Origin of the sequence: Niveibacterium sp. 24ML (assembly GCF_026586805.1) — a bacterium.
Lineage (GTDB): Bacteria > Pseudomonadota > Gammaproteobacteria > Burkholderiales > Rhodocyclaceae > Niveibacterium.
This window is the reverse complement of record NZ_JAPFHA010000004.1, coordinates 1-55,612: the sequence shown is the minus strand read 5'-3', so window position 1 is coordinate 55,612 and position 55,612 is coordinate 1. Positions and strand designations below refer to the sequence as shown.

The 55,612-nt window shown below is 64.5% G+C and carries 57 protein-coding genes (1 of these 57 cut by a window edge); 19 read left to right on the top strand and 38 right to left on the bottom strand.

Annotated features, from left to right (window positions below):
- Window positions 1–663, top strand: the 3' portion of a protein-coding gene (locus OPU71_RS04650) for a PQQ-dependent sugar dehydrogenase (RefSeq protein ID WP_267725483.1). Its footprint begins 582 nt before the window's first position; only the last 663 of its 1,245 coding nucleotides appear in the window; the start codon falls outside the window, past its left edge; its stop codon occupies window positions 661–663.
- Between the two features lie 860 nt (window positions 664–1,523).
- Window positions 1,524–1,997 (top strand): hypothetical protein, encoded by a 474-nt coding sequence (locus tag OPU71_RS04645; protein ID WP_267725481.1) that lies wholly within the window; start codon window positions 1,524–1,526, stop codon window positions 1,995–1,997.
- 24 nt (window positions 1,998–2,021) lie between these two features.
- On the opposite strand, the gene OPU71_RS04640 is transcribed toward OPU71_RS04645, so the two are convergent.
- From OPU71_RS04640 to OPU71_RS04625, 4 genes are all read right to left on the bottom strand, one after another.
- Window positions 2,022–2,726, bottom strand: a complete 705-nt coding sequence (locus OPU71_RS04640; RefSeq protein ID WP_267725479.1) for a J domain-containing protein — start codon at window positions 2,724–2,726, stop codon at window positions 2,022–2,024.
- Window positions 2,727–3,237: 511 nt separating this feature from the next.
- Window positions 3,238–4,668, bottom strand: a complete 1,431-nt coding sequence (locus tag OPU71_RS04635) for an ATP-binding protein (RefSeq protein WP_267725476.1) — start codon at window positions 4,666–4,668, stop codon at window positions 3,238–3,240.
- The gene (ompR, locus tag OPU71_RS04630; RefSeq protein WP_267725473.1) at window positions 4,665–5,390 is read right to left on the bottom strand and encodes a two-component system response regulator OmpR; all 726 of its coding nucleotides are present in this window, start codon (window positions 5,388–5,390) and stop codon (window positions 4,665–4,667) included. Before ompR ends, OPU71_RS04635 begins: the two co-directional genes overlap by 4 nt.
- 68 nt (window positions 5,391–5,458) lie before the next feature.
- Complete coding sequence (locus OPU71_RS04625; RefSeq protein ID WP_267725469.1) at window positions 5,459–5,848, bottom strand: RNA-binding S4 domain-containing protein; 390 nt, start codon at window positions 5,846–5,848, stop codon at window positions 5,459–5,461.
- 84 nt (window positions 5,849–5,932) lie between these two features.
- Between OPU71_RS04625 and OPU71_RS04620 the strand changes: the two genes are divergently transcribed.
- From OPU71_RS04620 to OPU71_RS04610, 3 genes are all read left to right on the top strand, one after another.
- A complete protein-coding gene (locus OPU71_RS04620; protein WP_267725467.1) occupies window positions 5,933–6,388 on the top strand; it encodes a copper chaperone PCu(A)C in 456 nt (151 codons plus the stop codon).
- Window positions 6,388–6,903 carry a GNAT family N-acetyltransferase gene (locus OPU71_RS04615; protein WP_267725465.1) on the top strand — a complete coding sequence of 172 codons (516 nt, stop codon included), beginning with the start codon at window positions 6,388–6,390 and terminating at the stop codon, window positions 6,901–6,903. Before OPU71_RS04620 ends, OPU71_RS04615 begins: the two co-directional genes overlap by 1 nt.
- A gap of 105 nt (window positions 6,904–7,008) precedes the next feature.
- Window positions 7,009–7,749, top strand: a complete 741-nt coding sequence (locus OPU71_RS04610) for a substrate-binding periplasmic protein (protein ID WP_267725463.1) — start codon at window positions 7,009–7,011, stop codon at window positions 7,747–7,749.
- Between the two features lie 16 nt (window positions 7,750–7,765).
- On the opposite strand, the gene OPU71_RS04605 is transcribed toward OPU71_RS04610, so the two are convergent.
- Both OPU71_RS04605 and OPU71_RS04600 read right to left on the bottom strand, forming a co-directional pair.
- On the bottom strand, window positions 7,766–8,113 hold the full coding sequence (locus OPU71_RS04605; protein WP_267725462.1) for a RidA family protein: 348 nt from the start codon (window positions 8,111–8,113) through the stop codon (window positions 7,766–7,768).
- A gap of 20 nt (window positions 8,114–8,133) precedes the next feature.
- Complete coding sequence (locus OPU71_RS04600; protein WP_267725460.1) at window positions 8,134–9,024, bottom strand: PhzF family phenazine biosynthesis protein; 891 nt, start codon at window positions 9,022–9,024, stop codon at window positions 8,134–8,136.
- 172 nt (window positions 9,025–9,196) lie between these two features.
- Here OPU71_RS04600 and OPU71_RS04595 point away from each other — a divergent pair, with 172 nt between their 5' ends.
- The 3 genes from OPU71_RS04595 (at window position 9,197) to OPU71_RS04585 (ending at window position 11,672) form a co-directional block, all read left to right on the top strand.
- Entirely contained in the window at window positions 9,197–10,075 is an 879-nt protein-coding gene (locus OPU71_RS04595) for an AEC family transporter (RefSeq protein WP_267725458.1), read from the top strand.
- Between the two features lies 1 nt (window position 10,076).
- Window positions 10,077–10,814: a hypothetical protein gene (locus OPU71_RS04590; RefSeq protein WP_267725455.1), complete on the top strand. Its 738-nt coding sequence runs from the start codon at window positions 10,077–10,079 to the stop codon at window positions 10,812–10,814.
- Window positions 10,815–10,925: 111 nt separating this feature from the next.
- Window positions 10,926–11,672 carry a hypothetical protein gene (locus tag OPU71_RS04585; RefSeq protein ID WP_267725453.1) on the top strand — a complete coding sequence of 249 codons (747 nt, stop codon included), beginning with the start codon at window positions 10,926–10,928 and terminating at the stop codon, window positions 11,670–11,672.
- Between the two features lie 218 nt (window positions 11,673–11,890).
- Here OPU71_RS04585 and OPU71_RS04580 read toward each other — a convergent pair whose 3' ends face one another.
- The 7 genes from OPU71_RS04580 to OPU71_RS04550 form a co-directional block, all read right to left on the bottom strand.
- The gene (locus OPU71_RS04580; protein ID WP_267725450.1) at window positions 11,891–12,469 is read right to left on the bottom strand and encodes a hypothetical protein; all 579 of its coding nucleotides are present in this window, start codon (window positions 12,467–12,469) and stop codon (window positions 11,891–11,893) included.
- A gap of 77 nt (window positions 12,470–12,546) precedes the next feature.
- Window positions 12,547–13,464, bottom strand: a complete 918-nt coding sequence (xerC, locus tag OPU71_RS04575; protein ID WP_267725447.1) for a tyrosine recombinase XerC — start codon at window positions 13,462–13,464, stop codon at window positions 12,547–12,549.
- A 1-nt stretch (window position 13,465) separates the two neighbouring features.
- Window positions 13,466–13,969, bottom strand: coding sequence for a GNAT family N-acetyltransferase (locus OPU71_RS04570; protein WP_267725444.1), 504 nt, complete (start codon window positions 13,967–13,969; stop codon window positions 13,466–13,468).
- An 18-nt stretch (window positions 13,970–13,987) separates the two neighbouring features.
- Entirely contained in the window at window positions 13,988–14,638 is a 651-nt protein-coding gene (locus tag OPU71_RS04565; protein ID WP_267725440.1) for a DUF484 family protein, read from the bottom strand.
- Window positions 14,639–14,679: 41 nt separating this feature from the next.
- Window positions 14,680–15,510 carry a diaminopimelate epimerase gene (gene dapF, locus OPU71_RS04560; RefSeq protein WP_267725438.1) on the bottom strand — a complete coding sequence of 277 codons (831 nt, stop codon included), beginning with the start codon at window positions 15,508–15,510 and terminating at the stop codon, window positions 14,680–14,682.
- Window positions 15,511–15,544: 34 nt separating this feature from the next.
- Window positions 15,545–15,958 (bottom strand): CoA-binding protein, encoded by a 414-nt coding sequence (locus tag OPU71_RS04555; RefSeq protein ID WP_267725434.1) that lies wholly within the window; start codon window positions 15,956–15,958, stop codon window positions 15,545–15,547.
- Between the two features lie 15 nt (window positions 15,959–15,973).
- Complete coding sequence (locus tag OPU71_RS04550; RefSeq protein ID WP_267725432.1) at window positions 15,974–16,843, bottom strand: helix-turn-helix domain-containing protein; 870 nt, start codon at window positions 16,841–16,843, stop codon at window positions 15,974–15,976.
- Between the two features lie 14 nt (window positions 16,844–16,857).
- Between OPU71_RS04550 and OPU71_RS04545 the strand changes: the two genes are divergently transcribed.
- Window positions 16,858–17,940 carry a hypothetical protein gene (locus OPU71_RS04545; protein ID WP_267725430.1) on the top strand — a complete coding sequence of 361 codons (1,083 nt, stop codon included), beginning with the start codon at window positions 16,858–16,860 and terminating at the stop codon, window positions 17,938–17,940.
- Here OPU71_RS04545 and OPU71_RS04540 read toward each other — a convergent pair.
- The 5 genes from OPU71_RS04540 to OPU71_RS04520 all read right to left on the bottom strand — a co-directional run bounded on the left by OPU71_RS04540 (window position 17,925) and on the right by OPU71_RS04520 (window position 23,495).
- Window positions 17,925–19,328 carry an exonuclease domain-containing protein gene (locus OPU71_RS04540; protein WP_267725428.1) on the bottom strand — a complete coding sequence of 468 codons (1,404 nt, stop codon included), beginning with the start codon at window positions 19,326–19,328 and terminating at the stop codon, window positions 17,925–17,927. The two genes, OPU71_RS04545 and OPU71_RS04540, sit on opposite strands and share 16 nt — an antisense overlap.
- A 97-nt stretch (window positions 19,329–19,425) precedes the next feature.
- Entirely contained in the window at window positions 19,426–19,614 is a 189-nt protein-coding gene (locus OPU71_RS04535) for a DUF3460 family protein (RefSeq protein ID WP_267725424.1), read from the bottom strand.
- A gap of 44 nt (window positions 19,615–19,658) precedes the next feature.
- Window positions 19,659–21,848 (bottom strand): RelA/SpoT family protein, encoded by a 2,190-nt coding sequence (locus OPU71_RS04530; RefSeq protein WP_267726005.1) that lies wholly within the window; start codon window positions 21,846–21,848, stop codon window positions 19,659–19,661.
- A 157-nt stretch (window positions 21,849–22,005) separates the two neighbouring features.
- Complete coding sequence (gmk, locus tag OPU71_RS04525; protein ID WP_267725422.1) at window positions 22,006–22,623, bottom strand: guanylate kinase; 618 nt, start codon at window positions 22,621–22,623, stop codon at window positions 22,006–22,008.
- Between the two features lie 5 nt (window positions 22,624–22,628).
- Entirely contained in the window at window positions 22,629–23,495 is an 867-nt protein-coding gene (locus tag OPU71_RS04520; RefSeq protein ID WP_267725418.1) for a YicC/YloC family endoribonuclease, read from the bottom strand.
- 114 nt (window positions 23,496–23,609) lie between these two features.
- Here OPU71_RS04520 and OPU71_RS04515 point away from each other — a divergent pair, with 114 nt between their 5' ends.
- The 6 genes from OPU71_RS04515 to OPU71_RS04490 all read left to right on the top strand — a co-directional run bounded on the left by OPU71_RS04515 (window position 23,610) and on the right by OPU71_RS04490 (window position 28,653).
- Window positions 23,610–24,569, top strand: coding sequence for a serine/threonine protein kinase (locus OPU71_RS04515; RefSeq protein WP_267725416.1), 960 nt, complete (start codon window positions 23,610–23,612; stop codon window positions 24,567–24,569).
- Window positions 24,566–25,483, top strand: coding sequence for a PP2C family protein-serine/threonine phosphatase (locus OPU71_RS04510; RefSeq protein ID WP_267725414.1), 918 nt, complete (start codon window positions 24,566–24,568; stop codon window positions 25,481–25,483). The genes OPU71_RS04515 and OPU71_RS04510 overlap by 4 nt, the downstream gene beginning before the upstream one ends.
- Window positions 25,480–26,211 carry a ribonuclease PH gene (gene rph, locus OPU71_RS04505; RefSeq protein WP_267725411.1) on the top strand — a complete coding sequence of 244 codons (732 nt, stop codon included), beginning with the start codon at window positions 25,480–25,482 and terminating at the stop codon, window positions 26,209–26,211. Before OPU71_RS04510 ends, rph begins: the two co-directional genes overlap by 4 nt.
- 136 nt (window positions 26,212–26,347) lie before the next feature.
- Window positions 26,348–26,941, top strand: coding sequence for an RdgB/HAM1 family non-canonical purine NTP pyrophosphatase (gene rdgB / locus OPU71_RS04500; RefSeq protein ID WP_267725407.1), 594 nt, complete (start codon window positions 26,348–26,350; stop codon window positions 26,939–26,941).
- A gap of 8 nt (window positions 26,942–26,949) precedes the next feature.
- Window positions 26,950–28,161 (top strand): radical SAM family heme chaperone HemW, encoded by a 1,212-nt coding sequence (gene hemW, locus OPU71_RS04495; RefSeq protein WP_267725405.1) that lies wholly within the window; start codon window positions 26,950–26,952, stop codon window positions 28,159–28,161.
- Window positions 28,162–28,254: 93 nt separating this feature from the next.
- Window positions 28,255–28,653 carry a DUF4124 domain-containing protein gene (locus OPU71_RS04490; RefSeq protein WP_267725403.1) on the top strand — a complete coding sequence of 133 codons (399 nt, stop codon included), beginning with the start codon at window positions 28,255–28,257 and terminating at the stop codon, window positions 28,651–28,653.
- Window positions 28,654–28,659: 6 nt separating this feature from the next.
- Here OPU71_RS04490 and OPU71_RS04485 read toward each other — a convergent pair whose 3' ends face one another.
- The 5 genes from OPU71_RS04485 to OPU71_RS04465 all read right to left on the bottom strand — a co-directional run bounded on the left by OPU71_RS04485 (window position 28,660) and on the right by OPU71_RS04465 (window position 34,326).
- Window positions 28,660–30,477 (bottom strand): DUF885 domain-containing protein, encoded by a 1,818-nt coding sequence (locus OPU71_RS04485; RefSeq protein WP_267725401.1) that lies wholly within the window; start codon window positions 30,475–30,477, stop codon window positions 28,660–28,662.
- Window positions 30,478–30,481: 4 nt separating this feature from the next.
- Window positions 30,482–30,988: a TlpA family protein disulfide reductase gene (locus OPU71_RS04480; protein WP_267725399.1), complete on the bottom strand. Its 507-nt coding sequence runs from the start codon at window positions 30,986–30,988 to the stop codon at window positions 30,482–30,484.
- Between the two features lie 124 nt (window positions 30,989–31,112).
- Window positions 31,113–32,444, bottom strand: a complete 1,332-nt coding sequence (gene hslU / locus OPU71_RS04475) for an ATP-dependent protease ATPase subunit HslU (protein WP_267725396.1) — start codon at window positions 32,442–32,444, stop codon at window positions 31,113–31,115.
- A gap of 69 nt (window positions 32,445–32,513) precedes the next feature.
- Window positions 32,514–33,053 carry an ATP-dependent protease subunit HslV gene (gene hslV / locus OPU71_RS04470; RefSeq protein WP_267725395.1) on the bottom strand — a complete coding sequence of 180 codons (540 nt, stop codon included), beginning with the start codon at window positions 33,051–33,053 and terminating at the stop codon, window positions 32,514–32,516.
- 79 nt (window positions 33,054–33,132) lie between these two features.
- The gene (locus tag OPU71_RS04465; protein WP_267725393.1) at window positions 33,133–34,326 is read right to left on the bottom strand and encodes an STAS domain-containing protein; all 1,194 of its coding nucleotides are present in this window, start codon (window positions 34,324–34,326) and stop codon (window positions 33,133–33,135) included.
- A 322-nt stretch (window positions 34,327–34,648) separates the two neighbouring features.
- Between OPU71_RS04465 and OPU71_RS04460 the strand changes: the two genes are divergently transcribed.
- The 4 genes from OPU71_RS04460 to OPU71_RS04445 all read left to right on the top strand — a co-directional run bounded on the left by OPU71_RS04460 (window position 34,649) and on the right by OPU71_RS04445 (window position 39,973).
- Window positions 34,649–35,494: a DUF6502 family protein gene (locus OPU71_RS04460; RefSeq protein ID WP_267725391.1), complete on the top strand. Its 846-nt coding sequence runs from the start codon at window positions 34,649–34,651 to the stop codon at window positions 35,492–35,494.
- Window positions 35,491–37,353: a DUF5666 domain-containing protein gene (locus OPU71_RS04455; RefSeq protein WP_267725389.1), complete on the top strand. Its 1,863-nt coding sequence runs from the start codon at window positions 35,491–35,493 to the stop codon at window positions 37,351–37,353. The genes OPU71_RS04460 and OPU71_RS04455 overlap by 4 nt, the downstream gene beginning before the upstream one ends.
- Window positions 37,354–37,492: 139 nt before the next feature.
- Window positions 37,493–39,472 (top strand): UvrD-helicase domain-containing protein, encoded by a 1,980-nt coding sequence (locus OPU71_RS04450; protein WP_267725386.1) that lies wholly within the window; start codon window positions 37,493–37,495, stop codon window positions 39,470–39,472.
- A gap of 75 nt (window positions 39,473–39,547) precedes the next feature.
- Window positions 39,548–39,973, top strand: coding sequence for an STY0301 family protein (locus tag OPU71_RS04445; protein WP_267725384.1), 426 nt, complete (start codon window positions 39,548–39,550; stop codon window positions 39,971–39,973).
- Window positions 39,974–40,001: 28 nt separating this feature from the next.
- Here the strand turns inward: OPU71_RS04445 and OPU71_RS04440 are convergent, their stop codons facing one another.
- From OPU71_RS04440 to OPU71_RS04370, 15 genes are all read right to left on the bottom strand, one after another.
- Window positions 40,002–40,277, bottom strand: a complete 276-nt coding sequence (locus OPU71_RS04440) for a MoaD/ThiS family protein (protein ID WP_267725382.1) — start codon at window positions 40,275–40,277, stop codon at window positions 40,002–40,004.
- Window positions 40,274–41,398, bottom strand: a complete 1,125-nt coding sequence (locus OPU71_RS04435; RefSeq protein WP_267725379.1) for a WD40/YVTN/BNR-like repeat-containing protein — start codon at window positions 41,396–41,398, stop codon at window positions 40,274–40,276. The genes OPU71_RS04440 and OPU71_RS04435 overlap by 4 nt, the downstream gene beginning before the upstream one ends.
- Window positions 41,399–41,409: 11 nt before the next feature.
- On the bottom strand, window positions 41,410–42,708 hold the full coding sequence (locus OPU71_RS04430; RefSeq protein ID WP_267725377.1) for a hemolysin family protein: 1,299 nt from the start codon (window positions 42,706–42,708) through the stop codon (window positions 41,410–41,412).
- A 131-nt stretch (window positions 42,709–42,839) separates the two neighbouring features.
- A complete protein-coding gene (locus OPU71_RS04425; protein ID WP_267725375.1) occupies window positions 42,840–44,324 on the bottom strand; it encodes a peptide MFS transporter in 1,485 nt (494 codons plus the stop codon).
- Between the two features lie 118 nt (window positions 44,325–44,442).
- A complete protein-coding gene (locus tag OPU71_RS04420; RefSeq protein ID WP_267725373.1) occupies window positions 44,443–44,979 on the bottom strand; it encodes a hemerythrin domain-containing protein in 537 nt (178 codons plus the stop codon).
- A 140-nt stretch (window positions 44,980–45,119) separates the two neighbouring features.
- The gene (locus OPU71_RS04415) at window positions 45,120–46,280 is read right to left on the bottom strand and encodes a sugar ABC transporter permease (RefSeq protein WP_267725372.1); all 1,161 of its coding nucleotides are present in this window, start codon (window positions 46,278–46,280) and stop codon (window positions 45,120–45,122) included.
- Window positions 46,281–46,317: 37 nt separating this feature from the next.
- A complete protein-coding gene (locus OPU71_RS04410; RefSeq protein WP_267725371.1) occupies window positions 46,318–47,859 on the bottom strand; it encodes a xylose ABC transporter ATP-binding protein in 1,542 nt (513 codons plus the stop codon).
- A 106-nt stretch (window positions 47,860–47,965) separates the two neighbouring features.
- Window positions 47,966–48,982, bottom strand: coding sequence for a D-xylose ABC transporter substrate-binding protein (gene xylF, locus OPU71_RS04405; protein WP_267725370.1), 1,017 nt, complete (start codon window positions 48,980–48,982; stop codon window positions 47,966–47,968).
- Between the two features lie 370 nt (window positions 48,983–49,352).
- A complete protein-coding gene (locus tag OPU71_RS04400; protein ID WP_267725369.1) occupies window positions 49,353–49,784 on the bottom strand; it encodes an SRPBCC domain-containing protein in 432 nt (143 codons plus the stop codon).
- A gap of 137 nt (window positions 49,785–49,921) precedes the next feature.
- A complete protein-coding gene (locus OPU71_RS04395; protein WP_324256032.1) occupies window positions 49,922–50,173 on the bottom strand; it encodes a DUF1289 domain-containing protein in 252 nt (83 codons plus the stop codon).
- 21 nt (window positions 50,174–50,194) lie between these two features.
- On the bottom strand, window positions 50,195–51,124 hold the full coding sequence (locus OPU71_RS04390; RefSeq protein ID WP_267725368.1) for a hydroxymethylglutaryl-CoA lyase: 930 nt from the start codon (window positions 51,122–51,124) through the stop codon (window positions 50,195–50,197).
- 30 nt (window positions 51,125–51,154) lie between these two features.
- Window positions 51,155–51,697, bottom strand: coding sequence for an NUDIX domain-containing protein (locus tag OPU71_RS04385; RefSeq protein ID WP_267725367.1), 543 nt, complete (start codon window positions 51,695–51,697; stop codon window positions 51,155–51,157).
- 48 nt (window positions 51,698–51,745) lie between these two features.
- Complete coding sequence (locus tag OPU71_RS04380; protein ID WP_267726003.1) at window positions 51,746–52,666, bottom strand: 2-hydroxyacid dehydrogenase; 921 nt, start codon at window positions 52,664–52,666, stop codon at window positions 51,746–51,748.
- Window positions 52,666–52,965, bottom strand: a complete 300-nt coding sequence (locus OPU71_RS04375) for a Dabb family protein (RefSeq protein ID WP_267725366.1) — start codon at window positions 52,963–52,965, stop codon at window positions 52,666–52,668. Before OPU71_RS04375 ends, OPU71_RS04380 begins: the two co-directional genes overlap by 1 nt.
- A complete protein-coding gene (locus OPU71_RS04370; RefSeq protein WP_267725365.1) occupies window positions 52,962–54,944 on the bottom strand; it encodes an acetyl/propionyl/methylcrotonyl-CoA carboxylase subunit alpha in 1,983 nt (660 codons plus the stop codon). Before OPU71_RS04370 ends, OPU71_RS04375 begins: the two co-directional genes overlap by 4 nt.
- Window positions 54,945–55,612: the final 668 nt, after the last annotated feature.

Genomic DNA, 55,612 nt, shown 5'->3' with positions numbered 1-55,612 from the left:
CTCGCCTTCCGCGCCGACAAAACCCTCTTCGTCAGCCTGGGCGAACGCCAGAAGGAAAGCCCCGCGCAAGACCTGAAGACCAGCCTCGGCAAGATCATCCGCATCAACCGCGATGGCAGCATCCCGGCCGGCAACCCGGCCTTCGCCACCGCCGGCGCCTTGCCCGAAATCTGGAGCTACGGCCACCGCAATCCGCAGGGCATCGCGATTCACCCGGGCACCGGCGAGCTATGGCAGAACGAACACGGCCCGCAGGGCGGCGACAAAATCAACATCGCGCGCGCCGGCAACAACTACGGCTGGCCGATCCGCAGCTACGGCTGCAAGTACGGCGACCCGGTCGGCAACGAATGCCGCATCGGCGGCGGCACCCACGCGCCCGACTACACCGAGCCGGTGAGCTACTGGGTCCCCACCTCCATCGCCCCCGCCGGCCTCACCTTCTACACCGGCAGCAAATTCCCGGAATGGCAAAGCAGCGTGTTCTTCGGCGCCCTCGCCGGCACCGCGCTGTGGCGGGTCGAACTGAACGGCAACGTCGAAGCCAAGCGCGAAAAGCTCTTCGAATCGCTCGGCCAACGCATCCGCTGCGTCAAACAAGGGCCGGATGGTTGGCTCTACCTGCTCACCGATGGTGGGCAGTTGATACGGATCGAGCGATAAGTTCGGTCACTGCGGGTTGCGCAGCCGGCCGACCTCGCCCGGAGCCCCGGCGAGTGCGTGTGCCTTACGGCGAACGTTGTCTGTTCGGAGCGGCCGTGCCACTCAAGCCGGGTCCCGCCCCGGCGGGCGTCTTACTTTCTGGCAACAGCACCAGAAAGTAAGCAAAGAGTGCCGCCCGGCCTTCGCGGTCAGGCGCTGCGCACCTGACTCCCCTGCGCTGCTCGCGAAGTCGGGCGGCTGCGGAACTCGCGCCGGGCTACGCCCGCCGCTCAGACAGTCCTCGCCGTCGGCGCTGCGCGCCGATCCCCCGACCCCGCTGTGCTGCTCGGCGCTCTCGACGGGACCCAAGGTCAAAACCATCGGTGTTTTCGCGCACTGCGCAATTCGAAATAACGGTCAACCGCCGACGCCGTTGATTACCCCTCTCAAACGCAGATCAGCTCAGAAGCGTCGGATTGCGTCGCGCGCAGTGCGACGGTGACGATGATCGTCTGCCGCCCGCTGGGCATAGTTCAGTCCTGAACCCACGCTCGGGCCACACGGCGACTCTCTCGAAGGTCAAAAGCGGGGAAGATGTTGCGAGGCTAAATTCTCGGCGTTATGGTTTCGGGTTTGAACAGCCAAGATCCAGAATTTATTTCAAGTTGGCAGCAATTCCATTTTCGACATTCGGACAGACTGCCAATCAATCCAGCATTCGTTTTATCTGTCGCCTCTGGACTTGTCATTTCTAGTCTAAACAGACCTTCGACTTAGTTCGGATAGCGCGCACAAAATCCCCTATCGATTCTCATGGCAATCAGACCGACACTCCAACAACCACGCCACGTGGCGCGGCGTTTCTTATCCCTGGAGTAAAAATGGACCCGATAAACCTTAGCACTGCCCTGGCGGCTCTATTCAGCACCATCAAAGCCCTGACCGAGCCCATCTGGAATCACTATAATCGAAAAAGGCAATTTGGCGAGACCGCAAGGATAGTCAGGGGCACTATAGAACAAAGCGGAATGACCGCAAGACTCATCGAGGAATATTTCAATCGCAAAGCACCACGCTCACCACAACATCAGTTGGAGATCTCAGTCAAGATATCCCATTTGTTCGAGGAGCTAACTTTGAAAAAGGCAGCCCTCTCGGCCAATCATGATTTGTATAACCTAGCGTCCGAGGCGCTCCTGGCGATCGATCAGCTCAAAAGAGTCTTTGAGAAATACTCATCCAAGGAGAACGACAGTTTTCATTCGCTCGGCGTGAGCGATACAGCAGCATCAATCGCGATAAAGCTAGATCGGATTCAAAGTGAGTGGACCGACGCTACGAAGAACGGCAGATGAATTGAAGGGGCGGGACCTCTAGTGCTAGATAAGACCTCCCGCCTTTAGTGCCGAGATTGCGGTTTCTGAGAGACTACCAGGTGAAGATCTCGTCCGAAAGAAGTAGTCAGGAAAGTCTTCCCGAACCACCCTCAACACACGTTCAGCGTCGCATTCCGCACCCAGCACCGATACGGCGCGATTCAAAGCCATTGCAACGTCTCGACGACCCGAGAAGATCGCGTCAAACGCCAAACTAACAATTTCAGCATTTCGTCCGAAATAGGTCTCGGCAAATTCCCGCTCAAAACTATTCGCAATCTCAGAGAACTGCTGAAACCGTTTGGACTCAAGCAGGTACGTACGAAATGACGCACTCAGAGAGCACGATAGATCGCGAAGTCTTGAATCAACAACTCCAAGTTCCGGATAGAATTTAAGTGCCGTTTCCCAATCACGCTTCGCTGACTCGTCCAATCCTAGTTCGCGATCATCGGCACTGTAAAATCTACTGCCGCCCTGGGCGGCAAACTCATTGTCGTATGCGGACCTAAGCGCTGGATCACTCAACACACGGTAGGCTTCATTGATAGCCAGCATGCGAATGTGAGCCTTGGCGGACTCGTCGCTTGTTACATATCGATCAGGATGGTATCGCTGGGCCAGAGCTTTGTACGCGGCCCGAATCACGACAAAGTCAGCGCTTGGCAGTACGGCCAAGACGGAATAGTGGTCAACTAAACTGGTCATTGCGGTTGTCGGTTTCAGAGTAGGGCTAAACATGCTACCGCGATGTATAGCAGTTTGTAGCTGGATACAGCGAAGCGGAATCCACGGCTGCCGAGTCTAAGGGCGCAACTTCACATCCCGGATTCCAGCCTGCGGCCTGCATCCGGGCAACTGGAGAACCACCGCGGTTGAGCGTCGACGCTCTTCCCTCCCCCTCTGAAACGCCGAGCAGCGCAGAAGCTTCGGGTTCCGACGCGTAGCGGCGGTGGCGAGGACTGTTTGAGGCCCGCAGGGCCGAGTTCCGCAGCCACCCGATGCTTCGAGCAGCGCACGGGACCGCGTGCGAAGCGCGCGGCGTTGAAGCGGGGCGACTTTCTTTGGGTACTTTCTTTGTTCGCACAAAGAAAGTACCCCGCCCGCCGGGGCGGGACCCGGCTTGAACGGGAAGGCCGCCGCAAGGCAGCAGCACAGACCGCGAGCCACAAACCGAAAGCTGGGCTTTGCAGAAATCAGAACGCCGCACGCAAGCGAATCAGTCCGCCAGATTCAGCACCAGGCGTGCAAGCAGCCCGCCCCCCGCAGCATTCTCCAGCACCAGCCGCCCCCCCATTTCGCCGATCAGGCGTTCGACAATCGCGAGCCCAAGGCCGCTGTGGCCGGCGCCGCCCCGCGCGGCATCGAGGCGGGTGAAGGGCCGCAGCGCTTCGGCGATGCGCTCGGGGGCGATGCCGGGGCCGTGATCGCGGATTTCGATCATCGCGCAACCGGCCTCGCTGCGTAGTTGCAGCGTCACCGGTGCGGCGCCGTAGGCGAAGGCGTTGTCGAGCAGGTTGGCGAGCGCACGGCGCAGCGCGGCGGGTTTGACGGCCGCGCGCAGGCCGCTCTGCAGCGCGAGTTCAAGGCCCTGGGCGCGCCAGGGCTCGGCCATTTCTTCGAGCAGCAGCGCGAGCTCGCGGGTTTCGAGTGGCTCGCTTGCGGCGCCGCCGGCAAAAAGCCGGAAGTGGTCGATGATTTCGCCGAGCTGGTCGAGTTCGCGCAGCATGGCGGCCTTGCGTTTGTCGTCGATGCCGTGCGCGCCGGCGGCCAGTTCGATCTGCAACTGGAGCCGGGTCAGCGGGGTGCGCAGATCGTGCGCGATGCCGGCGAGCATGGTGCTGCGGTCGGATTCCATCTGTGCGAGGCGCCCAAGCATGTCATTGAAGCGGCCGGCGAGCACGCGGATCTCGCTTGCACCGTTGAGCGGCAGTGGTTGTGGCGCGGCGGATGAGCCGACGGCCCCCAAGGCATCGCCAAGCTTGCGCAGCGGCCGGTTCACCTGCACCACGAGGAACAAGGCCGCCGCAAATGCGAGCACGAAGCCAAGCACCGGAATGACGATGGCCGGGTCGAAACGCCGCAGCGGTGGCGGCGGCGGCAAGGCGGAAGACGGGATCCACAGCCAGCGTGGCGGCTCACCCGCGAGCCGCACCCAGAGCCCGGGCCCTTCGCCCCGCAGCGCGCCGGGGCGCATCACGGCGGGGCGGCCAAGCGCCTCGGCCAGGGCCTGGTCGAACTGCGCGAGGTGCATCGTGCGCTGGTGCCAGCGGGGCATGTCCATCGCGCCGTCAGCCGGTGGGCCGCCGCGAGGGCCTAAGCCGCCGCCGTCGGGCGGGGGCGTTTCACCGCCCGGCACCGCTCCGCGCCGGCCACGACCACTGCCGCGTTCGAACCGAGGCGGCGCCTCGGCCTCGATGATGCGCAGGCCCTGGAGGGTATCGAGCGCGATGTCGGGCTGGCGCGCGAGCAGGGCCTCGGCCTCTTTGACGCGACTGGCGATGATGCTGGCCCCCTGGGTGGCGCGCACATCGGCAACGCGGGTCTGCAGCAGCCAGACCATGAGGGCGTAGCTACCGCCGAGCACCAGGAAGAGGATCAGCGCCAGCCGCAGGTTGAGCGACTGCGACCAGCGGCGCAGCGTGTTCATGCCGAGGCGTCAGCCGGGTCGGGGACGAAGACGTAGCCGACGCCCCACACCGTCTGGATATGGCGCGGCCGCGACGGATCGGGCTCGACGAGGCGGCGCACGCGCGAGATCTGCACGTCCATGCTGCGCTCGAAAGTTTCAGACTCCGGCCCGCGTGCGATCTCGATCAGGCGCTCACGTGTGAGGGGTTGATGCGGGTGGCGGGCGAGCGCGGCAAGCAAGGCGAATTCGCCGGTGGTCATCTCGATCCGCTCACCCTTGCGCCACAGGCTGCGGGTGGCCAGATCGAGGCGGCATTCGCCGAAGCTGACCGATTCCTCCTCGGGCAGGGGGGCGCCGGCGCGCGGCGCCTGGCGCCGCTTGAGCACGGCGCGGATGCGGGCGGAGAGCTCACGCGGCAGGAAGGGCTTGCCGAGGTAGTCGTCGGCGCCCATCTCGATCCCGACAACGCGGTCGATCGGGTCGTTGCGCGCGGTCAGCATGATGATCGGGACATCGTCGCCGGTACTGCGGATGCGCCGGCACACGGCGAGCCCGTCTTCGCCGGGCATCATCAGATCGAGTACCAGCAGGTCGGGCCGCTCGCGCGGCAGGCGCCGCAGCGGATCGGCGGCATCGGGGAAGACGCGCGTGTCGAAGCCCTCGCGGTCGAGGTACTCGGCGAGCAGTGCGCGCAGGTCGGGATCGTCGTCGATCACCCAGATCAGTGCTTGGCGTTCCATGCCTGTCACTCTAGCGCGCGCACGCGGCGCTGCGGGCTCACGATTCTTACAGAATGCGACCGCGCGCTTTACTCACGCCAGCGCTCGTAGTCGCGCCGGTCGCGCTTGGTCGGGCGGCCGTGGCGTTCGGCGGCGGGCTCCACCTTCAGGCGGCGGGCGTCGGCAGCCTGTTCGCGGGCGGCAATGCTCTCGGCGGTTTCCTCGTAGAGCTGCTGCGCCACCGGCGCCGAGCCGCGCTTGTCGGCAATGCCGCGCACGATCACCTCGCGGCTGACCGGCCCGTTGCTGAAGGCCACACGATCACCGTTGCGCACGTCTTTCGACGGCTTGATCGGCAGGCCGTTGATGCGCACCTTGCCGCCTTCCACCGCGTCGGTGGCAAGGCTGCGGGTCTTGTAGAAGCGGGCGGCCCACAGCCATTTGTCGATGCGCGTTTTCGCGCCGGGGTCCTGATCCATTGCTCAATTCCTGTGCCGGTTTCGGTGAAAGCATAGCGCGCCGCTAGAATCGTTTCCTTTTTGCAGCTGCATTCAGGAGCCGATATGCGTTCGATCATCCTTGCCGCCTTGCTTGCCCTGGGTAGCACCGTCGTCAGCGCCGCCGATGTGAAGGTTGAAGGCGCCTGGGTGCGCGGCACCACGCCTTCGCAGAAGGCCACCGGCGCGTTCATGAAACTCACCGCTGCAAGCAGGGCGAGCCTGGTCGGCGCCGCCTCGCCGGTGGCCGGCAAGGTGGAGGTGCATGAGATGAAGCTGCTTGCCGACAACATGAAGATGAGCCCGGTGCAGAAACTCGCGCTGCCCGCCGGCAAGACGGTTGAACTCAAGCCGGGCGGCTATCACGTGATGCTGATGGATCTGAGGCAGCAGGTGAAAGCGGGCGATATCGTGCCGCTGACGCTGGAGATCGAGCAGGACGGCAAGCGCGAGAAGATCGAAGTGGAAGCCGCTGTGCGCCCACTTGGCGATGCCAGCGGCCACGAGCACATGCAGCACTGATGCCCGGCATTCCCACATTGCGCATCGCCACCGCCGACGACGCGGCGGCGATAGCCCTGCTGCATGCGCAGAGCTGGCGCAACGCCTATCGCGGCGTGCTGCAAGAGGCCTACCTCGACCATGCGGTACAGGCCGAACGCGAGGCTCTGTGGCAGGCGCGGCTGGCCGACGGCGCCGATGCGCCGCTTGAAGTGCTGCTGCTCGAATCGCCGGCCGGCTTGCTCGGCTTTGCCTGCATTCGGCCGGATGCGGACCCGGAATGGGGCCCTTTGATCGACAACCTGCATGTGCAAGCCGCGCTGCGCGGCAGCGGCCTCGGCCGCATGCTGATGACGGCCGTGCAAGCGCGTATCGGCAGCGGGCAGCGACATCACCTGTGGGTGCTCGCGGCGAACGAAGCGGCGCGAGGCTTCTACGCACGCCTGGGCGGCCGCGAGGCCAGCACGGAAATCCACCCGATGCCGGACGGGCGCGATTACCCCTGCCTGCGCGTGGTCTGGAACCCGCAGCCCTAGCCCGTCGATGAACACCCGCGATCGCCGACAAAACACTGGCGAGCGCACTTGTCTCAGACGTACACTGGTCGGATGCGACGATCCGTTCCCGCGTGGGGTGGCTGCATGATCACCTTGCGAATTCAGCTATTCGCCTTGGGCTGGCTTGCGATTGGCCTGCCGGCGGGCGCGGCACCCGACACCCTGACCATTCACTACAACACGCGGGTGCCTTACGCCTATGTTGAAAACGGGGTGATGAAGGGGATCATGGCCGAACCGGTTGCTCGGGCGCTGCGCAAGGCAAAGATTCCCTACACCTGGGCGCAAACCCCCTTCTCGCGCGCGATGGCGATGGTCAAGGCCAATAACGGCAAGGACTGCATGATCAGCATGTTCAAGAAGCCGGGGCGGGAGCACTTCGGGCGCTTCTCGGCGCCGGTCTACCGCGACAGCGCGCAGATCCTGCTCGTGCGGCACGCCGACGAGGCGCAGTTCAAGCACTTTGCGAGCCTTGCCTCCGCAATGACCGAAGGCGGGTTCCGCCTGCTGGTCAAGCAGACCTACTCCTACGGCCCGGGCTACGACACCCTGCTCGATGCGCGTGAGGGGCCCACCGACCGCGTCCATGAGGAGAACGAGCAAATGCTGCGCATGCTGGCCGAATCCATGACCGACGCGATGATCATTGCGCCGGAGGAGGCCAGCGCATTGATCCGGCATCGCGGCCTCAAGCCCGAGCAGTTCGCCTACATCCGTTACCCCGATACGCCGGAAGGCGAGCTGCGGCACATCTGGTGCAGTCTGAACGTGCCGCAGTCAATGATCGACCAGTTCAACCGCGCGCTGCCGCCGGGCGCCCTCTAGCCGCCCGCGGCGCGGCTCAGACCGCCGCGCTGACCACCACTTCAACCCGCCAACCGGGCCGCGCCAGCCCCGCCACCCTGACACACGCGCGCGATGGCGCGCAGCCGGGTGGCAACCAGGCATCCCACACGGCATTGAAGCCATCGTAGTCCGCCATGTCGGTCAGGTAGATCGTGGCAGTGAGCAGGCGCGCCTTGCTGCTGCCGGCGTTTTCAAGCGTCGCGGCAAGCGTTTCGAGCAGGCCGGTCGTCTGGGTGCGGATGTCGCCTTCTTCGGCTGGCGGCACTTCCACTGCGTGGACCACGCCACCGTGAATCACGGCGTCGGCATAGCGCGGCGTGACGCCGATGCGCTGGATATCCATGTCTGAGCTTTCCTTTGAATTCAAACAGCAAGCAGGCCTTCGCCCATGAAAACAGCCTGGCCGCCCACGCGCACCGACACCACCTGCTTGTCGCGCACCTCGGCGCTGACGCGGATGCGGCTGGGGCGGCCCATGTCTTCGCCCTGCGAGATCTCCCACGACAGTGCGACGTCACGGTGCAAGTCGAACTGGGCCAGCAGCGCACCCAGCGCCGCCGCCGCCGAGCCAGTGGCCGGGTCCTCCAGCACGCCGAGCCCAGGGGCAAACATGCGTGCATGCAGCAGTGCCGGATCGTCACGATCAACGGTGTAGGCATAGATTGCGTGCGCAAGGCCGGCAAGACCGGTTTTCATGGCCGCGGTGTTCGGCGTGGCCCGCGCCAGCGCCTCGCGGCTGTGCAGCGGCACGCACAGGTAAGGCACACCGCACGACGCCACGCTCAGGTGCGGCAACACATCGTCCACCAGGCCCAGCATGGCGGCCACCGAATCAACGTCGGGCGCCGGCGCGTAGCTGGGCGCCTGGGCCGTGGCGAACTCGGCACACACCGGCTGCCCGCCTTCTACCGTGACGGTCACCGGCACCGGGCCGACGCCTTCTTCCAGCACGATCAGATGCTCACCGTCAGCCAGCGGCGTGGGCGAGAAGCGCGCGAGCATGAGCGCGGTGCCGATCGTCGGATGGCCCGCGAAGGGCAATTCGGTTGCCGGCGTAAAGATGCGCACCCGCGCGGTGTGCGCCGGGTCAGCCGGCGGCAGAACGAACACGGTTTCCGAAAGATTGAGCTCGGCCGCGATCCGCGGCATCAGGGCCGGGGCCAGCCCGGCCGCATCCGGGAATACCGCCAGCGGGTTGCCGGTAAAGGGCTGGTGGGTGAAAACGTCGGCAAGCCAGTAGCGCATGTTCGCCATGGTCGTCAGATCCAGACAAGGGGATGGCCGCAATTATGCCTGCCGCCGCATGCGCGGCGTTCGGCAAGGCGCCCGCGGCACGCGTTCGTCATGACTGTTGCATGCATCTGACGCCGCGTCGGCATCGGCGCAACAACAGATAGAATCCCGGCTCCTGTTGGCCGGCACGCCCATGTTTCTGCGCATCGTCTCGATTCTCTTCCCCCTGTTCGCCATCGTCGCCCTCGGCTGGCTGGTCGGGCGGCGCATGAAGCCGGACATGACGGTGGCCAACAAGCTGAACCTGGATGTGTTCGTGCCGGCACTCGTGTTTGCCGCGCTGGTTTCAAAGGACTTTCACCTGGCCGAGTTCCTGCCGCTGGCCGGCGTATCGGTCTTCATGGTGGTGGCATTCGGGCTTGCCGGGTGGCTTGCGGCGCGCTTGAGTGGCGTGGCGGTCAAAACCTTGCTGCCCCCGACCATGTTCAACAACTGCGGCAACCTGGGCCTGCCGCTCGCCGTGCTGGCATTCGGCGAACAGGCGCTGGCCCCTGCGGTGGTGATGTTCATGGTGTCGAACTTCCTGCATTTTTCCTACGGCGCCTGGCTGCTCGATCACAAGACGCGGCTTGCGACGATCTGGAAGGTGCCCTCGGTGATCGCCACGCTGGCAGGCATTGCGGTGGGCCTGGCCGGCATTGCGATCTGGCCGCCGCTGCTACTGGCGATCCGCATGGTGGGCGATATCGCAATCCCGCTGATGCTGTTTTCGCTTGGCGTGCGCCTCACCGACGCCAACTTCGGCGCCTGGCGGATCGGGCTGGGTGGTGCGCTGCTGCGCCCGCTGGCCGGTCTGGCGGTGGCGGGGCTGGTGGTGATGCTGGTCGATCTGCCGCCCCTGCAACGCGCGCTGGTGATTGTCTTTGGCGCGCTGCCGCCGGCGGTGCTCAACTTCATCTTTGCCGAACGCTTCGGGCAGGAACCGGAAAAGGTGGCCTCGATCGTGGTGATCGGCAACCTGCTGGCGCTGGTGTTCCTGCCGATCGCGCTGGCGCTGACGCTGCAGCACTGACATGCGGCACATCCGGTTGCGCCTGCTCGCGCTTTTGTTTGCGCCACTCGCCAGCCTTGGGGACGACACCCCGCCAACCGACTCCGCCGCCCAGACGGTGGTGGTGAAAGGCGTGCGCGACCCGGCGATGATGCCCTACCGCGATGCCTACGAATTCGCCAACCGGATCGAACGCGTGCCGCACGACAAAGTGCGCGTCAAGCTGCAACTGCGGCCCCGTGACAAGGCAACGCGGCAAGCGGACCTGCGGCTGCGGCTGGCGGGTGAAAACGTCGAGATCGCCGTGCCGCTGAGCGAAGACGGCGAGTTCGCGGTGCCGCGCTCACCCGAAGCGCTTGCAGACCAGGCCGAATTCGTCACCAACCAGAAGCGCGGTAACGTGAGCCTTGCGATCACGCTGCAACCCACGCTGCCGATCGCCCCCCAGATCGCCTATGCCGATGCACTTGAAGCGGCCACCCAGGCGCGGGCGCTGATCAAGGAAATCGTGCCCTGGTACTACCGCCTGCTGGTGGCGGATCCGAACGCCCTGCGGATCTGTTTCGAGCGCGCCGACGCGCAGGCCACCCTGGTCAGCCGCTATGGGGACGAGGCGCTACCGATTCGGGGCAAGCGCCAATGCGCCATCCTGGCACTGAATCACGATCGGCTCGACGACTGGCTCGCGCTCCGGCTCACGCCGCCCTACTCGATCGAGTTCAGTCACCGCAGCTGGTTCAAGGACGGGCTCGACGACTGAGCAAGGCGCCGCCCTGCGATAACCGGCACTGACATCTCGCTACGCTTCGGACACATTTGCCGGGCCCGCACCGCGCGATGATGCCGGCATTTCCCGCACAGGACTCCGCCCATGAAAGCGCTCTGCCTCGCCGCACTGATCGCCCCGCTCTGCGCCTACGCCGAGTCCCCACCGGCCCCGGCCGCGGACCAGAGCGCCCCGGTCGCCGACAGCGTGATCGTCAAGGGCGTGCGCGACCCGGCGATCATGCCCTACGCCGACGCCTACGCGTTCCAGACCCAGGTGCAGCGTGTGCAGCACGACAAGGTGCGGATGCGCTTGCAGGTCAAGTCAAACGACAAGGCCGTCAGCCCCGCCGACATCCGCATCCGCCTCACCGGCGAGAACACCGATATCCCGGTTCCGCTCGGGCCGGAAGGGGATGTGGAGATTCCGCTATCGGCCGAGGCACTGGCGGACAAGGCCGAATTCGTGACAAACCAGAAGCGGAGTTCGCTGGCGGTGCACCTGACGCTTTCGCCGAGGCTCGCCGATGACGGCAAGATCGCGTATGCCGATGCGCTGGAAGCCACCGAGCAAAGCAAGCGCCTGATGAAGGAGATCATCCCCTGGTACTTCCGCCTGCTGATCCCGAACCCCAACGCCCTGCGCTTCTGCTTTGAGCGTGAAGGCGCCCAGGCGGCACTGCAGACCCGCAGCGGGCAACAGGCACTGGAAATCAAGGGCAAGCGGCAATGCGCCGTGGTGCCGCTGGATGCCGACGCGCGTGAAGACACCCAGGCGATCCTGCTCAGCGCCCCCTACAAGGCCGAGTTCACCCGCACCGGCTGGTTCAGCGACGGCCACGAAGCGCCTTGATCGAACAGCGGGTGCAAGTCCCTGAGCGGCACGCCACTGCGCAACACGTGGATCCATCCGCCGGCGCCAAAGGGGTGACAGCAGCGTGGCCAGCACGAGGGTGACGTAACCGGCAGGCAACTGCTGGGCCTGTACCATGCTTGTGCAATCGCGACAGGGAGATGCCGCAAAAAATGCCCCGCTCGGGGCGGGGCATTCGGTGCTGCGGGACAGGCAGATTACTTGGCGTGGGTGATTTCCATCGCCATCGCTTCGATCAGCGTCACTTCCACCTGATCGCCGGCGGTCAGGTCGTTCAGCTGCGCCTTGTTGTGTACCTTCATCGTACGGATACCGCGCGGGCCGCGCAGCGTGATCGTGCCCTTCTCGGCATCCACCGCGGTCACATCGGCAATGATCACGACCTTCTTGCCGATCGCACCACCAGGCGCCTCGTCAGCCGTGGCCCGCACTGCATCCACCGATTCGATGCGCTGGCGGAACTTGCCACCGCCTTGCTTGACGTTGAGCGCAACCGCCTCGACGAAGGTCGTCGTCAGCGTGTCGCCCACCTTCAGTTCGGCAAAGCGCTTGACCTCCGGGCCTGCGACCACGTCGACCGTTTCACCATTCTCGCCCTTGAGGGTCACCGTGCGGGTTGCCGCGTCAATCGCGACGATGGTCGCGGTGACCGAGGCCTTGCCGGCGATGACAGCCTTGCCCTGCTCGGTGGCAACCACCACACCATCGGCCGCAAGCGCCGCAGCGAAGGGGGTGCTGGCAAGCGTGGCGGCAACGATCAGTGAACGAAGTTTCATTTGGAATTTCCTCATGACAGGGTTTTGAAAGTGGCGCCATGGTAGTCCTTCCGCATGGCCCGCGCCAGATTGCTGGATCAGGGTTTGCGCTTGGCGCGCGGGTGCGCCGCGTCATACACCTTCGCCAGGTGCTGGAAGTCGAGGTGGGTGTAGATCTGCGTCGTGGCGATGCTCTCGTGGCCCAGCAATTCCTGAACCGCGCGCAGATCGCCGGATGATTGCAGCAGGTGGCTGGCAAAACTGTGGCGCAGCATGTGCGGGTGCACATGTACCCCCAGGCCGCTGCGCTGCGCCCACAAGGCCAGCCTCTGCTGGATGCTGCGCGGCGCAATCCGCGCGCCACGGGTATTGACGAAAAGCGCAGGCTCGTCGGCCCGTGCATGGCGAGCCCGCTCCTGCAGCCACGCCGCAAGGGCTTCGCGCGCCTGCGTGCCGACCGGCACGGTGCGCGCCTTGCTGCGTTTGCCGGTCACCGTGACCTCGGCGTCACGCAGGTTCAGCGCGGGGCCGATATCCAGGCTGGCGAGCTCTGTCAGGCGCAGGCCGGAGGAATAGAACAGTTCGAACATCGCGCGATCGCGCAGCGCGAACGGATCATTCGCCGCCCCCTGCGGCGCATCGAGCAAGGCCACCGCCTGGTCGGGCGAAAGCGCCTGCGGCAAACCCTTGGCTGACTTGGGTGGGCGGATGCCCACCACCGGGTTGGCACCCACCGCGCCGGTGCGCGCCCACCATGCGAAGAAGCCACGCCAGCACGACAGTTGGCGGGCAATCGTGCGCCCCGAAAGCCCTTGCCCGTGCAGGCGCGCGACATAACGGCGGATGTCGTGCGGCGACACGGCCTCAAGCGGGCGGCCACGCGAGAGTTCCGCCAGTTGCAGCAAATCGCGGCGGTAGGCCGACACCGTCAGCGGCGCCGCACGCTGCTCGTGGGTCAGCACCGCAAGCCAGGCCTGCATCGGGGCGGGAAGCTCGCTCGCGCCGCTTGCCGTCATCTCAGGCCAGCGCGGGCGAGAGGTAGGCCATCATCAGGACATCGCCAAAGCCGTCCGGCACCCTGATCGCCATCCGCTTGACCCCTTCCTCGACGAAGCCCCGCTTGCGGTATAGCGCAATGGCGGCGTGGTTGTCGGTCCGCACCGACAACTCGATCCGCAAGAAACCGGCCGCGGTGGCGCGCGCCAGCGCAGCGTCGAGCAAAGCCGCCCCCACGCCGCGCCGGCGCCAGGGCTCAAGCACGCCGATGCCGAGCAGGCCGACATGGCGCTTGAGTGGCCGGCCCTCGGGGGTGATGTCGCACCAGCCCACCAGCGCACCATCGACCAACGCCACCACATGCGGATAGCCAAATTCAAGGTTGGTGCTGACAAATCGCGCGACCGCGTCGAGCGAGGGCGCCTCGTTGCTGGCAAGAAAGCGCCCCTCACGCGCGACCCGATCCACCGCGATCCGGAAGGGCACTACATCTTCGGCCTGGATGTCCTGGATCGAAACCGTCATGCGCGGAACACGGGGCAGCTAACCCAGGTGGTTGATCAGCGACGCGCTCACCAGATCCGCGATGCGTGCCACGTAGAGCGTGCCCATCTCGGGGTAGAAGCGCTCGATGTCTTCGCTGCCCAGTGCAAGCAGGCCAAACACCACGCCGTCGCGCCGCAGGGGCAGCAAGGCCACCGAACGCACTTGCGCGCCCGGCTCGCCGAACCAGCCCACCACTTCCGGCTGGGCCGCCGGCCCGCAGTACGGGTGGCGCAGATCGGCCGCGAAGAAACGCAACTCTTCAGACACCGCCGAGAACTCCACCGTATCGCGCTGGATGATGCTGTTCCAGACGCGCAGGGCGACATGCGGCACCGCAAAGTCTTCAACCAGGTGCGAATCGATCACGCCAACCACCGCCTCGACGCTGTTCGATTCAAGCAGGCCCAGGGTGAGGCGGTGCACCTTCTCGCCGATGACGTCGTTCTCTTCGCCGAAGCGCACCAGCTCTTCCATCTTGTCCTGCAGCATCTGCAGCTTTTCGCGCATCGCCAGCAGTTGCCGTTCTGTGAGCGAGATCGCCTGGCCGGTGTCCGGGTGCGGCACCGACAGTTGCGCCAGCAGGGCCGGTTGTTCGTTGAAGAATTCCGGATGCGCCTGCAGGTAGGCGATCACTTCCTGATCAGTCATGGGTGCAACCTCAAGTGCGCCGCAGCCGCTGGCCACGGACTTCAGTCAATCTCGATTTCGCCTTCGAACACGGTGACTGCCGGGCCGGACATCAGCACCGGCTGGCCGGGGCCACCCCAGGCAATGCTCAACTCGCCACCGCGCGCATGCACCCGCACCGGGCTATCGAGCAGACCGCGCCGGATGCCCGACACCACCGCCGCGCAGGCGCCGGTGCCGCAGGCCAGGGTTTCACCCGCCGCGCGCTCAAACACCCGCAGGCGGATCGTGTGGCGGTCGACGACCTGCATGAAGCCGGCATTCACACGTGCCGGAAAGCGCGGATGGTGTTCGATCAGCGGCCCCTGCGTCGTCACCGGCGCGGTATCGACGTCCGTGACCACCTGCACCGCATGCGGGTTGCCCATGCTGACGGCGCCGATCAGGATCGTTTCGCCCGCCACCTCCAGCGGCTGCGCCGGCGCATCGGAGTCGGAGATGAACGGGATGCGCGCCGGATCAAGCACCGGTGCGCCCATGTCCACCGTCACCAGCCCGTCGGCACCGAGCCGCGGCGTGATCACGCCGGCAAGGGTTTCAACGCGGATTTCGTCCTTGTCGGTGAGGCCCTTGTCGCGCACGTAGCGCGCAAAGCAGCGCGAACCATTGCCGCACTGCTCCACCTCGCCATCGAGGTTGAAGATGCGGTAGCGGAAATCGACGCCGGGCAAACGGCTCGGCTCGACGATCAGGATCTGGTCGCAGCCCACGCCGAAGCGCCGGTCGGCCAGCACGCGCGCGCGCTCGGGCGTCATCTCAAAAGCCTGGCGCACCGCGTCGATGACGACGAAGTCATTGCCCAGGCCCTGCATTTTCGTAAAGCGGAGTTTCATGTGCGCAATTGTCCCACAGGCGGCTGCAGGCCGATCATTCCGTCAGTTGCCGCCAACGGCGGTAGATGCAGTCATCCATCACGACCGTCGCGCCGGCCTCGCGCGCGCGCTGCGCAGCAGCTTCATCCACCACGTGATCCTGCATCCAGATGAAGGGTATGCCCAGCGCAACCGCTTCATCCACCAGCGGGCCGACCCGCTCGGCGTTGATGTAGAAGTCCGCGAGGTCGATCTTTTCCGGCACCGCCGAGAGGCTGGGGTAGGCCTTCTCGCCGAACAGTTCGCTGGCTGCCGGGTGGATCGGGATCACCCGCAGCCCCTGCTGCTTGAGGAACTGCCCGATGTAGTGGCTGGGCCGCTCCGCTTTGGGCGAAGCGCCGACGATGGCGACGGTTTTCACCTTCGCGATGGCTGCGCGCAGGGTGTCCAGATCGGGGTTCTTGAACATCGTGTCTCCGTGGGTTCAGCTTGGCCGCGGCGCCTTGCGGGCCGGGCGGATGAAGGGGCGAATCGCGGCCACCTGCCACGGGCGGCAGGCCAGCAGCAGGCTCACCGGCTGGCGCTCGGCCTGCGGCAAGGCGCCTTCGTCCCAATGCAGTTCGGCGAATTCGCGCGCGAGTTTCTTCAGGCGCTCGGCCAGGGCGTGGCGCGCGCCGGGCGTGAGGCGCCCGTTGAGCAGGAACATCGCCTCGCCCGGCGCGGCAAAGTCGCTGGCGAAGAAGTCCGCCACGTTGTCCTTGAAGGCTTCCATGATCGGGCCGTTGGGCGTCCAGGAAAACGTGCGTGCCACGCGCAGGCGGATGCGGTTGTTCGGCATCAGTTCGATGAAGCCGATGCGATCGAGCCGCGCGAGCAGGCCGATCAGCTCGGCGCGCTCGAATTCATACAGCGCGAGCATGTCCTCGAAGCCCAGCAGATTCAGCGCCGACAGCGCGGCGAGGAAGAGTTTGGGCTCGCCGACGATCTCGCGCTCCTGCGCCACGCTCAGGCGCGAGATCAGGCGCGCTTCGCGGTCAAAGCCGCCGGTCAGTTCCGCGAAATCAATGCCGACGGCGTTGCAGACCGTATCCAGCCTTGCCAGCGTGAAATTGCGCTGGGCAAACCAACGCTTGACGCTGGCTTCCGATTGCCCGACCCGCCGCGCCAGCTCGGCATAGGTGATGCCGCGCGCCTTGAGGGCTGCCTTCAGAAGATCGACAACTTCTACCGCCTGGGTCATGGGGGGCACCTGCGATGCGTAGCGCGGAATGATACCGGCGGCACCGCCATCGGCAACCTGCAAGGGCGGATCCGGTTTGCCGTCCGGAGCGCGCACAATTGGCGGCACCTTCATCCACGGGCTTGGCCATGACCCTCCGCATCCAGCGTACCGACCTCGACGCCGCCAGTCAGGCCGGCTTGATCCCCGCCAACGCGGCCGAGCCGCTGTGGCACTTCCTTGCCGCTCGCGGTGCCGCCGCCGGCGACGCACCGCGCTTCGATTTCACCCATGTGCTGTACTACCTGGGCGGCATGCTCGCGATTGGCGCGATGTCGCTCTTCATGACCCTGGGTTGGGAAGAATTCGGCGGCTGGGGCATCTTCTTCATAGCGCTGCTCTACGCCGGCCTTGCCTGGAAGCTGGCTGAACGCTTCGAGCGGATGGCACTGGCGGTTCCCTGCGGCCTCATGGCCGCGCTGGTCGTGGTGCTGGTGCCGCTTGCCGTGTGGGGCCTGCAGAACGCCTTCGGGCTGTGGGCCGAGGCCAGCCACATCAAGGGCTACCGCGACTATCACGCCTACATCGACTGGCGCTGGATCACGCTGGAGTTCGTCACCCTGATCGCCGGCACGCTGATGCTCTACCGCTGGCGCACGCCCTTCCTGGTGATGCCGATCGCCGTGACCCTGTGGTACATGAGCATGGACCTGGCGGTATTCCTGATCGCCGCCGATGCGCCGCATTACTGGAACGAAGCGGCCTGGACCTTCCGCAAGTGGTTCTCGCTGGCCTTCGGCTTGCTGATGCTGCTGGGTGCCTTCTGGGCCGAACTGCGCAGCCGTTCAGGCAAGGACTACCCGTTCTGGCTCTACCTGTTCGGCCTCATGGCCTTCTGGGGGGGCCTCAGCTCGCTGGGCTCGGGGCTGCTGTCGGGCAAGCTGATCTACCTTGCGATCAACCTGCTGCTGATCGGCATTGGCGCGGTGCTGGTGCGGCGAACCTTTGTCGTGTTCGGTGCGCTGGGTGTCGCGATCGTGCTGGGCGATCTCTCGCACCACTACTTCCGCGACAGCTGGCTGTTCCCGCTGGCGCTCACCGCCATCGGGCTTGGCATCATCTTCGCGGGCATTGCGTGGCGCCAGCACGAAGCACGGCTGAGCCTGCGCCTGAGGGCCTGGCTACCCGAGGATCTACGCCGTCTGATTGAGGCGCGTCAGACCACGCGCTGAGGCAGCGGCCGCACCGCCATCGCGTGCCCCGGCTGCATCAGCCAGCGCTGCAGCAGCCGCGCGATCTCCAGGTCGAACTTGCGACTCGGCGCTTCGCTGAGCAGGCCTTCAAGCGCCGCCTCGTCACGCGCAGTGCCCAGGTGGCACCACTGGTCGAAAACATGCGTCGCGGCGCGGCCGCTCTCTTCATGCAGTTCGGCAATCGCCACCGGCCCGGCCCAGGGCCAGGCGCGTGGCGCCAGGGACGCCAGCGCACGCAAGAGGCGGGCGTCGTGGATCTCCGGCCGCTCGGCATCCACGCAAACGCCGTCACAACGCTTGAGCCCGTAGGCCTGGCAGGCGCCGCGCCCGTTTTCAAGGCCAACCCGCTGCGGACACAGGCGATGCAGCAGCACCAGTTCGCGCAAGGTGTTGTCCGCTTCACGCTGGCCGCGGAAGGTGCCGAACACATCCCCCCACTCGCACGGATCGCTGCCGTGCAGCTCGCATTCCTCCAGCACCGGCGGGCGGCGCCGGTTCGGAATGAAGCGCCAGCCCAGCGAGCGGCTTGGATGCTTTTCCGGCACATGGCGGCGCAGCAAGGCCAGCTCTCGAAGCTGGGAATCCAGGTCGCCGGCGGTGAACTCGGTCTCCACCCGCCGCACCTGCGCGCTGAGCTTCACGCTCTTGGCATCGCCGCGCCCGGTGAACAGACCAAGCACCTTCGAGCGCAGGTGATTCGAGCGCCCGCACTGCAGCAGTTGCCCGCCCGCACCAAACAACAGGTAAACCCCCGGCGCCTCGGGCAGGGCCTCCAGATCGCCTTCGGGTAGCCTCGGTACCGCAGCCCCCTCGCTGCCTGCGCGGCGAAGCGCGAGCAGCAGGCGGTCGTGATCGAACAAGCCGGCGGCTTCCTGCATGAACTGCCAGACCAGATCGGCATCGGTCATCGCGCGGTGACGGTTTTCAACCGCATAGCCGTGACGCTCGACAATCGCATCGAGCCCGTGCCGCGCGTGCTCCGGGTAGAGCGCGCGAGAGAGCTTCACGGTGCACAGCACCGGCGGATCGAATGCGATCTGCCGCTGCGCGAAGGCGGCGCGCAGGAAGTTGTAGTCAAAGCGCGCGTTGTGCGCGACGAACACGGCGCCCGCGAGGCGTTGCGCGATCTCGTCAGCCAAGGCCCTGAAGTTGGGTGCCCCGGCGACCATCTCGTTGCTGATGCCGGTAAATTCCTGGATGCGGCGCGGAATCGGCATCTCGGGGTCGACCAGGCTGGACCAGCGTTCCACTTCAACGCCGCCTTCGACCCGCACGATTGCGACTTCGGTGATGCGGTCGCGGTGCGGATCGGCACCGGTGGTCTCCAGATCGACAATGGCGAGCGGGCGCTCGAAAAGCGGGTTCATTCAGCGCGATCGTGTAGATGAGTGGCCCATCGCAGGCCAGCACAATGCAGATGGCCCTGAACAGTGTCAGGGCCATGCAAGCGGGTAGAGCCGTGGATCAAACTTCGCTCTGGTAGGGGTAGGGCTTCTGCGCGATCTTCGATTCGGCATTGCGCCGCTGGGTTTCCAGATCCTGCGGCTTGTCCCACCACAGCGCGCGGCCCTTGCGTTGCTCCTCACGCTCTTCGGGGTGCTTGGCCATCCACTCGCGCATGAATTTGGTGTGTTCGGACTCGTACATCGCCATGTTGATTCCTCCTGAAGCGGCGATTTTAGCAGGGCTGCGCCGGATCAGGCCGCGCGCGCTTCCGACGCCTTCAGGCGGGCGATGCGCACCACTTCGGGAATCCGCCGCACGGCCCGCATCAGGCGCGCAAGGTGCAGGCGATCGGTGACTTGCAGGGTGAAGTAGATCTGGTGGTGGGCGGCGCCTTCGCCGTCCATGCTTACATGCTGGATGTTCGAGTGTTCTTCTGCGATCGAGGCGGCAATCTTGGCCAGCACGCCGCGGCGGTTTTCGGTGATGACGCGGATCTGCACATCGAAGAGGCGATCGGTGTCGGACTCCCACTCGACGTCCACCCAGCGTTCGCGGTCTGCACGATTGCGCGAAAGATTGGGGCAGTCGTTCAGATGCACTTCCATGCCCTGCCCTTTTCGTAGCAGGCCAACGATGGGGTCGCCCGGAATCGGCCGGCAACATCGGGCCAGTTGCACCGCCATGCCCTCGCTGCCGCGGATCAGGATCGCCCCGGCCGGGCGCGGGCGGATCTGCTGGCCTTCAACGCCTTCCACCCCCACCGACTCCACCGCATTGGCAAGCCGTTTGGCCACCACCGCGGGCAGGCGCTTGCCCAGCCCGATGTCGGTGAACACTTCGCTGCGGTCGCGCGCGCCGGCGTCGCGCAGGAAGCGCTCCCACACCAGATTGTTCAGCGCAGCCACCGGCAAGCCATGCGCACGCAGGGCCTGCGCCAGCAGCCGCTCGCCCAGCGCGACGGACTCATCCTGCTGTGCCGTCTTGAGGAAGTGGCGAATCTGCGCGCGCGCCTTGCCCGAGCGCACATACGAGAGCCAGGCCGGATTCGGGCTGGCGTGCGAAGCGGTGACCACCTCGACCTGATCGCCGTTCTTCAGCTCGGTCCGCAGCGGCATCAACTCGCCATTGATGCGGCAGGCCACGCAGCGGTTGCCGATGTCGGTGTGCACGGCGTAGGCGAAATCGACGACCGTGGCGCCGCGCGGCAGGTTGAAGATCTTGCCCTTGGGGCTGAAGACGAAGACTTCGCCGGGGAACAGGTCGATCTTGACGTGCTCAAGGAACTCGGTCGAATCGCCGGAGGTGGACTGCAGTTCGATCAGCGACTGAAGCCAGTTGTGGGTGCGCTGCTGGATATCCGACAAGGGGCCTTCGCAGGCCTTGTAAAGCCAGTGCGACGCCACGCCGCTATCGGCCACCTGGTTCATCTCGCAGGTGCGGATCTGCACCTCGACCGGCGTGCCGTAGGGGCCGAACAAGGTGGTGTGCAGTGACTGGTAGCCGTTGGCCTTGGGGATCGCGATGTAGTCCTTGAACTTGCCCGGCACCGGCTTGTAGAGCTCGTGCAGCGCGCCGATCGTGAGGTAGCAGGTCGGGATGTCCTTGACGACGATACGGAAGCCGTAGATGTCGAGCACCTGCGAGAAGGTCAGGTGCTTGTCCACCATCTTGCGGTAGATGCCGTACACATGCTTCTCGCGCCCCCACACTTCGGCGTCGATCTGCCAGCTGGGCAGGCGTTCCTGGATCGCACCGAGCAGCTTGCCGACGATCTCGCGCCGGTTGCCGCGCGCGGCCCGCACGGCCTTGGCCAGCACGCGGTAGCGCATCGGGTGCAGGTAACTGAACGAGAGCTCCTGCAGTTCGCGGTAGAGGTTGTTGAGGCCGAGTCGATTGGCGATCGGGGCGTAGAGTTCCAGCGTTTCGCGTGCGATGCGGCGCTGTTTGTCGGGCCGCACCGCGTCGAGCGTGCGCATGTTGTGCAGGCGGTCGGCGAGCTTGATCAGGATCACCCGAACATCGCGCGCCATCGCGAGGAACATCTTGCGGAAGTTCTCTGCCTGCGCCTCTTCATGGGTGCGGGCTTCGATCTTGTCGAGCTTGGAAACCCCGTCCACAAGTTCCGCCGAGGTCTTGCCGAAAGCATCCGCGATCGCCTGCTTGGTGATATCGGTGTCTTCCATCACATCGTGCAGCAGGGCCGCGATCAGCGCCTGCGCATCGAGGTGCCATTCGGCGAGGATCTCGGCCACCGCGACCGGGTGCGAGACGTAGGGCTCGCCGCTGCTGCGGAACTGCCCAAGATGCGCCTCGGCCGAGAAACGCGCGGCACGCTCAAGGCGGTCGAGATCGTCGTCCTTGAGGTAAGCCGCGGTGCGGGCGCGCAGGGTCGAAAGATCCACGCCTTCGAGCGGATCGATGCCCGCGGCGGCATCATGCATGGGCTCGTGATGCAGGGCACTCACATCGGTGCCGATCCGGCTGGCAGAGGCCTCCATCTCAGCGGCCTCCCGGATCACGCATGCAAACGCACGCTGCCGCAAACCGGGCGGCAGACCAGCGTTCAGACATGCGATCAGCGCTCATGCGTCGCCTCCGTCAATCGGCGCCACGCAGGAAGGCAAACGCTTCCGCATGACGCGCTTTCTGCACATTGAGGCGCGCGCGGCAGGCTCGCACGATTGCCGCCATGTCCGCCTGCGCCTCAGCTAAGTCATTGTTGATAATACAGTAATGGAACTCGTCGACATGCTCCATCTCGCCCCGCGCAGCCTCCAGGCGACGGGCAATCACCTCGTCGGCATCGGAGTTACGACCGCGCAAGCGACGTTCGAGTTCAGCCAGCGAGGGCGGCAGGACGAAAATGCCAACGGCTTGCGGAAACGCCAGCCGCACCTGCCGCGCGCCCTGCCAGTCGATTTCGAGCAGGATGTCCATGCCGGTGTTCATCTGCTGCTCGATCCAGCTGCGCGAAGTGCCGTACAGGTTGCCATGCACCTCGGCCGATTCAAGGAAGCCCCCGGCTGCGCGCATTGCCTCAAAGGCCGCGCGATCGGTGAAGTGATAGTGCTGGCCGTCGACCTCGCCCGGGCGCGGTGCGCGGGTGGTGTGCGAAACAGAGAGACGGATGCCGCGGTCCTGCTCCAGCAAGCCGCGCACCAGGGTGGTTTTGCCTGCCCCGGAAGGGGCCGAAACGATGTAGAGCTGTCCGGGCATGTCGCTTACTCGATGTTCTGAACCTGTTCGCGCATCTGCTCGATGAGCAGTTTCATCTCCAGTGCAATGCTCGACAGCGCGCCGGATACCGCCTTCGAAGCCATGGTATTGGCCTCGCGATTGAGTTCCTGCATCAGGAAATCGAGTCGCTTGCCGGCCTGACCACCCACCTTGAGCACACGCTCGACCTCGTCACAGTGCGCACGCAGGCGCGAGAATTCCTCCACCACATCGGCGCGCTGGGCAAACAGGCTAACTTCCTGGCGGATGCGGTCTTCATCGAGCGTCGCGACTGCGTCGCGCAGGCGCGTGGTGAGCTTCTCCTGGTACTCGGCCACCGCCTGCGGGAGGATCGGTTCGGCGCGCGCCACCAGTGCACGCAAGCCCTCGATTCGCTCCAGGATCATGGCGGCGAGTTTTTCACCCTCCCGCGCACGCGACGCGACCAGATCACCCAACGCTACGCCAACCAGCTCGATCGCTGATGCCACCAGGCCATCGAAGTCCGGGCCGTTGTCGCCCATCATGCCGGGCCAGCGCAGGATCTCGCCGACCGAGAGCGGCGCCGCATCGGGGAAGCGGTTGCGCAACTGGGCCTGCGCGGCCGTCAATTGGTCGACCAGAGCCGCATTGAGCGAGAGTTCCGCCGGCGCGGCCGCGATCGCCTGCCAGTAGAGGCGGCACTCAACCTTGCCGCGCGAAAGCCGGGCGGTGATCGCCTCGCGCAAGGCGGGTTCGGCCAGGCGCAGCTCTTCGGCCATGCGGAATCCGAGATCCAGAAAGCGCGAATTGACGCTTTTGAGCTCGATATTTAGACGCAGACGCCCGCTTTCACGGGCGCTGACGGCATAGCCGGTCATTGAGTGAATCATCAGAAGCTTCCGCTTTGAGGACTGCGAAAATTGCTAAATTGCACAGTCGAATTGCAGGGGTGGGATAAAAAGCTGAAAATCGAGGCCCTTTCGCCGAATCATACGTGCGCCCCGATGGCCACTCAAGCAAACTGCCCATTGCCGTCCGGCTTCCAGCTGGAGCAGTACCGCATCGAGCAGCAGCTCAGCCTCGGTGGATTTTCGATCGTCTATCTGGCAACCGATCCCGATGACATGCCAGTGGTGATCAAGGAATACCTGCCCAATTCGCTGGCGCTGCGCAAGGAAGGCGAGGTCGAGCCTCGCGTGCCGGACGACCATCAGGCCGCCTTCCGCTACGGCATGAAGTGCTTCTTCGAAGAAGGGCGCGCGCTCGCAAGCCTGAATCACCCGAATCTGGTGCGCGTGCTCAATTTCTTTCGCGCCAACAGCACCGTCTATATGGTGATGGCCTTCGAGCGCGGCCGAACCTTGCAGGACTTCATCAACAAGAACAAGGGCGACATCCGCGAGAAATTCATTCGCGGCGTATTCACCCGGCTGCTCAACGGCCTGCGTGAAGTCCACACGAACAAGCTGCTTCACCTGGACATCAAACCGTCCAACATCTATCTGCGCAACGATGGCACGCCTGTCCTGCTCGACTTCGGCGCTGCACGGCAGACGCTGTTCAACGACGCCCCGATGCTCAAACCGATGTACACCCCGGGCTATTGCGCGCCCGAACAATTCCGCGACCGTGAGCAACTGGGCCCATGGAGCGACATTTACTCGGTAGGCGCGAGCATGTATGCCTGCCTCTCCGGAACACCACCGCAGCGCTCTGACGATCGCATCAAGAAAGACCAGCTTGAGTCGGCGCGCAAACGCTGGTCGCAGCAGTATTCAGCGCAATTACTGGACACCATTGACTGGTGCCTCAAACTCGATCCGCTGGAACGCCCTCAAAGCGTCTATGCCCTGCAAAAAGCACTGGCACGCCGTGTGCGTCAGCCGGCACCGGGCAGCACGACAGAGAACACCTGGATCGGGTCCCTCGGAACAAAACTGCGGTCAATCATTTCGCGATCATGAAATTCACCATCTATCAGGAAAGCCGCCCCGGCAAACGGCGCTCGAATCAGGACCGCATCGCGTATTGCTATTCACGCGATGCGCTGCTGATGGTCGTTGCCGATGGCATGGGCGGCCACCTGCACGGCGAAATCGCCGCGCAGATCGCGGTGCAATACATCGCAGAGAGCTTTCAGCGCGAAGCGCGCGGCCAGTTGCAGGACGAGATGCTGTTCCTCTCGCGTGCGCTGACCAACGCCCATCACGCCATTCTCGACTACGCCTTCGACAAGAACCTGCCCGATCCGCCACGCACAACCATCGTCGCCTGCGTGGTGCAGAACAGCCTCGCGCACTGGGCGCATGCGGGCGATTCGCGGCTCTACCTGCTGCGCGACGGCCGCGTCGCCTTCCACACGCGTGACCACTCGCGCGTGCAGGTCATGGTGGAGCAAGGTCTGATCAAGGAAGGCGAACAAGCCACCCACCCCTTCCGCAACCGCATCTTCAGTTGCCTGGGCGGTACGCATTCGCCGCAAATCGAATTCTCGCGGCGAACGCCCTTGTACGCGGGCGACACCCTGCTGCTGTGCAGCGACGGAGTCTGGGGCCCGGTAGGGGCCGAAGAGGCGATCGCCGAAGTCGATACGAAGAACATCCTCGAATCGCTGCCCGTGCTGATGAACCGTGCCGAGACGCTCGCCGGCCCGACCGCCGACAATCTTTCGATCGTGGGCATGACCTGGCATGACGACTTCGCCGAATCGCCGCCCACGACAATCTCGACGATGACCATGCCGATGGACAGCTTCACCACCAAGATGGAAGGCTTCGCCTCCGGCCACACCGCGCCCGCCAACAGTGACCTGAGCGACGACGACATCGAGCGCGCAATTGCCGAAATCAACTCTGCGATCCGGAAGTACACGAAATGAGCACACCCGCCCAGCGCCCGAGTGGCCGCAGCCCCGACGCACTTCGCGCCGTCCGCATCACGCGCGGCTTCACCCGCCATGCAGAAGGTTCGGTGCTGGTTGAGTTTGGCGATACCCGCGTGCTGTGCACCGCCAGCATCGAAGAATCGGTGCCGCCCTTCCTGCGTGGCAAGGGCGAGGGCTGGGTCACGGCCGAATACGGCATGCTGCCGCGCGCCACCCACACCCGCAGCGCGCGCGAAGCGGCCAAGGGCAAGCAAAGCGGCCGCACCCAGGAAATCCAGCGCCTGATCGGGCGCAGCTTGCGCGCGGTGGTCGACCTCAAGGCGCTGGGCGAGCGACAGATCACACTGGACTGCGACGTGCTGCAGGCCGACGGTGGCACCCGCACCGCCGCCATCACCGGGGCCTGCGTGGCACTGCACGAAGCACTCGGAAAGCTGGTGGCCGAGGGCAAGCTGGCCCAGCACCCGATGCGCGAAATGGTGGCCGCCATCTCGGTCGGCATCGTTGCGGGGCAGCCAGTTCTCGATCTTGACTACACTGAAGACTCGGGCTGCGACACCGACATGAACGTCGTGATGACCGCTTCCGGCGGCATCGTCGAAGTGCAGGGCACCGCGGAGGGCACGCCCTTCTCGCGCGCTGAACTCGACGCACTGCTGGTGCTGGCCGAGAAGGGAATCGGCGAACTGGTGGCTGCGCAGCGCAGCGCGCTCACAGGCTGAACGACAAGCAGCTTCACCACAAAGACGCGAAGAACGCCAAGGGCCACAAAGCAAATTTGTTGTCACGCGACGATTCTTCGCGACCCTTTGTGGTCCTTTGCGCCTTTGTGGTGATGGAAATTCAAGGTCTTTCCCGATGAAACAACTCGTCCTCGCCTCGAACAACCCTGGCAAGCTGCGCGAATTCGCCGCGCTGCTGGCACCGCTCGGGATCGAAGTGCTACCGCAGGCGCACTTCAACGTGCCGGAGGCCGAAGAGCCGCATTGCACCTTCATCGAGAACGCGCTGGAGAAGGCGCGCCACGCCTCGCGCTACACCGGCCTGCCGGCCCTCGCTGACGATTCCGGCCTGTGCGTCAGCGCGCTTGGCGGCGCGCCGGGCGTCCAGTCGGCCCGCTTTGCCGGCGAACCCAAATCTGATGAGCGCAACAACGCCTTGCTGCTAGAGAAACTGGCCGGGCAGGCAGACCACGCCGCGCACTACGTTTGCGTTCTGGTGCTGGTGCGCAGCGCCGACGACCCGCAGCCGCTGATCGCGGAAGGCGAATGGCACGGCGAGATCATTGCGCAAGCCCGCGGCACCAAGGGCTTTGGCTACGATCCGCTATTCCTCCTGCCCGATCTCGGACAGACGGCGGCCGAACTGGACCCGGCATTGAAGAACACGCTCTCGCATCGCGGCACCGCCTGCCGCCACCTGCTGGAGACGCTGCAGCGCACCGCGCTCTGATCGATTGCATGAGCGAACGTCGCATCATTCCGCTGGTCACGCGGCCGCCGGTCATTACGCGTGCAGCACTGAGCGCACCGCCACCGCTCTCGCTCTACGTGCACTTCCCCTGGTGCGTGCAGAAGTGCCCCTACTGCGACTTCAACTCGCACGCAGTACGCGAGAGCATCCCCGAGCAGGCCTACCTCGACGCACTGATCGCCGACCTTGAAGCATCACTGCCGCAGGTGTGGGGCCGCCGGGTGCAATCGATCTTCATCGGTGGTGGTACGCCCAGCCTGATCAGCGCCGCAGGGCTGGAGCGCCTGCTGGCCGACATCCGCATGCGCCTGCCGCTGGCGGGCGATTGCGAGATCACGCTCGAAGCGAACCCCGGCACGCTGGAGGCCACTCATTTCGGGGACTTCCGCGCCGCAGGCGTGACACGGCTCTCACTCGGCATCCAGAGCTTTGACGACGCAGCTCTTGCGCGCATCGGCCGCATCCATGGCGGCGATGAGGCGCGACGCGCGGCCGCGCTTGCAGCAAAGCACTTCGACACCTTCAACCTCGATCTGATGTACGCGCTGCCTGCTCAATCGCTGGAACAGGCGCTGGCCGACCTTGAGATCGCACTGAGCTTCGCGCCCCCGCACCTGTCTTGCTACCACCTGACGATGGAGCCGAACACTGCTTTCGGCGCCAAGCCCCCCGCCGATCTGCCCGACGACGACTGCAGCGCCGACATGCAGGAGGCGATCGAAGCGCGGCTCGCGCAGGCCGGCTACCAGCACTACGAAACCTCGGCCTTCGCACGCCCCGGCCACCGCTGCCGGCATAACCTGAACTACTGGGCATTTGGCGACTACCTGGGAATCGGCGCCGGGGCGCATGGCAAGCTCTCGTCACACACCGGGATCGTGCGCGAGGCACGGCACAAGCACCCGAATGCCTACATCGAAGGCGTGGCCCGCGGCGATGCATTGCAGGAACGGCGCGAAGTGGGTACCGAAGAGTTGCCCTTCGAGTTCATGCTGAACGCCTTGCGCCTGATCGACGGCGTGCCCCCCGCGCTGTTTGCCGAGCGCACCGGCTTGCCGCTCGCGGCAATCGAACCCATCCTGGTGCGCGCCCGGCAGGATGGTCTGCTTGAAATGGACGCCAACGGTTTGCGCCCCAGCCTGCAAGGCCAACGTTTCCTGAACACGCTGCTCGAACGTTTCTTGCCCGAGGTCAAGTAGCACGAGCGCTAACTGCGCGCGGACGTGGCGCGCGGCACATTTGGCGAAACAGTGCATCAGTAGAATTCGCCGGTCACTTCACGAGCCCCCGCCGTGCGTATCTTCCTGATCCTGTTCGTCCTGACCGGCGCTGCCGTCGTCGGTCTCTACTCGCTGGTGCATGGCGAACCCAGTCCGCAATTGAAGGCCGCCGCATCACGCGCAACGCCCGACCTCTCGCGCCTCCCCGATCCACGGGATGTGATCGAGATCGAGCCGGCGCAGCCGCCCGGCGCAGGGATTCACAAGTGCACGAAGCGCGGCAAGGTGGTCTACACCGACCAGCCCTGCCCGGAAGACCACAAGCAAGGCAAACTCGACCCGGAGCGCAGCCAGATCGTAACGCTGCCGGCAGATAAGCCGGCCTCAGGTACCGCCAGCGCCGCCCCGGCAAAACCGGTTGCCGGCGGCATCGAGATCGCCGAAGACGGCAGCATCCGCCGCGCGCAGTAAGGTGCTTCAGCCGCCTTGCGCGGCAATCCAGCGGCGGATCTTGCGTTCGAGTACCGGCAAAGGCATGGCGCCATCGACCAGCAACTCGCGGTGAAATGCGCGCAGATCGAATCGCGCCTTGAGTTGCGACTCGGCCTCGCGGCGCAATTGCAGGATCCGCAGTTGCCCCAGCTTGTAGCCAAGCGCCTGGCCCGGATCAACCATGTAGCGTTCCACTTCGATCACTGCATCGCTATCGGCCATGACCTGATTGGCCTTCATGTAGGCGATCGCCCGCTCGCGTGACCAGCCCTTGGCATGAAGCCCGGTATCCACCACCAGGCGCGAGGCGCGAAGCATTTCATCGTTGAGTTTGCCGAACCACTGCAGCGGATCGGTGAACAAACCCAGATCGTGACCGAGCGTTTCGGCGTACAAGGCCCAGCCTTCTGCATACGCGTTGTCGCCAAAGAAACGCCGGAAGCGCGGGAGGTCTGCCACTTCCTGTGCCAGCGCAATCTGGAAGTGGTGGCCGGGCGCGGCTTCATGCAGAGACAGTGTCTCCATGCCCCAGATCGGCACCGCGCGCAGGTCGTTGGTGTTGATGTAGAAGATGCCGGGCCGGCTGCCATCCTGCGAAGGCGACTGATAGAAGGCACCGGGCGCTGCGGCGGCACGAAACGCCTCGACCGGCCTGACCTCGTAATCGGCTTTCGGGAAGAGCGAAAAGAGCGCGGGCAGGTTCGGATCCACCTTGCGCTTGATCGCCTTGAAGCCCTCCACCACCCCATCGGCACTGGTGTGATAGAAGCGCGGGTCGGTGGCCAGGTAGGTGCGGAACGCCTTCTGATCACCGCTGAAACCGATCGCGCGTCGCACCGACTCCATCTCACGCTGGATCCGCGCGACTTCCTTCAGTCCGATGGCATGAATCTCATCGGGCGACAACTCAAGCCCGGTGTTGGCGCGAACTCGCGCGCGGTACCAGGCGGTGCCATCAGGCAATGCGGACCAGCCAACGCTGCTGCGGCAGGCGGGGATGTACTCGTTGGCGAAATAGTCCGCCAGCTTGCGATAGGCCGGCAGGAGCTGCCCGACGATCAGGGCTTCGTAATCAGCCGTGAGGGCCGCGCGTTCGGCATCAGTGGCGCTGGCCGGAATCCGCTTGAGTGCGCCATGAAACACGCTGGCGCCCGGCGCGGAATCCGCGATCGCCCTGAGCTGAGGCAATACCCGCTCTGCCGCCACCCGGGGCAATGTCACCTGCCGCACAACACCTTCGCGCAGATTGGCCAGCGCGGTATCCACCCAGCGCGGAAACTGCGCCGCCCGCGCCAGCCACGCGCGATGCTGCGCCAGGGTGGCAAGGGGCTGCTGCCCGTCACCAGACCCGAGCAGCGCAAGTTCGATAGGCAGACTGTCGAGCTGCGTGATCGGCAACAGGTGCTCGGGAAAGCGACGCGCGTCGATCTGCTGTTCGCGCGCATTGATGAAGATATCGAGCGTCAACGCATCGGCTGGCGACAAAGCGTCACGCGCGATTGCACGCGCCGCCAGCAAGGATTGCCGGTCGAGCAGATCGAAACGCGCGCGTGTTTCAAGTGAGTCGGGATTGCCGAGCTGGTCGTCGTAGCGCGAATCGCCAATCCAGGTCGCAGAGAGCGGGGCAATCGCCAGCGTCTGTTCGAAATGCCGCTCAACAAGCTGGTAGACCGCGCTTCGTTCCGAGCTGGCCTCTTGCGCGCCAAGGGGCGCGGCAAAGCCCAATCCAATCCCGAGCACGGCGGCAAGCATGCTGGCAGACAGCCACTCGCGAATACGCCGCACGCCCCAAAGTCCACGCATGCAATCAGGCCGGTTCAGCAAGGAGGCGCTCAATTCGTTGATGCAACTCGTCCCAATCGGGTTCGCCCAGGTACTGGGCTGCGATGTTGCCCTTGCGGTCAATCAGAAAGCTGGTGGGTGTCAGACGCACGTCACCATATGCCGTGGCTGCCTCGCCAGTCGAGTCGAGAGCCACAATCACCGGCAGCTCGGTCCGCCGTGCGAAATCACGAACCCAATCCGGATTGTCGTAACTCATCGCGAGCGCGAGCATCTCGTAGCCACGCGGGGTGTACTGCTTCCAGGTCTCAACCAGACGGGGCATTTCCTTCACACAGGTGGTGCAGGTTGTTGCCCAGAAGTTGATCAGCACCACCTTGCCACGCAGGGACGTACTGTTCAGCGGCTGCCCATCGATTCGCGTTACGGTGACTTCCGGCGCGGGGCGCGCCTTGCCGAATCCGAACCAGGCGCCGGCCGCGAGCAGGCCGACCAGGGCCACGACAAGGATTTGCTTGAGTCTGATTTTCATTTAGGTCGCTTGCTCGAGAAGAACATCCGCGGACGATTGTCATTGCATTGACCGCGCTTGTCACCCGCGGTTCTCCACGGAGGCCCGGTGCGCCTGCGCACCGGGCGAGGCACTGCCGATGCGGCTAGAGCACGTAGCGCGAAAGATCTTCGTTTCCAGCCAGTGTCTCGAGGCGGGCGTCGACATAGGCCGCGTCAATCACAACGCGTGCCAACGCGGGATTGCCCGCCTCAAAGCTGACTTCTTCGAGCAGCTTCTCCATCACGGTGTAGAGGCGACGGGCACCGATGTTCTCCGTCTTCTCGTTCACCTGGAAAGCGATTTCGGCCAGGCGCCGGATGCCGTCCTGGGCGAATTCCAGGCTCACGCCGTCTGTGGCAAGCAAGGCTTCGTACTGGCGTGTCAGGCACGCGTCCGTTGCGGTGAGGATGCAGACAAAGTCATCCACCGAAAGCGAATCGAGCTCAACTCGGATCGGGAATCGCCCCTGCAGTTCGGGGATCAGGTCCGACGGCTTGGCAAGGTGGAAGGCACCGCTGGCGATGAAGAGAATGTGGTCCGTCTTGATCATCCCATACTTGGTCGTCACCGTCGTCCCTTCAACCAGCGGCAGAAGATCGCGCTGAACACCCTGACGCGAGACATCGGCACCGCCCACTTCCGAGCGCGACGCAATCTTGTCGATCTCGTCAAGAAACACGATGCCGTTTTGCTCAACGTTCTTGACCGCTTCGTGCTTGAGGTCTTCGTCACTGACCATGCGCGCGGCTTCTTCGTCGGCCAGCACGCGCATCGCTTCCCTGATCTTCATCTTGCGCAGTTTCTTCTGCTGGTTGCCCAGGTTCTGAAACATGCCTTGAAGCTGCTGGGTCAGCTCTTCCATGCCGGGCGGTGCAAAGATTTCGGCGGTCGGGCCGTGCGCCGCGGCTTCGATCTCGATCTCCTTGTCATCAAGATCGCCCTCACGCAGCTTCTTGCGGAATTTCTGCCGGGTAGCATTGTCCTCTGCCGCCGGTTCAGTCGCGAAACCGACCGGGCGTGCGGCAGGCAACAAGACATCGAGGATGCGGTCTTCGGCGGCATCCTGGGCGCGATCGCGCACCCGCCGCGTTGCCTGGTCGCGGGCGTCCTTGACCGCAATCTCGACAAGATCGCGGATGATCGTGTCGACATCGCGTCCGACATATCCGACCTCGGTGAATTTAGTCGCCTCAACCTTGATGAAAGGCGCGTTCGACAAGCGCGCCAGGCGCCGTGCGATCTCGGTCTTGCCAACCCCGGTCGGCCCGATCATCAGGATGTTCTTGGGCGTGATCTCATGGCGGAGCGCGTCATCCACCTGTGAGCGACGCCAGCGATTCCGCAAGGCAATCGCCACTGAACGCTTGGCGCGCGTCTGACCTACGATGTGCTTGTCGAGCTCGGAGACGATCTCCGGCGGGGTCATTTGAGTCATGGCATGTTCCCGAAAGTGTGGCGGCTTCAGCGGCCGCAGCTCAGCACACGCTGAGTGCGGCACGCGCGCTCACCACTCGAGGGTTTCGATCGTATGGCTGTGGTTGGTGTAGATGCAGATGTCGCCAGCGATGGCGAGCGATTTCTTGACCACATCCACCGCCGACAGCTCGGTGTTTTCCCAGAGCGCGCGCGCGGCGGACTGCGCGAACGCACCGCCCGAACCGATTGCGCCGATGCCCTGTTCGGGCTCGAGGACGTCACCGTTGCCGGTAATGATCAGGGTGTGTTCCTTGTCGGCGACCACCAGCATCGCTTCAAGCCGACGCAGCATGCGATCGGTGCGCCAGTCCTTGGCGAGTTCGACCGCACCGCGCATCAGGTGCCCCTGATGCTTTTCAAGCTTGGCTTCAAAGCGCTCAAAAAGGGTGAAGGCATCGGCCGTGCCACCGGCGAATCCCGCCAGGACCTTGCCATGAAACAGCCTGCGCACCTTGCGTGCGGTCCCCTTGATGACGACGTTGCCGAGTGTGACTTGCCCATCGCCCCCCAGCGCGACTTGATTCGCGCGGCGAACCGACAGGATGGTGGTGCCGTGATATTGCTCCATGGGTCTTCCAGTAGCGGCCGCTCGTCGGGCCCGTCCTACCAGTGTGGGGGCTGTGCCGCCAAACGCAAGACTGACTGCGTCAGATCCGCCGCGTTTCCATGCTGGCAACCTGGTGCACGCCCATCACCCGCAAGAGCGCTGCCACCATGGCATTGAGGCCACGGATCTCGCACAGCTTGCCTTGCGCCTGAAACTGCACAAGCACGTTGAAGAGATTGCCGGCAGTCACGAAGTCCATGCGGCGCAGGCGGCTGGCATCCACCGCGATCGTCTTGCGATCGGCACCGTACTTGGCCAGCTTTCGCACCACCTCGCTTTGGGCGGAAGTCAGTTCGCCCTCGATGACGAAATTGGCGGCGTCTTCCTCAATCGGGACCAGCTCCAGTGCCGGTGACGCGGAGGCGACCGCCTCGGCGTTCTTCATCGTCGGCGCGGGCGCCGCGATGGGCGCCTCGTAAGAAGGCGGAGACTCTTCGAAGGTAATGGCGTAATCGAGTGCGACCTCTTCGAAGCGCTCAACTTCTGCCAGCGCCTGAAGGAGCTCCAGCACCATCAACCAGATCGCCTGACCTTGCCGCTGCCCCTGCACCGCCTGGCCTTCAATCATCGGCAGCATGTTGCGGGCGTTGAGTATCGTCACCTGAACACGGGCCTGACGCAGCGCCTTGAGGCCGCTGACAAGCACCTCACAACCAGCTTCGTCTGCACCACGCAGCTTGCCCAGGTCGATCCGCAACTTGCCCGCCTTGATGGCGATGCGCGAAATCTGGTCGAACTGGGCCTTGGCTGCAGCCCCCAAGGTGCCGGTCAAGGCCACCGAGGGTGTCGCATCGCGCGACGCGATCTTGGTGGCAGGCGCCGTATCTTCTTCAGCCCAGATCGGTGGCGAACGGCCGAATTGTTCGGCGTAGGCGACGCCACGTTGCTCGAAGGCCTCGCGCTGCCCAACGACTCGATAGAGGTCGAACAGCATGCTCCAGAGCGTGTCATTGCCCTCTGCCCCGCCATCAAGCGCGGCCTCCAGCACTGCCGCGGCGACATCATCGCTGGCATTCGCGAACAGAATCGCAGCCTCCTCGACCGCCGGATGATCGGCGTCAGAGAGCTCATCGACCTGAATCTTGCCTGCGGCCTGCGCAAGCGCACGCGCATCACCCTGGGTGAAATCCAGTGTTGACGTGTTTGCATCGGGCTTGGACGCACGTGAGTCCGCCTTGTCGCCCGATGAAGGCTCTTGAACTTGCGGACCCTTGCGGAAAAACGGAATGGCCAAAATCGTCGCTCAGAAATGTCGAAGGCAGCCCCACCTGCACCCTTCGCACAGCCGCATAGGATAGGTTGCAATGCATCACACTGCAAATGAACTCACCCTAGAAGTTACGGCGAACGAGCCGCTTTCAGTAGATTCCAGCTATTTACAAGATGTGACCGAAGTCACCGGAATCCACAATGAATAGCGTGTGATCCGTCAGAATCAGTAAAAAAGGTCAAACGTTCGCTTACATCTTCCGCCAAAGTAGTCATTGCATTTTCCGAGATATGGGAAATAATTCCATTTATTGAAGGCTCGCGTACGAGCCAGGGCACGATCGGACATGGACACACCTACCGGACACCCCACCCGCGCAGAGGTTTTGCTGGACGAAGCAGACAGGCTCTTGCTGCCGCTGGCGCGACTGCTGATCGCCAATGGCGTCGGCTACCCGCAGTTGGCGGCGCGCCTCAAGGGTGTGTTTCTTGACGCAGCGCGCTGCGAGCTGGCCGCCCAGGGCGGACGCCAGACAGATTCGGCGCTGAGCCTGCTTTCAGGCGTGCATCGAAAGGACATCCGCGCGGCCAAGGCGGCAGAAGACGGCAGCTTCCCGCGCAGCGGCAGCGCCTTGTCTTTTGCGGCCGAGGTGTTTACCCGCTGGTTGCACGACCCGGCCTTGCGGGGCGCTGACGGCAACCCGCTTGAGCTGCCGCGCAACGGCCCGGCCCCCTCGTTCGAAAGCCTGGTCGCCGCCATGTCTACGGATGTGCATGCGCGCAGCGTGCTCGATGAGCTGCTGCGTCTTGGCGTTGTGCGCCTTGCCGGCGAAGTGGTGATTCCGAACCGGGACGGCTTCATCCCCCGCGAAGGCTTTCGCGAACTGGCTTTCTACTTCGGCGAAAACGTGCGCGACCACATCGCCGCCGCGGCAAGCAACCTGCGCGCGGTGGATCGGGGCGCGGCACCGGCATTTCTTGAACAAAGCGTTTTTGCCGATGGTTTGTCGGCGAAATCAACCGAAGCGCTGGCAGATGTCGCACGGCAACTGTGGCGCAACGCGTTCGACGGCATGGTTGAAGAAGCCACACGTCGATGCGAAGAAGACACGGCGGCAGAGGCTGATCGCCGCATGCGATTCGGCATGTACTACTACGCCGAACCGACAACACCCAAGGAGGACGAATCGTGAAACTCGGAATCAAAGGATGGATCGCTGCCATCGCAACCGGCGTAATGATCGCTGCGTGCGGCGGTGGCGGCGGTGGCGACTCGGGTGTTGGCTCGGGCGGCACGGGCGGCACGCTTCCAGGCCCAGTGGACGGCTTTGGCAGCGGCACCGTCACCGGCTTTGGCAGTGTGATCATTGATGGCGTGCGCTTTGATGATTCAAGCGCAAGCATCGAGACTGACCGCGACCCGTCGTCACCATCGGCAGGCACCAGCAGCGATGTGAAGCTCGGCATGAAGGTGGAGTCGGAACTGAGCGCGGACGACAAACTCAAGCGCCTGACCGTATCACCAGAGTTCTACGGCCGCATCAGTGCGCTCAACGCGAACGGATTCGTCGCCGCCGGCCAGACCATCGTAATTTCGACCGACCCCGCCACGCCAACGGTGTTCGAAGGGGCCGGTGGCCTGGCTGACCTGGCGGTCGGCGACATCGTCGAAGTGCACGGCGCACGCAATGCGCAGGGCGAAATCGTCGCCACCCGTATCGAGCGCAAAGCGCCATGGAACGAAACGCGAATCCGCGTGGTGGGCACCCTGGCCGAGCTGGATACCGGCGCCAAGAGCTTCAAGATTGGTGACCTGATCATCGACTACGCCAGCGCGAACCTGCTGCCGGCCGGCGCCACACTCACCAGTGGCCAGCGCGTCGCCGTCTGGAGCACCACCGCCATCAGCAATGCCGGGGTTCTGAGCGCCCAGGTCGTGCGGATCAAGAACCCGACGGTAGCCGATGGCGCCAAAGTCCGCCTCGGTGGTCTGGTGACCAGCCTGGACACAGCCGCCGCGACCTTCCGGCTTGCAGGCGTACCGGTTGACGCGAAGAACGCAAGCTTCGAGAAAGGCACCGCAGCGGATCTGGCGAACGGCCGCGCAGTGCGTGTCGAGGGCAGCTGGAAAGCCGGCGTGCTGCTCGCTAGCAAGGTGCGCTACCTGATCGACAAGGGCGATGCAGGCGTCGAGCTGACTGGCGCCATCACCGACTTCGTGTCAACGGCCAGCTTTACCGTGCGCGGCGTGCCGGTGGATGCGTCGAGCGCCGAATTCAGCGGCGGCAAGGCCGAGAATCTGGCCAACGGGGTGATCGTCAAGATCGAGGGGGCTTACGAAAACGGCGTGGTCAAGGCCACTGAAGTGAAGTTCTCGACCACGCCAGACGGCGGCGTGCGCACCTTCCCGGGCAAGATCACCGCCTATGACGCCGCAACCGGTGACTTCCGCCTGAATGGTTTCGAGGTCGCCATGCGCATCACCGACAGCACAGTCTTCACCAACGCCAACGGCAGCGCCGCGAGCAAGGCAGACTTCGCCAACGGCAAGCGCGTGCTGGTGCGCGGCAGCTTCGTTGCCGGCGTGCTGAATGCCCAGGAAGTGAAGTTCGTGCCGGACGCCACGGTCGATATCAAGCTCGAAGGCCTGCTCTACGCGCTCGACAGCACCAACAAGACCTTCATCATCAAGGGCGTAACGGTGCGCTGGAATGACAGCACCGTGTTCGACCCGAGCAGCAGCTCGGCGGCGGATCTGGCCAATGGCGTGAAGGTCGAAGTGCGCGGCAGCAAGGACGGCAACACGCTGCTGGCAACGAAGATCGAGATCAAGCGCACTGACCTGCCCGCCATCGCGGAAGTCAAAGGCGTGATCACCGATTTCGTCTCGGCATCAAACTTCAAGGTGGGCGGCCAGGCGATCACGACAACGTCCACCACGATCTACAAGGACGGCACCGCCAGCAGCCTTGCTGCCGGGCGCAGCGTGGAAGTGAAGGGCACATTGAGTGGCAGCACGATCAGCGCCGCCGTGATCGAGTTCGAAGACTAAGCCCTGCAGCACCACATCAAACCGGGGCCGGGCATTCGCCCGGCCCTTTTCATTGCGGCCCCGTGGGTGGCGTGATCGCCCGCCGCGACACGCGCGGTCCGGTAGAATCCTCAGCCCACGCCTGCGGTTCCCGATCCCGATGCTGTCCACCCTCAACGCCCCGCAACGCGAGGCGGCGAAATATCTTGATGGCCCCTGTCTTGTGCTGGCCGGCGCCGGCTCGGGCAAGACGCGCGTGATCACGGCCAAGATCGCGCATCTGGTGCTGACCTGTGGCATGAGCGCCGAGAACATCGCCGCGATCACCTTCACCAACAAAGCGGCGAAGGAAATGCAGGAACGTGTCGGCCATCTGCTCAGCGGCAGCGCGTCGAAGGGGCTCACGGTTTGCACCTTCCACGCACTGGGTGTGCGGATCGTGCGGCAAGAAGCCAAACTCGCGGGCCTCAAGCCGCAGTTCTCGATTCTCGACTCGTCCGACACCCACCAGATCGTTGCCGACATCGCGTCGAATGCCGACAAGGCGATGCTCAAATCGATCCACTGGACGATTTCGGGCTGGAAGAACGCGCTCATCACGCCGCAAGACGCAGAAAAACTGGCCGATAGCGAAATCACCGCTGCCGCCGCAAAGGTTTATCCGGCCTACGAGAAGACCCTGCGCGCCTACCAAGCGGTGGACTTCGATGACCTGATCGCGCTGCCGGTGCGGCTGTTCGACGAGCATCCGGAAGCCCGCGAGCGCTGGCAGAACAAGCTGCGTTACCTGCTGGTCGACGAGTATCAGGACACCAACCGCGCGCAGTACAAGCTGCTGCGCCAGATCGCCGGCGTGCGTGGCGCCTTCACCGCGGTGGGCGACGACGACCAGGCGATCTACGCCTGGCGCGGTGCGGACGTGGAAAACCTCAACCAGCTCGCGCGCGACTACCCCAACCTGCGGGTGATCAAGCTCGAGCAGAACTACCGCTCCACCAACCGCATCCTCACCGCCGCGAACACCTTGATCGCCAACAACGAGAAGATGTTCGACAAGCGCCTGTGGTCGGAACACGGCATCGGCGACCCGATCCACATCGTTGCCACCCGCGATGCGGAGAACGAGGCCGAAGTGGTGATCAAGCGCATGCAGGCGCACAAGTTCGAATGCCGTACGCACTGGCGCGACTACGCGATCCTGTACCGCGGCAATCACCAGGCACGCCTGATCGAGCAGACCCTGCGCAACTTCAAGGTGCCCTACGTCATCTCAGGCGGGCAGAGCTTCTTCGACCGCGCCGAGATCAAGGACATCACCAGCTACCTGCGCTTGCTGCTGAACCCGGACGACGATCTGGCCTTCATCCGCTCGATGACCACGCCGCGCCGCGGCATCGGGCCGGCCACGCTGGAAGCGCTTGGCAACTACGCCGGCAAGCGCCATGTCGGCCTGTTCTCCGCAGCCTTCGAGGAAGGCGCCGAGCAGCATGTGCCGCACCGCCAGCTCGAAGCGGTGCGCGAGTTCGGCAACTTCATCAACAAGATCGAATACCGCGCCAAGCGCGAGCCTGCCAAGCAAGTGCTCGACGACCTGATCCGCGCAATCGGCTACGAGGCCTGGCTCTACGAGCACTGCGAACAGCGCGAGGCGGAAACCAAGTGGAGCAACGTCTCGGACTTCGTGGGTTGGCTCGGCCGCAAGGGCGAAGAAGACAAGAAGAACCTGCTCGAACTGACGCAGACGATCGCGCTGATCTCGATGCTAGACAAGGAAGACGAGGACTTCGACGGCGTCCAGCTCGCGACCCTGCATGCAAGCAAGGGCCTCGAGTGGCCGCATGTCTTCCTGATCGGCGTCGAGGAAGGCCTGCTGCCACACCAGAGCAGCGTGGACGAAGAAAAGGTCGAAGAAGAGCGGCGCCTGATGTACGTCGGCGTCACCCGCGCCCAACGCAGTCTCACCATCACTTACTGCGAACGGCGCAAGGCAGCCGGCGAGTGGCACACGGTGGAGCCCTCACGCTTCATTGAAGAGCTGGGCGCCGAGAGCGTGAAGCGGCCGGACAAGAACGCCGTTGTATCGAAGGAAGACGCCAAAGCCAAACTGGCCAATCTGCGCGCGATGCTGGGGCGAAGCTGATCGCGCGCCTGGCGGCCTGACGAAACACACCGCATGCGCTACGCTGAACAGATCCACCGAGCCCACGGAACCACCATGCGCTACTTCACTCTGCTGCTAGCCCTCTGCCTCAGTCCGGCCGCCCTTGCGCAGCGCTATGTCGAAGTGAAATGCCCCCCGGCGTTCGACACCTCGCTGAAACTCAGCGGCGGCTACGCCAGCTTCGCGCCCGCCTCGGCCGCTGCAGGCAGTGCCGAAGTACCGACCACCCCCGCGGCGCTGGCCGGGGCCGAGGTGTATGTCGGCGCCCCCACCCAGACTCCGCAGCTTCAGGAAGAGCAAGGCAGCAAGGGCAGTCAGCGGATGATGTGGTACCTGCCGGGCCCGAAGATCATCGCCTGCCGTTACGAAGGCACCGAGCGGCGGATCTACCGCATGATCTATCCGCCCGCCAATGAATGTACGGCGCTGCGCACGCCGCCGGCCGGCAAACCGCTGATCGTGAGTTGCCGCACGCGGTAATCGCTCGCAGCGCGGCGCGATTACCGGGCTAACCGCCCGACAGCGCCGCCACGATCATCACTTCCTCGCCAGCGCCCACCGGCGCCTCAATGCCGGCCGCCGCCGCGCTGCCAACGAAGATGCGGATATGGCGACGGATGCCCTCCTGTTCATCGATCAAGCGATGCCGCACGCCGGGCCAGCGCGCATCGAGCCTGGCGAGCACATCGGCCAGCGTTGCGGGCGCTGCGCAGTCGACCTGAACGTCGGCCAGTCCGCCACTGTACTGGTGGAGGTGGGTTGGCAGGCGCACGCGCACCATCACGCAAAGCGCTCCGCTTCAAGCGCATAGATCTCAGGCAAATGCCGCGCGATGCAGCGCCAGTTGTCGCCCTCATCGTTACTCGCCCAAACCTCGCCGCCGGTGGTGCCGAAATAGACGCCGGCCGACTGCTCGCGATCGACCGTGAGCGCCTGGCGCAGCACGGTGAACCAAGCCTGCTCGGTGGGCAGGCCCGCACGGCACAGCTGCCAGCTGTCGCCACCATCGCGCGAGCGCATCACGCAGGGCTTGCCCTCGGGCGACACTCGCGGCCACACGCTGCCGGCATCCATCGGGATGGTCCAGATCGTGTCGGGTTGGTGCGCATGTATCACGATGCCAAAGCCGATATCGCGGCGCACGCCGTCCTGCGGCAGATTTGCGCCGATATCGACCCAGCGGCCGTCGGCCTCGTCGCGCCGGAACAGGCCGCAGTGGTTCTGCTGGTAGAGCCGACCAGGGCGCGCCGGGTGCATGCGCACACAGTGCGGGTCCTGCCCGAACACGGGATAGGGGTCGGGATAGAACTCGGCCCGCACGCCCTGGTTGATGGGCGCCCAGTCGGCGCCGCCCGCGCGCGATTCGAAGGTGCCACCGCTCGACATCGAAACGAACAGGTGCGCGGGGTCGCGCGGGTCGACCAACACCGAGTGCAGCTTGCCGCCGTCCGGCGTCTGGTCCTTGTCGTCACCGCACCAGGCGCGCCGATCGGGGTGCTCGTTGAAGCCCTCAACCGCCGCCCAGTTGGCGCCGCCATCGCGCGACACGAAGAGGCCCTGCGGGCTGGTGCCGGCGTACCAGGTGCCGGGCTCGCTGGCATGGCCGGGGGTGAGCCAGAACACATGATCGACGACCCGCCCGCCTTCCGCTTTTGGGAAGGCCGGTGGTGTCACGGCCTCCTGCCAGCTCGCCCCGCCATCGATGGAGCGAAAGACGGTCGGCCCCAGGTGGCCGGTGCGTGCCGCGACCACCAGGGTGCAGCCATCGCGCGGGTCGAGCCGCGCATGGTGGATCACATTGCCGAGAAAGTGCGGGCCTTCGAGCTGCCAGTCGGTGCGCGCAGCGTTGCCCCGCAGAATCCAGAGGCCCTTGCGGGTTGCAATCAAAAGGGCGGTGTCGGCCATGGCACAGCTCCTCACTCGATGCGGGTCACCATGACCTGATCGATCTTGAAATTGTCGATATCGACCGCCTCGAAGCGGTGGCCGGCAAACTCGAAACCTTCGGCGCGTTTGGGAATGCGCTTCATCATGTACATCATGAAACCTGCGGCGGTGTCGTAGCCCTCTTCCCCCGGCGCGTACTCAACGTCGATCAGGCCCTTTACGTCTCCGATCGGCGTCATGCCGTCGACCAGCCACGAACCCGGGCCGCGCTGCACGATCTGCTGGTCGTACTGCGGCACAACGATGTGGTCCATCAGGCAATGCACCAGATCGTCCAGCGTCACGGTGCCGACCACCAGTGCGTATTCGTTGACCACCACCGCAAAGTCGTTGCGGGCGTCCTTGAAGCGTTCAAGCATGTCGGCGAGGTTCAGCGCGTCGGGCACCACCAGCGGTTTGCGCAGCTCGAGGTGGCTGAGCGCCGCCGGCAGGTTGTCGATGTCGCCCGCGGCGAGCACCGGCATCAGGTCGCGCAGTTCGAGGAAGCCGATCACATCGTCGATGCGCTCGCGGCACACCAGGAAATCCTCGGCGTGGCCGGTCATCAGTTTCTCGCGCAGCGTGGCAGCATCTTCCGTGACATCAAGGAAGACCACGCTATCGCGTGGCGTCATCGCGGCAGCGACCGGGCGTTCGCCAAACCCCAGCACGTTGCCGATCAGCTGATGCTCGTTGCCTTGCAGGGCGCCGGAATCGGCCCCGGCGTCGACCATTGCCACGATGTCGTCCGTGGTGACGCGGTCCTCGCGCGAAGCGGGCAAACCGGTCAGGCGAAAGAACAGGTTGGCAATGCCATTGAACACCAGCACCAAGGGTGCCATCAGCAGGGTCAGCACGCGCATCGGGCCGACGATCCGGATCGCCCAGAGTTCGGGCTGCGCCATGGCGATGCGTTTCGGAATCAGGTCGGCAAACTGGATGAAGAGCGCCGTGATGGTGACGAAGGAGAGCAGGAAACCCACGGTTTCGGACGACTCCGCGCCAAGGCCGGCAAGCTGCACAAGCCGGGTGAAGGTGGGCGAAAGCGCCCCTTCGCCTACGATGCCGCCGAGGATTGCCACCGTGTTCAGCCCCACCTGAACAACCGTGAAGAAATGGCCGGGCTGCTCCTGCAGTCCGATGACCAGGGCGGCGCGCGCCTCACCGCTATCGGCCAGGGCCTGCAGTTTGATCCGCCGCGCGCTGGCCAGCGAGATTTCCGAGATCGAGATGAACGCGCTGAACACGATCAGGCCCAGCACGATCAGCAGTTGCAGCGACACTGACATCCAATCCCCCCACCTGTAGTTGTCCGCCCTGCGGACTATAGGTGATGACGCCGCGCACCGCGAGCACCGCCCGGAAACAACAAGGGCGGGCCACTTGGCGACCCGCCCCCCAACACACGATGCAGGCCCGTTCAGTCGCGGCCGTGCATGAGTTTCTTGAGCATGGGCGTGAGCGCCAGCAAGACCAGACCCGCACCGATCGACGAACCAACGAGGAACCAGTACAGGGGGATGCCGGAGTCCTGCAGCATATGCTCAAGGATCCCGGACAGATAGTTGGCGACGGCCGAACTGAGCAGCCAGACCCCCATCAGCAAACCGCCAAAGCGAGCAGGCGCGAGCTTGGAGACCATCGACAGGCCCACCGGCGAGAGCATCAACTCGCCAATCGTGTGCAGGAAGTAAACGATGAAGAGCCAGTGCGGCCCGACCGTGCCGAATTCTTCCGCACGGCCTTGGGCGATGGCCAGCACGATGAAGCCCAGGCCCAGCACGATCATGCCCAGCGCCTGCTTGGCTGTCACCGGCAAGGCGAAGCGCGAGCGATCCAGCCGCGTCCACATCACCGAGAAGACCGGCGCCAGCAGCACAATCACCAAGGGGTTGATCGACTGAAACCAGGAGGCCGGAATCTCGAATCCGAACGCATGGCGATCGGTCTGCTGGTCGGCGAACAGGTTCATCGTGCCGCCGGCCTGCTCGAAACCCATCCAGAAAAAGATGACGAAGAAGACCACGATGCAGATCGCGAGCACGGCATCGCGGTCTTCCCGCGTGAGCGGTTTGGCATGCGGGTCTTTGGCGCCAAACTGCGTTGGCACCCACAAAGCGAGGCCGATCACCGCAAACCCCAGCGCCAGTTTGCCCAACAAGGGCAACGGCGCGACAAAGCCGGACACCATCGACCAGACGCCCATCACGAGGTAGACGAAGGGCACGCTGGCTGCGGTGATCGTCAGAATCGTCGTCCAGTCGCGGCGATCGATGGTGGTTTGCCCCGGCCGCAAGCCCGCATCGCCGAGCAAATGCTGCCAGCGAAGCAGCACGAACACGCCGATGGCCATGCCGACACCTGCAGAACCGAAGCCCCAGTGCCAGCCCACCTTTTCACCGAGCGTGCCGGCGATCAGGGGTGAGAAGAAGGCGCCGAGGTTGATGCCCATGTAGAAGATCGTGTAGCCGCCATCGCGACGCGGGTCGTGCTCGCGGTAGAGCTTGCCCACCATTGACGAGGTGTTCGGCTTGAAAAACCCGTTGCCCAGGATCAGGAGGCCCAGCGCCAGGTGCAGCAGCGGCTCGAAGGCCATCGCGAAGTGCCCCAGCATCATGATCAGGCCGCCGATCACCGCGCCCTGGCGCATGCCAAGGTATTTGTCGGCAAGGTAGCCGCCCAGCAGCGGCGTCAGGTACACCAGCCCGGTGTAGATACCGTAGAGCTCCAGTGCATCCTTGCGCTCATAGTGCAGGGCGTTGACCAGGTACAGCACGAGCAGAGCCCGCATACCGTAGTAGGAGAAGCGCTCCCACATTTCGGTGAAGAAGATGACCTTGAGACCGGGAGGATGGCGTTCGAACTCGTCGGCGTCGGGGACAGCCGGATGCAGATGGGAAGACATGGGTTCTTTTCTATTTTGGTTGGGCCGGGTAGGCCGAAAAGAAAGCGGCGCACCGGTAGGTGCGCCGCGATTGTCGCATTCTCACCGCAGGGGCGCAGCCCCTGGCAGCCTGCGCGAATCAGTGGCTATGGCAGCCGCCACTGCCGTCGCAAGTGTGCGCAGCGTCGCCTTCATGGCTGTGGCAATGCTCGCCGTCCTCGTCATGATCGTGATTCTTGCAGGCGTGCGAGCCCCCGCAGGGTGAGGCGATCGGGGCCTGATCGATATCCGCCATCGTCAAACCGTTCTTGAGCATTGCAGCCAGCGCAGCATCCATGCTTGCGGCATGGTGGCGGAACCACACCGGCAACTCGGCGGCCAGACGGCGCGCCAGCCCGAAATCACCCTTGTCGAGCTCACTGCGCACCGCCCGCATCACCGCGAGCACACGCTCGTGTTCGTTGCGATGGCAAGCCGGAAAGCCGATCGATTCGGCCCAGGCGTTTTCCTGGTCGAAATGGGCGATGCAGTGTTCGATCAGGGCGTCGAGGCTCGGAGCCAGTTCGGCATCGGCGGCCAGGCACATGGCATTGACTGCGACAGCAAAGTCTTCATGCGTGGCATCCATCTCGGCGTGGCCGAACTGGAGTTCAGGGGTCAGTTCAAATGCGGCCATGGCGGCCTCCTGCAACAAAAGCGGCGAAGTCTACGTGAAGCGGGGCCCCCGCGTGGTGACCCCCATCAAGCAAAAAGGGGGCGCAAAGCGCCCCCAAGGCATCCGGGAGGAGACCCGGAAGACCGACTACAACCCTGTTTTCAGCGCTCGTTGGAGCCCGACATCACGTCAACCCACACGGCCAGCAGCAGGATGCTGCCCTTGACGATCATCTGCCAGAAGGTCTCGACACCCAGCATCGACATGCCGTTATCCAGACTCGTCATGATCAGTGCGCCGATCAGCGCGCCGGAGATCGTGCCGGAACCGCCGCGCATCGAAGTACCGCCGATGAAGCAGGATGCGATTGCGTCGAGTTCGCCCATATTGCCGGCCGAAGGCGACCCGGAGGCCAGCCGCGCGGTGGTGGTCAGACCCGCGAAGGCGCACATCAGGCCCATGATGCCGAAGATCGCCATCTTCACGAACTGCACATTCACACCGGACAGGCGGGTTGCTTCGAGGTTGGAACCGATCGCGTAGATGCGGCGACCGAACACGGTGCTGTTAGCCATGAAGCTGAAGACACCGGCGATCACCAGCACCACCAGTACCGGCACCGGCACGCCCTGGTAAGACTCCAGCGTGTGGACAAAGCCGAAGATCAGCGCACCGGTCAGTGCGAGCTTCATGCCGTCCTGCCACATTGGGTCAACCGTCAGGTTGTATTTGGCGCGGTTGGCACGGGTGCGCAGCATGATGAATGCGAGCAGGCCGAACAGGATCAGCGCAAGCAAGTAGCCGATCTTCGCCGGCAGGTAGGCCTGGCCGATGGCGATGAGGCCCTCGGACTCAACTGGCACGGTGCTGCCCTCGGTGATCCCGACCAAGATGCCGCGGAAAGCCAGCATGCCCGCCAGACCAACGATGAAGGACGGCACACGCAGGTAAGACACCCAGTAACCGTTGAGCAGGCCGACCAGCACGCCGGCAAAGCAGACGATCGCCACGGTGCCCGCAACCGGCACCTTGTAGGTGGCATCAAGCACGGCCGCAAGGCCGCCGAGCAAGCCCAGCAGCGAGCCGACCGAAAGATCGATTTCGCCCGCGATGATGACGAACACCATGCCGCACGCAAGCATGCCGGTGATGGCCATCTGGCGCATCAGGTTGGAAAAGTTGCGCGAGGTAAGGAAGGCGGAGCCTTCGTCGGTCATTGTCATGTAACCGAAGAAAGTCCAGATAAAGACGATCGCCAAGCCCAGCGCGAGTACTTTGTACTGCGAGAAGAGCTTCTTGATGCTTTTGGCAGCGGAACTCATTTGGTGTGCCTCTAGTTTTTTATAGTGATCTTGGAAATCAGGCGGCGAGCGGATGGTCACTCTGGCCGAGTGCAGCGGTAAGCACTTGCTCCTGGGTCAGGCCCTGGTTGACGAAATCGCCACGCAGCTTGCCCTCACCCATCACCAGCACGCGATCGCTGATGCCCAGCACTTCCGGCAGTTCGGAGCTGATCATGATGATCGACAGCCCCTGCTTGACCAGCTCGAACATGAGTTTGTAGATCTCGTACTTCGCGCCCACATCCACGCCGCGGGTCGGCTCGTCGAGGATCAACACCTTCGGGCTCGGCAGCAGCATCTTCGAGACCACCGCCTTCTGCTGGTTGCCGCCCGAGAGGCCGCGGATCTGCAGCAGCGGCGTCGCGGTCTTGATACGCATCCGCGCGATCGACTGCTGGATCGTGTGCATTTCCGCTTCGGCATCGATGCTGCCGTGCTTTGCATAGTTGGGCAGCGTCGAAATCGTGATGTTGTGACCCACGCCCATCAGCGGCACGATGCCATGACGTTTGCGATCTTCCGGCACCATGCAGATGCCTTGCTCGACCGCATCCTTGGGGGTCTTCACCTGGATCGTCTTGCCTTCGAGCGTCATTTCAAGCGAATGGTGGCCGGCGTAACAGCCGAAGATCGCCATCGCCAGCTCGGTCCGGCCTGCGCCAACCAAGCCGGCCACGCCGAGGATCTCGCCCTTGCGCAGCTGGAAGGAAACATCGTCCACCCGCTTGCGCTGCGGGTTGTTCACGTCGTAGCAGGTGACATGCTTGGCCTCGAAGACCACCTCGCCAATCGGGTGCTCTTCGCGCGGGAACAGGTTCTTGATCTCGCGGCCAACCATCATCGTGATGATCTCGTTGGTATCCATGCCCGACATCGGGCGGGTGCCCACATGCGTGCCGTCACGGATCACGGAAATCGTGTCGCACACCTCGGCGATCTCGTCGAGCTTGTGGCTGATCATCACGCAGGCGACGCCCTTCTTCTTCAGATCCTTGATGATGTTCAGCAGGATCTGGGTTTCGGACTTGGTCAGCGAGGAAGTCGGTTCGTCGAGGATCAGCAGCTTGGCCTTCTTGTTGAGGGCCTTGGCGATCTCGATCAGTTGCTGGTGACCGCCGCCGTAGTGCATCACCGGCAGCGCCACGTTGATATCGGGCATCTTCAGCTCATGCATCAGGGCTTCTGCGCGCTGGTACATCGCCGAGTAATTCATGCGGCCGCCCGGTAGCGTGATCTCGTTACCCATGAAGATGTTCTCGGCAACCGACAGCTGCGGCACGAGCATCAATTCCTGGTGAATGATCACGATGCCGGCATCTTCGGTTTCGCGGATCGTGCGGGCCTTGAGTTCCTTGCCTTCCCAGAAGATCTGGCCGTCCCAGGTTCCGTGGGGATAAACCGCCGAGAGCACCTTCATCAGCGTTGATTTGCCGGCACCATTCTCACCGCAGAGCCCGACACACTCGCCGGCGCGAACCTGCAGACTGATACCGTCGAGCGCCTTGACGCCGCTGAATTCTTTGACGATGCCTCGCATGTCCAGGAGGTATTCGGACATGGTTGTTCCTTATCTGGTTTGAGTGCGGCGAGAGGCGCCCCGAACGGACTTGGGCGCCCCTGCCGGGGCCAGCCCGGTTCGGATGAACCGGGCCGGGTCTGGCGGATTACAGGCCGAGTTGCTTCTTGGTGTAGAAGTTGTCGGTCACGAGCTGATCGATGTTGGCCTTGGTGATGACCGTCGGGGTCAGCAGGACCGAGTCAATCTTCTTGGCGGTGCCGTTATCGATTGCATTGTTGAATGCAACCTTCTCACCCTTGGCCAGTTGCACCGACAGCTTTGCAGCTTCCGAAGCAATCAGCTTGAGCGGCTTGTAGACCGTACCGGTTTGCGTGCCAGCGATGACGCGCTTGCAAGCAGCCAGATCGGCGTCCTGGCCCGAGATTGCGACCTTGCCAGCAAGGTTCTGTGCAGCCAGGGCCTGGATTGCGCCACCAGCGGTACCGTCGTTCGAAGCGACGATTGCATCGATCTTGTTCTTGTTGGCAGTCAGTGCGTTCTCAACGATCGACAGCGCTTCAGACGGGTTCCATTCCTTCACCCACTGCTGGCCGACGATCTTGATGTCGCCCTTGTCGACGTACGGCTTGAGGACCTTCATCTGGCCTTCGCGCAGCAGCTTGGCGTTGTTGTCGGTCGGCGAGCCGCCGAGCAGGTAGTAGTTGCCCTTCGGCTGGGCCTTCACGACCATTTCGGCCTGCAGCTGGCCAACGCGCTCGTTGTCGAAGGAAATGTAGGCGTCGACGTCGGCGTTCAGGATCAGGCGGTCATACGACACGACCTTGATGCCGGCCTTCTTTGCTTCCTTGATCACGTTCGTCAGCACCTTCGAGTTGAAGGGAACGATCACGATCACGTCAACCTTCTGAGCGATCAGGTTCTCGATCTGCGAGATCTGGCGCTGCTCGTTGGCATCGGCCGACTGCACGCTGACGGTTGCACCCAGGGTCTTGGCGGCTTCAACGAAGTAATCGCGGTCGCGGGCCCAGCGCTCAACGCGCAGGTCATCGATCGAGAAGCCAATCTTCGGGTTCGCCTTATCGGCAAATGCAGGGGCTGCCATCAGGGCAACACCGGCAGTGAAGGCAGTCAGCAGGGCACGACGCATCGGGCTTGATTTCATTGAAGTCTCCTTTGTAGTGGCTCTTGCGGGCTTGGTGCCCGCCATCTCTTCTTGTCCGCTCGCTAAGCAAGCAGGGGCGAAGCTCTTGAACTGGGACACCGCATTAGGGTTGTCCCTGATTGGGGTGAACCCTAATCCAAAGTTTGAGTGTTGCCAATGGGGTTATCAAAATATTTTTTGATTTAACGCCAAAACGAGCAACTTGTATCAAGCGAGGAAATCAGAAACCCCGCTGCAACCCAGTCGGACAGGCGCACATGCGCCGCACGCCACAGCGGGCGCGATGCGAAAAAGGGACGCATAGCAGAGGACGCCGGGGGCGCGCGGCGCACCGGCAATCAGCGGACCGCGCCGCCGAATGGAGGAAGGCTTACTTGCGCGCTTCGGCGCGCGACTTCAGTGCGGTGTTCATGGCTTCAAAGCCCGGCCGTGCCTCACGATCAAGGCGCATCCTCAGCAGGGGCACCAGCAGCCCGGTGAAGCACTGGCTATGGACCAAACGGGTACTGCCATCCGAACGCTGCACCAGCTTGAAGCGTTGCTCGCCGTCGAGCAGGCCGGCGGCCAGCAGACGGCCTTGCCAGCGCAGTTCGCGCGGCGCCTGCGACGCCAGCACCCGCGGCCAGAAGCTGCGCAGCGTTTTGGAAGAGGCCGTCACAATCGATACATTGAGCGAACGCCCGGCAATCGGTTCGCCCCGCACTTCGCGGATGAAGGGGTTCCACTCGGGGTAGGACGAGAAATCCGTGAGGATTGACCAGACCTGGTTCGGCGATGCCTGAATATCAATCGTAGTGCGCAATTCATGCATCGGGGCCAGCCACGCCAGTCGGCTGACCGGCAGAGTGTTTGAAGAGCCCGAAGTCTAACAGCGACGTGCCCACGCTGGCAGCCCTGACAAGGCGCCACCTGGTTGACGCACTTTGGCGCGCCGAACGCTCAGCTGCGATCACAATCGCCGCGCAGGTCGGCGTCAAACCAGTCGGCGCAGGCTCGGCGTTCGGCTACCCGGTGCAAGATCAGGCGCTTGTGCGCATCGTCCGCGCCTGACCATGCGCTGATCTCCTCGATGGTGCGCTGGCAGCCCTCGCAGTAGCCATTGCGGGGATCGATCCGGCACAGGCCGATACAGGGCGAAGCTGGCGCCTGGCCACTCACCGGCACGCGCGTGGCCCGCCAATCGCTACACACCCTGGCCTCATGTCTTGATCCTCACTCGCCGGCCTGCCGCAGGCGCCGCGCCAGCGCGGCCCGCGCTACCCGGCTCGCCGGCGCGCGGCCAAGGGCATCCGAAATGAAGGCCGCGGTATCCACCAACGCATCAAGCGATACGCCGGTCTCGATACCGAGCCCGTTGAGCATGTAGACCACGTCTTCGGTCGCGACGTTCCCACTCGCCCCCGGCGAGTAAGGGCAGCCGCCAAGGCCGGCCACCGAGCTGTCGAAGGTGGCGATGCCGTACCCCAGGCTGGTGAGGATGTTCGGCAGCGCCTGCCCCCAGGTGTCGTGGAAATGGCCGGCGAGCTTGTCGGCCGGAATCCGTGCGCAGAGCGAATCGAACAAGCGCGCGGTGGAGCCGGGCGTGCCGACGCCGATGGTGTCTCCCAGGCTCACTTCGTAGCAGTCGATCGCCAGCAAGCGTTCGCTCACTGCAAGCACCCGATCCAGCGCAATATCGCCCTCGAACGGGCAGCCGAGCACGCAGGAAACGTAGCCCCGCACGGCAACGCCGGCGTCGCGTGCTGCCGCCATGATCGGCGCGAAGCGCGCAAAGCTCTCGTCGATGCTGCAGTTGGTGTTCTTCTCGCAGAAGGTCTCCGACGCGGCGGTAAAGATCGCCACCTCTTTGGCGCCGGCCGCGAGCGCCGCCTCAAAGCCTTTGAGGTTGGGTGTCAGCACCGGGTAACGCAGGCCCGTGCGCAGCGGCAGGCCGGCCATCACCGCCGCGGCATCGGCCATCTGCGGCACCCACTTCGGCGAGACAAACGCGGTCGCCTCGATCACGCTCAGGCCCGCGTTGGCGAGACCTTCGATTAAGCCCAGTTTGATCGCGGTCGAAACCGGCGACTTCTCGTTCTGCAAGCCGTCGCGCGGGCCGACTTCAACGATGCGAACCCGCTCGGGGAAAGCCTTGGTGCTCATGCGTAGCCCTTCATCGTGTCGAACCGCGCTTCAGATCCAGCCCTTGAGCCGCAGCAGGCCCAATGCGGCAACCGTCGTCGCATCCTTGATCTCACCCTTGGTGATCATCGCGTCCACCGTGCCGAGCGGGAAGGCGCGCGCGATCAGATCTTCCTCTTCGGCGTCGCGCTGCTCACCGACGTGGCTCAGTCCGCTCGCCAGAAACACGTGGTAGCCCTGATTGCAAAAGCCGTAGGCAAGATACAGATGGCCGGCATTGCGGATCGAACTGGCGACCAGGCCGGTCTCCTCGCGCAGCTCGCCGGCGGCCAGCCGTTCGGGTGCTGCGTCGGGGGAGTCTTCCCACGCACCTTGCGGCAGCTCCCAGAAACGCCCAGCCACCGGGTATCGGTACTGCTGCACGAGATAGATCATGCCGTTCTCGATCGGCGCGATCACCACGAAGTCGGGCTTCTCGACCACGCCGTAGATGCCTTCGGCGCCGCTCGGGCGGCGGATACGGTCTTCGCGCACACGCAACCAGCGGTTCCGATACACCACCTCGGAAGCGAGGCATTCAATCTCTGCACTCATCGATTCGTGCTCCATCCGCAAAGCGCCATTCTGCTTGCAAAGGCAGACTCAGTAGCCCCGCGCCCGATCCACCCGTCCGCTCACGGATTGTCCGGCCTCGATCTGCGCGATCTTCACGGCCACCTGCCGCGCGGTCAGCGGGATTTGCGTGCGGGCAGCGATGTGCGGCGTCACCGTCACGCGCGGATGCCGCAGATAGACATGCCCGGCCGGCAAGGGTTCTTCGCGAAAAACATCGAGCAAGGCCGCGCCCAGGTGTCCGCTGTCGAGCGCAGCGATGAGGTCGGCGTCGACAATCAGACTGCCGCGCCCGGCGTTCAGCACCAGCGCGCCCGGGGCGAGCCGGGCAAAGCGCGCGGCATCCAGCAGATCCGTCGTATCCGGCGTATGCGGCAGCACGCACACCAGCGCATCGAGCCCGTCGAGGAAGCGGTCGAGCGTGGCACGCCCGGCATGGCACTCGACGCCAGCGATATCGCGCGGCGTGCGGCTCCAGCCACGTAGCGCAAAGCCCAGCGGAGCGAGCGCTGCGAGCACGGCCTGCCCCATCACCCCGAGCCCCATCACACCGACGCGCGCATCGGTGGCGGGCGGGCTGCGCCACGCGCCCCAGTCGCCACCGGCCCCAGCGGCCGCTGCCAGCGTGTCGAAGTTGCGCAAGTGGCGCAGCACACCCCACACCGCGTAGCCCGCCATCTGCGGCGCCATGCCGGCGTCTTCAAGCCGGATGATCGGCAAGTCACGCGGCATGTCTGAAGCAAGCAGGTGTTCGACGCCCGCCCCCATCGAAAACACCACTTCAAGCGTCGGGTGCGAGGCGAAGAAGCCGGCCGGCGGTGCCCACGCCAGTGCGTAGCGACAAGGCGGCGCCGTGTCCGCATCATGCACCCGGATCGGCGCCCCACAGGCATCAAACCCGGCCTGCCACTCGGCCGCGGCGTAGCCGCCCACCACCACCAGATCCAGCATCACGCAGTCTCCCAATCGAATACCAAGGCCCGCTCGATCACCGGCTGGCTCTGCGCCACAAAGGCCGTGTGCGCCTGGTGTACCAGGTAAGCATCGCGGGCCTGCGCCGTCGCGAAACTGAGCAGAAAGGCCTGATCAAAGCCGTGCGCCAGCCCCTCTGGACTGACATTGGCGCCATCCTCAAACGCCAGAACCTCGGCAATCGCCGCCGGCAATGCGCGGAAGGCGCCGATCACCGCCGCCTGCTCAGCAGCGCCCGCGTCGGCGCGGAAACGGACCAGCACCAGGTGGCGGATCATGCGGGCGCGACCTCGAAATCGAGCAGTTCGGCGCCATCGCTGACCTGATCGCCGACACCAAAACGGAAGGCCTTCACCGTGCCCGCCGCGGGGGCGGCAATCGTGTGCTCCATCTTCATGGCTTCGAGCACCAGCAAGGGCGCGCCACGTTCAACCGGCGCACCAGGCGTCGCAAGCAGGGCAACCACCTTGCCCGGCATCGGCGCCGCCAGCCCGCCACCGGCTTCGCGCCCCTGCGCACGGCGTACCAGCGGATCGACCGCCGCCAGCACCCAGCAACGGCCGTGCAGGAACACATGGCGCCGCTCGCGCGCCACCACCACGGTGGCGTTAAGGCGGCTACCGTCGAACACCGCGCGCAACTCGTCGCGCGGCCCCAACTCGCCGCAGGCCTGCACACTGCGGCCGCCGCATTCGAGCCGATAGCCCCCCGCCTCGTAGGTCACCAACACCCGCTCTTCGCGGTCGTCGTGGCGATACACCAGCACGCGCCGCGCCGCACCAGTCAGCCGCCAGCCGTCACGCGCCGCCCAAAGCGAATGCGCGTCGCGCCCCTCATGGCGTTCGCGCAGCAAACGTGCCAATGCCGCAAGCAGAAACACCTCGATCGGCGCCTCACTCGATGCCGGGAACAGGTAGTCGCGCTCGCGTTCGATCAGCCCGGTATCGAGCGCCGCCGCGGTGAAGGCCGGGCAAGCCACCAGGCGCGAAAGGAACTCGACGTTGTTACCAACCCCGACGATGCGGTAGCTGCCAAGCGATTGCAGCATTCGCGCGAGTGCGCGCTCGCGGGTTTCATCCCACACGATCAGCTTGGCGATCATCGGGTCGTAATGCGGCGTGATCGCGTCGCCCTCTTCAATACCGCTGTCGATGCGCACGTGCACGCCCTCGGCCGGCGTCTGCAGATGGCTCAGCGTGCCGGTGGCCGGCAGGAATCCGCGCGACGGATCTTCGGCGTACACCCGCGCCTCGATCGCGTGGCCACGCAAGCTGATCTGTTCCTGCGCCAGCGGCAGGGGCTCATCGGCCGCAACGCGCAACTGCCACTCAACCAGATCGAGCCCGGTAATCATCTCGGTGACCGGATGCTCGACCTGCAGGCGGGTGTTCATCTCCATGAAGTAGAAGCGCCCGTCCGGCTCACAGATGAACTCGACCGTGCCGGCACCCACGTAGCCAATCGCACGCGCCGCTTCCACCGCCGCGGCGCCCATCGCGGCGCGGCGCTCCGGCGTCATGCCCGGCGCAGGCGCTTCCTCCAGCACTTTCTGGTGACGACGCTGCACCGAGCAATCGCGCTCGAACAGATGCACCACGTTGCCGAAACGATCTGCGAACACCTGCACTTCGATATGGCGCGGCTGTTGCAAGTAGCGCTCAACCAGCACGCGCTCATCGCCAAACGAGGCCGCCGATTCGCGCTTGCACGAGGCGAGCGCCGCCGAGAAATCGTCGGCCTGCGTGACGATGCGGATACCCTTGCCACCACCGCCCGCGCTCGCCTTGATCAGCACCGGGAAGCCAATCGCCGCCGCCTTGGCAGCCAGCAGGTTCGGGTCCTGCACCTCACCGTGGTAACCCGGCACCAGCGGCACGCCAGCCTTCTCCATCAGCGCCTTGGCGGCCGACTTCGAACCCATCGCACGGATCGCCGCCGCGGGTGGGCCGATGAACACCAAACCCGCCGCCGCACACGCCTCGGCAAAGTCCGCGTTCTCGGAAAGAAAGCCGTAACCCGGATGCACCGCCTGCGCGCCGCTGCGCAGCGCCGCATCCAGGATCGCGGTGATCGACAGGTAGGACTCACGCGCGGGCGCCGGGCCGATCCGCAGGGCTTCGTCCGCCATGCGAACATGACGTGCCGAGGCATCGGCATCGGAATACACCGCCACCGTGCGGATACCGAGGCGGCGCGCGGTGCGAATCACGCGGCAGGCGATCTCGCCACGGTTGGCGATCAGGATCTTGTCGAACATTCATCTCCCCCGATGAAGGTTTTGGACGCGCCGCTGGGGCGGCGTTCTGGTGTGGGTTAGGTTGCGACGGCAGATCCCCCGATCTGCCGGGCGCCGGCTGCTTGAATGGTTCGCCATACAAGCCGCACGAGGCACAGACATGAGCACCGATGTGGCCCAATGGCCTGACTCCGTTTTGCTGTCTGAAGCTTGCGACTCGCCTGATTCAATAAGCACGCCCGTGCCGCTGAAGCCGGGTCCCGCCCCGGCGGGCGTGTTACTTCTTTTGCTTCGCCAAAAGAAGTAACCAAGAAAAAGCGACCCGGCGTTCGCGGTCAGGCGCTGCGCACCTGACTCCCCTGCACTGCTCGCGAAGTCGGGCGGCTGCGGAACTCGCGCCGGGCTACGCCCGCCGCTCAGACAGTCCTCGCCGTCGTCGCTACGCGCCGATCCCCCGACCCCGCTGCGCTGCTCGGCGCTCTCGACGGGACCCAAAAGCAAAAACGTCGCTGTTTCATTGCGCGTTGTGCATTCGTAGCCTGGATGCAGCGCAGCGGCATCAGGGGCGGCGGGAGAGTCCGAGGCAAGTGCACCTCCCGAACTCCGGCCTTTGGCTTGCGTCCGGGTTACCGGAGATCTGCAACGGTTGAGCGTCGACGCTTTTCCATTCCCCTCTGAAACGCCGAGCA

Coding starts and splice junctions, on each gene's coding strand:
- OPU71_RS04550 (WP_267725432.1), bottom strand. CDS start 16,843: ATGAAGGTGCCGCCAATTGTGCGCGCTCCGGACGGCAAACCGGATCCG.
- OPU71_RS04370 (WP_267725365.1), bottom strand. CDS start 54,944: ATGTTCGACAAGATCCTGATCGCCAACCGTGGCGAGATCGCCTGCCGC.
- OPU71_RS04420 (WP_267725373.1), bottom strand. CDS start 44,979: ATGGCCGCATTTGAACTGACCCCTGAACTCCAGTTCGGCCACGCCGAG.
- OPU71_RS04375 (WP_267725366.1), bottom strand. CDS start 52,965: ATGATCCGCCACCTGGTGCTGGTCCGTTTCCGCGCCGACGCGGGCGCT.
- OPU71_RS04595 (WP_267725458.1), top strand. CDS start 9,197: ATGTTTCTGCGCATCGTCTCGATTCTCTTCCCCCTGTTCGCCATCGTC.
- OPU71_RS04530 (WP_267726005.1), bottom strand. CDS start 21,848: ATGCATGATGCCGCCGCGGGCATCGATCCGCTCGAAGGCGTGGATCTT.
- OPU71_RS04485 (WP_267725401.1), bottom strand. CDS start 30,477: ATGCGTGGACTTTGGGGCGTGCGGCGTATTCGCGAGTGGCTGTCTGCC.
- OPU71_RS04565 (WP_267725440.1), bottom strand. CDS start 14,638: ATGACTGATCAGGAAGTGATCGCCTACCTGCAGGCGCATCCGGAATTC.
- OPU71_RS04610 (WP_267725463.1), top strand. CDS start 7,009: ATGATCACCTTGCGAATTCAGCTATTCGCCTTGGGCTGGCTTGCGATT.
- OPU71_RS04620 (WP_267725467.1), top strand. CDS start 5,933: ATGCGTTCGATCATCCTTGCCGCCTTGCTTGCCCTGGGTAGCACCGTC.
- ompR (WP_267725473.1), bottom strand. CDS start 5,390: ATGGAACGCCAAGCACTGATCTGGGTGATCGACGACGATCCCGACCTG.
- OPU71_RS04385 (WP_267725367.1), bottom strand. CDS start 51,697: ATGAGTGCAGAGATTGAATGCCTCGCTTCCGAGGTGGTGTATCGGAAC.
- hslU (WP_267725396.1), bottom strand. CDS start 32,444: ATGACTCAAATGACCCCGCCGGAGATCGTCTCCGAGCTCGACAAGCAC.
- xerC (WP_267725447.1), bottom strand. CDS start 13,464: ATGACGGCAAGCGGCGCGAGCGAGCTTCCCGCCCCGATGCAGGCCTGG.
- OPU71_RS04435 (WP_267725379.1), bottom strand. CDS start 41,398: ATGGCCGACACCGCCCTTTTGATTGCAACCCGCAAGGGCCTCTGGATT.
- gmk (WP_267725422.1), bottom strand. CDS start 22,623: ATGCCCGGACAGCTCTACATCGTTTCGGCCCCTTCCGGGGCAGGCAAA.
- dapF (WP_267725438.1), bottom strand. CDS start 15,510: ATGAAACTCCGCTTTACGAAAATGCAGGGCCTGGGCAATGACTTCGTC.
- OPU71_RS04605 (WP_267725462.1), bottom strand. CDS start 8,113: ATGGATATCCAGCGCATCGGCGTCACGCCGCGCTATGCCGACGCCGTG.
- OPU71_RS04380 (WP_267726003.1), bottom strand. CDS start 52,666: ATGCTGGATCTGGTGGTGGTGGGCGGCTACGCCGCGGCCGAGTGGCAG.
- OPU71_RS04425 (WP_267725375.1), bottom strand. CDS start 44,324: ATGTCTTCCCATCTGCATCCGGCTGTCCCCGACGCCGACGAGTTCGAA.
- OPU71_RS04445 (WP_267725384.1), top strand. CDS start 39,548: ATGCGCTACTTCACTCTGCTGCTAGCCCTCTGCCTCAGTCCGGCCGCC.
- OPU71_RS04520 (WP_267725418.1), bottom strand. CDS start 23,495: ATGATTCACTCAATGACCGGCTATGCCGTCAGCGCCCGTGAAAGCGGG.
- OPU71_RS04600 (WP_267725460.1), bottom strand. CDS start 9,024: ATGGCGAACATGCGCTACTGGCTTGCCGACGTTTTCACCCACCAGCCC.
- rdgB (WP_267725407.1), top strand. CDS start 26,348: ATGAAACAACTCGTCCTCGCCTCGAACAACCCTGGCAAGCTGCGCGAA.
- OPU71_RS04535 (WP_267725424.1), bottom strand. CDS start 19,614: ATGGCGATGTACGAGTCCGAACACACCAAATTCATGCGCGAGTGGATG.
- OPU71_RS04570 (WP_267725444.1), bottom strand. CDS start 13,969: ATGACGGTTTCGATCCAGGACATCCAGGCCGAAGATGTAGTGCCCTTC.
- OPU71_RS04640 (WP_267725479.1), bottom strand. CDS start 2,726: ATGACCAGTTTAGTTGACCACTATTCCGTCTTGGCCGTACTGCCAAGC.
- OPU71_RS04635 (WP_267725476.1), bottom strand. CDS start 4,668: ATGAACACGCTGCGCCGCTGGTCGCAGTCGCTCAACCTGCGGCTGGCG.
- OPU71_RS04515 (WP_267725416.1), top strand. CDS start 23,610: ATGGCCACTCAAGCAAACTGCCCATTGCCGTCCGGCTTCCAGCTGGAG.
- OPU71_RS04410 (WP_267725371.1), bottom strand. CDS start 47,859: ATGTCCGAATACCTCCTGGACATGCGAGGCATCGTCAAAGAATTCAGC.
- hemW (WP_267725405.1), top strand. CDS start 26,950: ATGAGCGAACGTCGCATCATTCCGCTGGTCACGCGGCCGCCGGTCATT.
- OPU71_RS04615 (WP_267725465.1), top strand. CDS start 6,388: ATGCCCGGCATTCCCACATTGCGCATCGCCACCGCCGACGACGCGGCG.
- OPU71_RS04390 (WP_267725368.1), bottom strand. CDS start 51,124: ATGAGCACCAAGGCTTTCCCCGAGCGGGTTCGCATCGTTGAAGTCGGC.
- OPU71_RS04415 (WP_267725372.1), bottom strand. CDS start 46,280: ATGAGTTCCGCTGCCAAAAGCATCAAGAAGCTCTTCTCGCAGTACAAA.
- xylF (WP_267725370.1), bottom strand. CDS start 48,982: ATGAAATCAAGCCCGATGCGTCGTGCCCTGCTGACTGCCTTCACTGCC.
- OPU71_RS04540 (WP_267725428.1), bottom strand. CDS start 19,328: ATGAACCCGCTTTTCGAGCGCCCGCTCGCCATTGTCGATCTGGAGACC.
- OPU71_RS04555 (WP_267725434.1), bottom strand. CDS start 15,958: ATGTTCAAGAACCCCGATCTGGACACCCTGCGCGCAGCCATCGCGAAG.
- OPU71_RS04460 (WP_267725391.1), top strand. CDS start 34,649: ATGGACACACCTACCGGACACCCCACCCGCGCAGAGGTTTTGCTGGAC.
- OPU71_RS04430 (WP_267725377.1), bottom strand. CDS start 42,708: ATGTCAGTGTCGCTGCAACTGCTGATCGTGCTGGGCCTGATCGTGTTC.
- rph (WP_267725411.1), top strand. CDS start 25,480: ATGAGCACACCCGCCCAGCGCCCGAGTGGCCGCAGCCCCGACGCACTT.
- OPU71_RS04450 (WP_267725386.1), top strand. CDS start 37,493: ATGCTGTCCACCCTCAACGCCCCGCAACGCGAGGCGGCGAAATATCTT.
- hslV (WP_267725395.1), bottom strand. CDS start 33,053: ATGGAGCAATATCACGGCACCACCATCCTGTCGGTTCGCCGCGCGAAT.
- OPU71_RS04480 (WP_267725399.1), bottom strand. CDS start 30,988: ATGAAAATCAGACTCAAGCAAATCCTTGTCGTGGCCCTGGTCGGCCTG.
- OPU71_RS04580 (WP_267725450.1), bottom strand. CDS start 12,469: ATGAAACTTCGTTCACTGATCGTTGCCGCCACGCTTGCCAGCACCCCC.
- OPU71_RS04545 (WP_267725430.1), top strand. CDS start 16,858: ATGACCCTCCGCATCCAGCGTACCGACCTCGACGCCGCCAGTCAGGCC.
- OPU71_RS04625 (WP_267725469.1), bottom strand. CDS start 5,848: ATGGATCAGGACCCCGGCGCGAAAACGCGCATCGACAAATGGCTGTGG.
- OPU71_RS04510 (WP_267725414.1), top strand. CDS start 24,566: ATGAAATTCACCATCTATCAGGAAAGCCGCCCCGGCAAACGGCGCTCG.
- OPU71_RS04585 (WP_267725453.1), top strand. CDS start 10,926: ATGAAAGCGCTCTGCCTCGCCGCACTGATCGCCCCGCTCTGCGCCTAC.
- OPU71_RS04645 (WP_267725481.1), top strand. CDS start 1,524: ATGGACCCGATAAACCTTAGCACTGCCCTGGCGGCTCTATTCAGCACC.
- OPU71_RS04590 (WP_267725455.1), top strand. CDS start 10,077: ATGCGGCACATCCGGTTGCGCCTGCTCGCGCTTTTGTTTGCGCCACTC.